The organism is Pseudoxanthomonas mexicana (genome assembly GCF_010093385.1).
Classification (GTDB): Bacteria; Pseudomonadota; Gammaproteobacteria; order Xanthomonadales; family Xanthomonadaceae; genus Pseudoxanthomonas_A; species Pseudoxanthomonas_A mexicana.
In genome coordinates this window covers 1-50,456 of the sequence record NZ_PDWV01000027.1, presented here as the reverse complement: position 1 = coordinate 50,456, position 50,456 = coordinate 1, and the positions used below count along the sequence as shown (strand labels likewise).

The following is a 50,456-nucleotide window of genomic DNA, read 5'->3' as shown; positions in this document are numbered from 1 at the left end:
GCCCCCCACCGATCTCTCGCTGCAGATCCAGCTGCACCCGTTCCCGGACGGCGACGCCGTCGCCCAGGCGCTGGCCCAAGCCGTGGCCGACGACCTGCGCACCGCCCTCTCGCTTCGCGGCCAGGCCAGCATCGCCCTGTCCGGCGGCACCACCCCGCGCCGCTTCCTGCAGGCACTGTCGCGACAGCCGCTGGACTGGGCGAACGTCACCGTCACCCTGGTCGACGAACGCTGGGTGGATGACCGCCACGAGCGCTCCAACGCCCGGCTGGTGAAGGAGTATCTGCTGCAGGATGCGGCGGCCGCCGCCCGGTTCGTGCCGCTGTACCGCCCGGCGGCTTCACCGGACGAGGTGCTGGCCGACGTGGCAGCCGCCCTGCCGGCCAAGCTCGACGTGGTCGTGCTGGGCATGGGGGGGGACGGCCACACCGCCTCGTTCTTCCCCGGCGGCGACCGTCTCGCCGACGCGATGGACCCGGCCACGACCGCCACCGTCCTGCCGATGCGCGCCCCCGGCGCAGGCGAACCGCGCATCACCCTGACCCTGCCCGTGCTGCGGGATGCCGGCCGCCTGTACCTGCACATCGAGGGCGGCGAGAAGCGGCAGGTGCTGCAGCAGGCCCTTTCGGGCCAGGGACGCGGCGCCGGCTATCCCGGCCGCGCCGTGCTGCAGGCCCTTCGCGCCCCGCTGCAGGTCTATCTGACGCAGTGACCGCCACGCGCCGGTGTTGAGGCAAAGACGGCCTCACTGCTTATAATGCCGCCTTGCCCGCGGCGTTCCGGCGCCCGGTCCCGCCAGGATCGCGCCCTGCGCCATCCGCCGGCCCCCGTTTCGTAGCCATGCGCGGCCCCGCGGCCGTGCTGCCAAAGGTGGAAAGTGCGTAACTACGACCTCGAATTCCTCAAGCATTTCTCGATGGTGATCGGCTTCCTGATGCTGGTTACCGCGGGCCTGATCGTCGGCGCGTACTTCCTGCACGACAGCCTGCCGCCGGAAGTGAACCCCAAGGCCGCCCAGATCACCGAGGCGCGCATCGCGCCCGCCGGCGCGGTCTATGCCGGCGAAACCGGTGCGGCGGCGCAGGCCGCCGCCGCGGCCGCCGCCGCCGCCGCTGCTTCGTCCCAGGTCGCCTACGGCGGCACCCTGGACGGCGGCGAGATCTACAAGAACCTGTGCGGCGCCTGCCACACCAACGGTGTGGGCAAGGCCCCCATGCTGAATGCCGCCGGCATGGGCGCGCGCGCCGCCAAGGGCGTGGACACGCTGTATAAGCACGCCATCGAAGGCTTCACCGGCCCGGACGGCGGCATCATGCCCCCCAAGGGCGGCAATCCGGCCCTGACCGACGAGCAGGTGCATGCCACCGTCGACTGGATGCTGGCCAACAGCAAGTAAGGCTTCGCGCCTTTCACGAGACGCCGCCCCCGGGGCGGCGTTTTCGTTTGCGCGGCACCCAACGTTGACGTGAATGTCCTTCTCCCCGCACACGGCGCGAGGGAGCCGCGCAGGCCTCGCCTCTGCCCGTCACCCATTCCGTTTACCCTTGCCGCCTCGCTTCAACGGTCGCCCCTCGATGACGCCTCCCCGCTCGCTGCCCATCCTCGCCCTGCTCGCCTCCCTGGCACTGCCCGCCTGCGCAGCCACACCGCAGAAGCACGTCACGCCCATCGGCCAGATACAGGGCGACGGCGCACGCAGTGCGCTCGATGGCCAGACCGTCACGGTCGAAGGCATCGTCACCGCGACCTTTCCTGGTCTGGGCGGCTTCTTCGTGCAGGACGCCGGTGACGGGCAGGCGACGACCTCCGACGCCCTGTTCGTGGCCTTCGAGGAAGGCGTTCCCGCACCGGCCATGGCCTCAGGCGATCGTGTCCGCGTGCGCGGCATCGTCGGCGAGCGCAAGGCCGGTGGCGACGACACGCTGACCGCGCTGCACGCACCGGTGATCCAGCCGCGCGGCACCGGCCATATCGCGCCCACCGTGCTGACCGCACTGCCCGCCCACTGGGAACCGCTGGAAGGCATGCTGGTCCGCATCGACGCCCCGCTCACGCTCAGCGGGACGCACACGCTCGAGCGCTTCGGCGAGCTGATCGCCAGCTTCGACGGCCGCCTCTGGCAGCCCAGCGAACTCGCCGTACCCGGCAGCGCCGACGCCCAGCGCCTCGCGGCAGACAACGCGCGCCGCACCCTGCTGCTGGACGACGGCAGTGCCCAGCGCGACCCCGCCGGCGTGTGGTACGTGAAGGACGGCCAGCCGCTGCGCACCGGCACCGTGCTGACCGGCGTGCAGGGCATCGTGGAACAGCGCCTGGGCAGTTGGCGCCTGCAGCTCACCACCGCGCCGACGATCGCCGCACCGGAGCGCCCGGCCGCGCCGCAGGTCGCCGGCAATGTGCGCATCGCCGCGTTCAATCTGGAGAACCTATTCAACGGCGACGGCCGCGGCGGCGGCTTTCCCACCGAGCGCGGCGCCAAGACGCCGGAGCAACTGAAAGCACAGATGGCGAAGCTGGTGGCCACCATCCGCGGCCTGGATCCCGACATCGCCGCGCTGATGGAGCTGGAGAACGATGGCTACGGCGCCGACTCCAGCCTGGCGCAGCTGGTCGCTGCCCTGAATGCCGGTGGCGGCTCCTGGCGCTTCATCGACGCCAAGCAGGGCCCGGGTCCGGACACCATCCGCGTCGGCATCATCTACCGCAGCGACAGGGTGAAGCCCACCGGCAAGTCCGCCACGCTGGTGGAAGGCCCGTTCGGCGAACGCAGCCGCAGCCCGCTGGCGCAGGCGTTCGTGCGCGACAGCGGCAAACCCTTCGTCGTGGTCGCCAATCATCTGAAGTCGAAAGGCTGCTCGGAAGCCACCGGCCTGGACGCCGACCAGAAGGACGGCGCCGGCTGCTGGAACGCGCTGCGCCTGGATTCGGCCAAGCGTCTGGATGCGTGGTTGAAAGCCGACCCCATGCGCACGCGCAGCGACCGCATCGTCATGCTCGGCGACTTCAACGCCTACGCGATGGAAGCGCCGGTACGCTGGCTGCGCGACGAGGCCGGCTGGGTGGACGCGTTCAAGCAGGCCGGCATCGAACAACCCTACAGTTACGTCTACAGCGGCCTCACCGGTCGCCTCGATCACGCCCTGCTCAGCCCGTCATTGGCCAAGCAGCTGCGCGGCGCCGCCGAGTGGCACATCAACGCCGACGAGCAGGACGCGCAGGGCTACGCCGACGGCGACCCCACGGTGCCGTTCCGCAGCTCCGATCACGATCCGCTGTTGCTGGGGCTTGATCTGTAAGCAGTGCGGCGAGAGCGTCCTTCCTCTGTGGGAGCGACATAAGTCGCGATAACGCCTGCACGGTCATTCTTCGCGACTTACATCGCTCCCACAAGAACGATGTTGCGCTTCGCGCGCCTCGACGATTGGTCTCGCAACGGATCAGCCGTCGATCTTCTCCACCAGAGCCCGCAGCTTCTGCACGGTGGCCCAGTTGCGGGTGGTGGCGGCCTTGCCGGCCTTGCCCAGCAGCGCTTCGGCCGCCTTGCTTTCCAGAATGCCGCTGGCGCAATGCAGGTAGGCGGCGTGTGTGCCGACATGGAACTGCTCCGGTGCGACGACATGCGGCTCGATCGCCGACATGGCCAACAGCGTGGCGGCTTCCGGCACGAAAGCGACCAACAGGCGCGAGGGATCGTCGGCCGATACGAACGGGTTCTCACGGACGATCAACGCCAATTCCTTGGTCGACACCATGATGACGGGAACCTCGATGCCAAGGTGCGTCGCGATGGCGGCCGAGATGTCGGCAGCGAGTTTCTTCGGCACGCCCTTGCCCGCTTTGAAGACCACATTGCCGCTGTTGAGCAGCGTGACGACGTCGGTGTAGCCGAGATCCTCCAGCAGCGCGCGCAAGTCCGCCATGGCGATGCGCTTGGCCTTGCCGACGTTGATGCCACGGAGCAGGGCGATGTGGGTGGTCATGGGCGGCTCATCCGATCGGTGCAAAGCGCCGCACACTGCGCCCGTCTACCACCACCTCTTCGCAGAACATCCCGTACGGCCGCACCCATAGCCCGCCTTCGCCGTACAGCGCGCGGTACACCACCACCGGCTCCAGCGTTTCGCTGTGACGCGCCACCGCGATCACTTCGTAGTTGTTGCCCTTGTAGTGGCGGTAGAGACCGGGGGTTAATCCGGGGAGATTGGGGAGTGCGGCCATGTGCATGTCCGGATTCGCAGGGCGAGTTAAGCGAAGCCCGTTGTTTCATCATTGCTTCGTCAGGGTGATGGTGAATCCTTCATGGAAAGGCGCAACAGGAGGAGCCGGGTATTCTCTGCCGACCATTTCCTTGGAGAAACAGTTCAAGGCCTCGTTGTTCGAGAAGATCACGAACTCGATGACCTTACCTTCCGCATCTATCACCGCCACCGCGTTGAACTCGTTGACGCCCCCCTCAATTGCTGCACCAGAGCACTTGGTATACAGGCTTGGCCAGAACGCATTGTGGCTGGCAATCAATCGCTGTTCATAGGAGGAGCCCTCCCATGTCGCGGTCTGTGCCGCTTGCTTCTCCCACAATGTTTGCCAGCGCTCTCCTTTCGCCTCGTTAGCGATTGCAGGAGAGGCCATCCACATCAGTAGTGCCACGATCATTCCGTCGCGCATCCAAGTCTCCAGTTCCATGTGTCAGATGAGTTGCCACAGGTTGAGGTGAGCCTATAACCCCCAACACGCAGACGTTCCACGGCAGTGACGTTGGGGCTCACTCAGTTCATCCCCCACTTTTGAAGTGCCTTCGAGCCCCTCAATACCCCGCCGCCTGTCCATCCTTGCGGCTCTCGCTGGCGCCGTAGTACACGCCGGTCTCCGGGTCGCGCTTGATCGCCTGGTAGCCGCCATAGGGGCCCAGCGCCCACTCGACGTGGTGGCCCTTGTCCATCAGCGCCCGCACGGTTTCGTAGGGGAGGCCGGACTCCAGCTGCACCACGCCGCCGTCGGTCATTGCGGTGGCGCTGCCTACCGGTTCGGTCGAGCCTTCGTGTTGCACGCGCGGTGCGTCACCGGCTTCCTGCAAAGTCATGCCGAAGTCGACCAGGTTCATCACGATCTGCACGTGGCCCTGCGGCTGCATGGCGCCGCCCATCACCCCGAAGCTGACCCACGGCTTGCCATCCCTGGTGATGAAGGCGGGGATGATGGTGTGGAACGGGCGCTTGCCCGGCGCGTAACAGTTGGGATGTGGCGCGGCACCTTCACACCCTTGCAGCACGAACATTTCGCCACGGTCCTGCAGGATGAAGCCCAGGCCCGTCGGCGCCATGCCGCTACCCATGCCGCGGTAGTTGGACTGGATCAGCGAGACCATCATGCCGTCCTGGTCGGCGACGGTCAGGTAGATGGTGTCGCCTTCGTCCAGTTCCTTCGGCGTGCCGGGCTGCACTTCGCGCAGCACCTTGGCGGGCGAGATCAGCCTGGCGCGTTCGCGCGCATACGGCTTGGAGATCAGGCGCGCGACCGGTGCGGGCTGGAAGGCGGGGTCGGCGTACCAGCGCGCGCGGTCGGCGAAGGCCAGCTTCTTGGCCTCCACCAGCAGGTGCACGTGTTCGGGGCTGCCGAACGGAATCTTCGAGAAATCGTAGCCTTCCAGCACGTTGAGCATCTGCAGGGCCGCGACGCCCTGCCCGTTCGGCGGCAGCTCCCAGACGTCGTAACCGCGGTAGTTGGTGCTGACAGGTTCGACCCACTCGCCGTGATGCGCGGCCATGTCTTCGTACGACAGGAAGCCGCCGTTGGCCTTGAAGTAGGCGTCGATGGTGCGGGCGACGTCGCCCTTGTAGAACGCGTCGCGGCCGCCGTCGGCGATCTTCTGCAGCGTGTCGGCAAGATAGGGGTTCCTCCACATCTCGCCAGTACGTGGCGCGCGCCCGTCGAGGGTGAACTGCTCGGTGAAGCCGGGGAACTTCGACAGCCGCGGCACCGAGCGCTCCCAGTAGTAGGCGATCGTCTGGTGCACCGGGTGGCCTTCGCGCGCGTAGCGGATGGCGGGCGCCAGCAGGTCCTTCACCGGCAGCCTGCCGAAGCGCCCGTGCAGCGCGAACCACGCATCCACCGTCCCCGGCACGCTGACCGGCAGCGGTCCGTGCGCGGGAATGTCGGTGATGCCGTGCTGCTTGAAGTAATCCAGCGTCAGCGATTTCGGCGAACGGCCGGAGCCGTTGTAGCCGTGCAGCTCCTTCGTCTTCGGGTCCCACACGATGGCGAACAGGTCGCCGCCGATGCCGTTGCCGGTGGGCTCCATCAGGCCGAGCGCCGCGTTGGCGGCGATGGCTGCATCCATCGCGCTGCCGCCCTGCTTCATCACGTCCAGCGCGATCTGCGTGGCCAGCGGATGCGAGGTGGCCGCCATCGCGTGCGGGGCGATGACATCGGAGCGGGTGGCGAACGCGCGACCGGCGATGCGGTCGGCGGCAGAGGCGGGAGTACCGGCAACGGCCGTCAGCGCCGTCGCCAGGCACAGCGAAGCAAGGGTTCGCATGGCAGGCCGAGTATGGCGCGCGGTGCGCGCCTTCGACCGTCGATCTTACGCGCTACGGCCAGGTGGGCGGATTGGCCTGCCAGGCGCCCAGCACTTCCGCCAGCGTGTCGCGATCTTCCTGCTTCCAGTCGGGGAGTTGCGACGCGAAGTTGCGCGCGTCGATCCAGATGGTGGGCTCCGTGCGCACGGCTGCGCCGAACCAGGCGACCGCTTCCTGCTTCCGGTCCAGGCGCCACAGTGCTAGCGCCAAGGTGGGCGGCGCCCACGAGGGTGATCCGTAGGCGCTGGCGACTTCGACCCAGCGCGTCAGTGCGGGCTCGACCTGGCCCGCGCGAAAAAGGTCCCACGCATAGTTCCACCGCACGGCGCGCCCCAGCGTGCCTTTGGCGTCCGTCTGCGCCAGGACCTGCTGGTAGAGCTGGCCGCCGAGGTCCATACGCCCGTCGCTAAAAGCGATGTGGGCCAGCTGCGCGGTGGCCTCGAGCTGCCGGCGGCCGCGGTCGCGTTCGCGCACGAGTGCCTGCACCTGGGCTTCTCCCTCACCCTCGACCACGACGATCGGTCGCGCCGTCGTCTTGTCCTCGTCGAAATAGAACTCCTTGGGCTTCGGCACGCTCTGCGCGTGCGCGGAAAAGACCACGGATGCCAGCACGGCGGCCAGCAGCATGTACTTACCGGATTTCACGAACGTCCCCCAGACAGCCGATGTACCCCGGCCCCATGCTAACCGCTGCAACGCACAATGACGAAGTGACCGGCGTCACAGAAAAGGGCGCTGTTACAATGCGCGCCTTCGCGCCCGGGGGTTGTCGGGCCTCGCCAGCCGCTTGCACGGGCCCGCCATGACCAGCACCGCCGAACTCACCTCACCCTCGTCCGCCAACACGCCGCAGCTCGGGGTGATCGACAGCGACTACACGCTGGAGCACAAGTACACCCGCACCGACGGCCGCATCTACCTGAGCGGCGTGCAGGCGCTGGTCCGGCTGCCGCTGATGCAGCGCCTGCGCGACCAGGCCGCGGGCCTGAACACGGCCGGGTTCATCAGCGGCTACCGCGGCTCGCCGCTGGGCGGCTTCGACCTGGAGCTGTGGCGCGCGCGCAAGCATCTGGAGGCGGCGGGTGTGAAGTTCACCCCCGGCCTGAACGAGGACCTGGGCGCCACGATGGTGTGGGGCACGCAGCAGACCAACCTGTTCCCCGGCGCCAAGGTCGATGGCGTGTATTCCATGTGGTACGGCAAGGGTCCGGGCGTGGACCGCTGCGGCGACGTGTTCAAGCACGGCAACGCGGCAGGCACGTCGAAGTTCGGCGGCGTGCTGGCGCTGGCGGCGGACGATCACAACTGCCGCAGCTCCACCCTGCCGCACGGCTCGGAGGACGAATTCGTCAGCGCGATGATGCCGATCCTCAACCCGGCCGGCGTGCAGGACATCCTGGACCTGGGCCTGGTGGGCTGGGCGATGAGCCGGTACACGGGCCGCTGGATCGGCTTCAAGACGATCGCCGAGACGGTGGAGTCGTCGGCATCGGTGCAGGTGGACCCGTTCGCGCGCGAGATCGTGCTGCCGGAGGACTTCGCCATGCCGGCCGGCGGCCTCAACATCCGTTGGCCGAACCCGCCGCTGGACCAGGAGATGCGCCTGCACAAGTACGCGGTGGCCGCAGCGCAGGCGTTCGCGCGTGCGAACAGGGTGGACCGGATCGTGCTGGATTCGCCGCGCGCGCGGCTGGGCATCGTCACCACCGGCAAGAGTTATCTGGACGTGCTGCAGGCGCTGGAATACCTGGGCCTGGACGAGCAGGCCTGCGCCGACATCGGCATCCGCGTCTACAAGGTCGGCATGACCTGGCCGCTGGAACCGGTGGGCATCACCGCGTTCGCGAAGGGCCTGGAAGACATCGTCGTGGTGGAGGAGAAGCGCGCCTTCATCGAGCGGCAGATGAAGGAGTATTTCTACAACTGGCCGGCCAACGCGGGCACGCGTCCGTCCATCGTCGGCAAGTACGACGAAGGCGGCGAGTGGATCCTGCCGTCCACCGGCGAGCTGACCCCGGCCACCATCGCCGGCGTGATCGGCAAGCGCATCCAGCGCTTCTTCACGACGGAGTCCATCGAGCAGCGCCTGCGCTGGATGGAAGAGAAGGAAGCCGAGATGGCGCTGCCGCGCGCGAACTTTCCGCGCGTGCCGCACTACTGCAGCGGCTGCCCGCACAACACCTCGACGGTGGTGCCGGAAGGCTCGCGCGCGCTCGGCGGCATCGGCTGCCACTACATGGTCACGTGGATGGACCGCAACACCGACACCTTCACCCACATGGGCGGCGAAGGCGTGACGTGGTCCGGACAGGCCCCCTTCACCGAGACCGAGCACGTCTTCCAGAACCTGGGCGACGGTACGTTCTTCCACTCCGGCTCGCTGGCGGTGCGCCAGTCGGTGGCCACCGGGGTGAACATCACCTACAAGATCCTCTACAACGACGCGGTGGCGATGACCGGCGGCCAACCGGTGGACGGCACGCTGTCGGTGCCGCAGATCGCCCACATGATGCGCGCCGAGGGCGTGGACACCATCGTCGTGGTCAGCGACGAAGTGGGCAAGTGGAGCAAGCGCGAGATCTTCCCCTCGGGCGTGGAGTTCTTCGACCGCAAGGACCTGGACGACGTGCAGCGCCGCCTGCGCGAGGTGAAGGGCGTCTCCATCCTGATCTACGACCAGGTCTGCGCCACCGAGAAGCGCCGCCGCCGCAAGCGCGGCAAGCTCCCGGACCCGGCCAAGCGCACGATGGTCAACACGCTGGTCTGCGAAGGCTGCGGCGACTGCGGCGTGAAGAGCTTCTGCGTGTCGGTGCTGCCGAAGGAGACCGAATTCGGCCGCAAGCGCGAGATCGACCAGTCGAACTGCAACAAGGACTTCCGCTGCGTCGACGGCTTCTGCCCCAGCTTCGTCACCGTGCACGGCGGCAATCCGCGCAAGGGCAAGAAAGCCAGTGCGGCGGACCTGCTGGCCTCGCTGCCGGCGCCGGCGTTCAAGTCGGACCTGTCCCAGCCGTGGAACATCCTGATCACCGGCGTCGGCGGCACAGGCGTGGTGACCATCGGCGCGCTGCTCGGCATGGCCGGCCACCTGGAAGGCAAGGGCGCCAGCGTCCTCGACCAGACCGGCCTGGCGCAGAAGGGCGGCGCGGTGACCACGCACATCCGCATCGCGCGCACGCCGGAGGACATCCATGCCGTGCGTATCGCCGCCGGCGAAGCCGACCTGGTGCTGGGCTGCGACATGGTGGTGGTCAACGACTACTGGGTGCTGTCGAAGGTGCGTGGCGAGCGCTCGCAGGTCGTGCTGAACACCTACGAGGCGATGCCCGGCACGTTCACCACGCATCCGGACATGCAGTTCCCGGCCACCGACATCATCGCCGGCGTGAAGGTCGCCCTCGGCGGCCGCGAGCCGATGCTGGTCGATGCCACCCAAGTGGCCACCGCGCTGATGGGCGATGCGATCGCCAGCAACCTGTTCATGCTGGGCTACGCCTGGCAGCAGGGGCTGGTGCCGATCTCCTACGAGGCGATCATGCGCGCCGTCGAGCTCAACGGCGCCGCCATCGAGATGAACAAGACCGCGTTCGCCTGGGGTCGGCTGGCGGTGGTCAATCCGCAGGCCGTGCAGGAGGCCGCCGGGCTGATCCGCAATGCGCAGACCGAGAGCGAGCGCACCCCGCGCGCCCTGCAGGTGCTGCCGCCGGGCGAATGGGAAAGCACCGAGTGGGGCGCGAACGCCGCGCCGCGCAATCCGGGCAACGAGAGCGAACTCCGCGGCCTGCCCGAGGACGGCGCGCACGGCGGCGACGTCGCGTTCCTGCCACTGGACGATCTGCGCCTATCGCGCTCGCTGGACGAACTGATCGCGCGCCGCAAGGACTTCCTCACCGAATACCAGGATGCCGCCTACGCCGCGCGCTACACCGACCTGGTGGCCAAGGTGCGCAACGCCGAGAACACCCGCGCGCCGGGTTCGACGGCGCTGACCGAGGCGGTGGCCCGCTACTTCTTCAAGCTGATGGCCTACAAGGACGAATACGAAGTCGCGCGCCTGTATACCAGCGGCGAGTTCAAGCGCCGGCTGGAGCAGCAGTTCGAAGGCGACTACGAAGTCCACTTCCACCTCGCGCCGCCGCTGTTCGCCAAGAAGGATGCGCACGGCCGCCTGATGAAGAAGCAATACGGCCCGTGGGTGTTCAAGGCCTTCGGCCTGCTGGCGAAGCTGCGCTTCCTGCGTGGCGGTACCTTCGACGTGTTCGGCTACACCGACGAGCGCAAGGGCGAGCGCCAGCTGATCGCCGACTACGAGAAGACCGTGGGCGAACTGCTGGGCGCACTGGATGGGGACAAGCTGGGGCTGGCGGTGGAGATCGCCAGCATTCCGGAGCACATCCGCGGCTACGGACACGTCAAGGAAAAGCACCTGCATGCCGCCAAGGCGCGCGAGGCCGAGCTGCTGGGCCTGTGGCGCAACCCGAGGGCGCTGCACATCGTGCAGGCGGCGTAAAAAAATGGAACCCCGCTCCGGCGGGGTTCTTCTTAGCGTGCGCTACGCGCACGACCTCACGATGCTTGCGGCAATGCCTTGTCGTGCGCATGGCGCGCGCTAAGGCGCCACACCAGGCAGCGGTTGTTGGCCGGCATGGCGTTGTCTTCGACCAGACACAGGCCGACGCCGCGCGCCAACGCATCGACGGCCTCGAAGTCGCGGATGCCCGAGGCGGGATCGCGGTCCTTCAGCCACTGATCGAACACACGGTTGCTGCCGCTGGTGAACTCGCCGCCATAGTTGAAGGGGCCGTAGACGATCAGCAGGCCGTCTTCTTGCAGCACTTTGCCGACACCGGCAAAGAACGCCTCCACCTGCGGCCACCCCATGATGTGCAGGCTGTTGGCGGTGAAGACCGCGTCGAACCCGTTCTCGGGCCACGGCCCCTCGACATCGAGTTCGATCGCGGGCGGCGTGTTCGCCAGCGCTGCCTCGTCCCGCCACGCCGCAATGCCCGGCAGGTTGTCCGCACGGTCGCTGCATTGCCATGTCAGCCACGGCATCGCGGCGGCGAAATGCACCGCGTGCTGGCCGGTGCCGCTGCCGATCTCCAGCACGCGGCGCGTGGCGCCCAGGTGGCGTTGCAGCACTTCCAGGATCGGCCCCTGGTTGCGCTCGCACGATGGCGCGAAGGGTTTGGTCACGAGGCGTAGCGTGCGCCACGCGCACGACCTCGTAGTGCCCGAACGACCATGACGCCGTGCACGGAGCGCACGCTACGCGGCCCGCACATAGAACCGTTTCGCACCGCCCTCGCCTGCCCGCTCCTCGACGGTGAAATGGCGCGGGTGCGCCTTCATCAGGTCGCTGAGCTTCTTGTGCCCGTAAAGGCGGGTATCGAAGTCCGGCCGCACCTTGCTGAGGTAGCTGCCGACGCTGCCGAGGAAGGCCCACCCCTGGTCGTCGCTGGCTTCCTCGATGGCCTGGCGGATCAGCTTCAGCGGCAGCGATTCGTGCCTGCCGGATTCGGCCGCGGGTGCGGCGGTCGGCTCGGCCTGCCCGGCGGGCTTTTTCGCCGCCGGCCTGGCCGCCTTCTTTACAGGCTTCGGCGGCGAGGTCGGGGTGGCCGGTGCCGCCGCTTCGCTGCGCAGCACCTCCACGTAGATGAACTTGTCGCAGGCCTGCACGAAGGCATCGGGCGTCTTGCGCTCGCCGAAACCGTACACGGTCAGCCCTTCCTCGCGCAGGCGCTGGGCCAGGCGGGTGAAATCGCTGTCGCTCGACACCAGGCAGACCCCGTCGAAGCGGCCGGTATACATCAGGTCCATCGCATCGATGATCAGCGAGCTGTCTGTCGCGTTCTTGCCGCTGGTGTAGGCGAACTGCTGTACCGGGTTGATCGAGTGCTTCAGCAGCGCCTGCTTCCACTGGGTCATGCGCGTACTGGTGAAGTCGCCGTAGATGCGCTTCACGCTGGCCACGCCGTACTTGGCCACCTCGGCCAGCAGGCCCTCGATCACCGCGGGCTGGGCGTTGTCGGCATCGATCAGCACGGCGAGCCGCGGCTGCTCGTCTTCGCTCTCGGGGCGTACGGAGGGACGGGACTTCATGCGGGCGCGTTCCTGTGCGGGATGCGCGCATTGTGCACCACGTCACCCGCCCATGACCGGCGTCACTTGACGCTGTACGGCACGCCGACGACAGTCCGGGGCTTCCTCTGCCCGGACACGCGCATGCAGCGACGCGACTTCCTGACCCTCGGCGGCCTGGCCTTTGCGGGCCGGGCCCTGCCCGGCACGCGCGTGATCGCTGCCGAGGCCCTGCTGGAGCCGGGCGACGTGGCGAAGAAGAAGCGCCTGGCCGACACCGCGCTGACAGCGGCGACCGCCGCGGGCGCCACGTACTGCGACGTGCGCATCGGCCGCTACCTGCGGCAGTCGCTGATCACCCGCGAGGACAAGGTGCAGAACGTGGTGAACCCCGAATCCTCCGGGGTCGGAGTACGCGTGATCGCGCAGGGCGCATGGGGCTTCGCGGCGACGAACGACCCGACACCCGATGGCGTCGCCGCCGCCGCGCGCCAGGCCGTGGCGATCGCGCGCGCCAATGCACGCATCCAGGGCAAGCCAGTGCAGCTGGCGCCGTTGAAGGGTGTCGGCGAGGTGAGCTGGCGCACGCCGATCGTGAAGAACGCGATGGCGGTGCCGGTGAAGGAGAAGGGGGATCTGCTGCTGGACGCGAATGCCACCGCGCTCGCCGCTGGCGCCAGCTTCGCGGCGTCGCGCATGTTCGTGATCAACGAGCAGAAGTATTTCGCCAGCACCGACGGGTCGTACATCGACCAGGATGTGCACCGCATCTGGGTGCCCTTCACGGTGACCGTGGTGGACAAGGCCACCGGCCGGTTCAAGACCCGCGACGGTCTGTCCGCGCCGATGGGCATGGGCTACGAGTATCTGGATGCCAACGCTGCCGACAAGTTCGCGCTGCCGGGTGGCGTGGTGGCTTATGGCGCGTCATATGACCTGCGCGAGGACATCGTGGCGGCGGCGAAACAGGCGCGCGCGAAGCTGGCCGCGCCGTCGGTGAAGCCGGGCAAGTACGACCTGGTGCTGGACCCGTCCAACCTGTTCCTCACCATCCACGAAAACGTCGGCCATCCGCTGGAATTGGACCGCGTGCTGGGCTACGAGGCCAACTACGCCGGCACCAGCTTCGCCACGCTGGACAAGCGCGAACAGAAGTTCCAGTGGGGCAGTCCGATCGTCAACTTCACCGCCGACAAGACCGAGCCGCGCAGCCTCGGCGCCGTGGGTTTCGACGACGAAGGCGTGAAGACGCGGCGCTGGGATCTTGTGAAGGACGGCGTGCTGGTGAACTACCAGGCGACCCGCTACGAGGTGCACATCCTCGGCGAGGACGCCTCGCACGGCTGCAGCTATGCCGATTCGTGGAGCAGCGTGCAGTTCCAGCGCATGGCCAATGTCTCGCTGGCGCCGGGCAAGGCGCCGCTCACGGTGGCGGAGATGGTGAAGGACGTCGAGAACGGCCTCTACATCCACGGTCGCGGCTCGTACTCCATCGACCAGCAGCGCTACAACGCGCAGTTCGGCGGGCAGCTGTACTTCGAGATCAAGAACGGCCAGGTCACCCGCCAGGTCGAGGACGCCGCCTACCAGATCCGCACGCCCGAATTCTGGAATGCGTGCACCGCGATCTGCGATGCACGCGACTTCCGCCTCGGCGGTTCGTTCTTCGACGGCAAAGGCCAGCCCAGCCAGGTATCGGCGGTGTCGCACGGCTCGGCCACCACGCGCTTCAACGGCATCAACATCATCAACACCGCGCGCAGCCTCGGATGACCACCCGGCCGTAGGAGCGCCCTCGGGCGCGATGCTCTTCGTTCCGCCACATGAAAAGCATCGCGCCCGAGGGCGCTCCTACAGGCGATGTGGGGCCATGTATGCCTAAAGTCATTTGACGCTGTCTCGGCCCCGGGGCAAGAATCAGGAACGACCTGCGCGGGGACTGCGCGGGCCGACGCACTATCGTCGCAGCCCCGCCTGCTCTGCAGGCCCAACTGGTGGAGAACTGCCTTGCAACGTCGTGACTTCCTGGCCATGACCGGCCTCAGCCTGGGCGGCCTGATGGTGCCGTCCTTCCTCGGCAAGGCGATCGCCGCCGAGCAGCTCCAGTCCACCCTCGACGTCGCCTTCAAGAAGCGCCTCGCCGATGCCGCCCTGGCCGCGGCCAGGCAGGCCGGCGCGACCTACTGCGACGTGCGCATCGGCCGCTACCTGCGCCAGTTCGTGATCACCCGCGAGGACAAGGTGCAGAACGTGGTGAACACCGAGTCCACCGGTGCCGGCATCCGCGTGATCGCCAACGGCGCCTGGGGCTTCGCCGCCACCAACACGCTCACCGCCGAAGGCGTGGCCAGCGCCGCCCGCCAGGCCGCCGCGATCGCCAAGGCCAACAGCAAGACCCAGACCGCGCCGGTGCAGCTGGCCAAGGCGCCGGGCTTCGGCGAGGTGTCGTGGAAGACGCCGATCAAGAAGAACGCCATGGACGTGCCGATCAAGGAAAAGGTCGACCTGCTGCTGGGCGTGAACGCGGCCGCGATCAACGCCGGCGCCGACTTCGTCAACTCGATGATGTTCCTGGTCAACGAGCAGAAGTATTTCGCCAGCACCGACGGCTCCTACATCGACCAGGACGTGCACCGCATCTGGGTGCCGATGACGGTCACCGCCATCGACAAGGCCAGCGGCAAGTTCCGCACCCGCGACGGCCTGTCGGCCCCGATGGGCCTGGGTTACGAATACCTGGATGGCGACGCCGGCCAGAAGTTCACCTCGCCCAACGGCGTGATCAACTATGGTCTGTCCTACGACATGGAGGAAGACGCGATCGCCGCCGCCAAGCAGGCGCGCGCGAAGCTCACCGCGCCGTCGGTGAAGCCGGGCAAGTACGACCTGGTGCTGGACCCCTCGCACACCTGGCTGACCATCCACGAATCGGTCGGCCACCCGCTCGAACTGGACCGCGTGCTCGGCTACGAAGCCAACTACGCCGGCACCAGCTTCGCCACCCTGGACAAGCGCGAGCAGCGCTTCCAGTACGGCAGCGAACTGGTCAACCTGTTCGCCGACAAGACCCAGCCCGGAAGCCTGGGCGCGGTCGGCTACGACGACGAAGGCGTGAAGACCAAGCGCTGGGACCTGGTGAGTGCCGGCAAGCTGGTCGACTATCAGACCATCCGCGACCAGGCCCACATCCTGGGCAAGACCGAATCCGATGGCTGCTGCTACGCCGACTCGTGGAGCAGCGTGCAGTTCCAGCGCATGGCCAACGTGTCGCTGGCGGCCGGCAAGACCAAGCTGTCCGTCGCCGACATGGTGAAGAACGTCGAGAACGGCATCTACATCATCGGCGATGGCTCGTTCTCGATCGACCAGCAGCGCTACAACGCGCAGTTCGGCGGCCAGCTCTTCTACGAGATCAAGAACGGCAAGATCACCCAGCAGATCGAGGACGTGGCCTACCAGATCCGCACGCCGGAATTCTGGAACGCCTGCACCGCCGTCTGCGACGAAAGCGACTACCGCCTGGGCGGTTCGTTCTTCGACGGCAAGGGCCAGCCCGGCCAGGTGTCCGCGGTGTCGCACGGGTCGTCCACCGCGCGCTTCAACGGCATCAACGTCATCAACACCGCCCGCTCGCTCGGCTGACCGGCGCAAGGAGATCCTAGAACATGAGCATCCTCACCGAAGCGCAGGCCAAGGCCATCCTGGACAAGGTCATCTCGCTGTCCACCGCCGACGAATGCACCGCGTCCCTCACCGGCTCGGTCGACGGCAACATCCGTTTCGCCCTGAACAACGTCTCCACCAGCGGCATCGTCAGCAACACCGACCTGGGCGTGCAGGTGGCGTTCGGCAAGCGCGTGGGCATCGCGACGATCAACGAGTTCGACGACGCCGCGCTGGAGCGCGTGGTCCGCCGCGCCGAAGACCTCGCCCGGCTGGCGCCGGAGAACCCCGAGTTCATGCCGGCCGTCGAGAAGCAGACCTACAGGCCCAGCGCCCCCTTCAGCGAGTCCACCGCCGCCATCACGCCCGAGTTCCGCGCCCAGGTCGCCGCCGATTCCATCGGCCCCTGCAAGGCGGAGAAGCTGATCGCCGCCGGCTTCCTGGAGGATGGCCAGAGCTTCGTCGCCTTCGCCAACAGCAAGGGCAACTTCGGCTACCAGCGCGCGACCGCGTTCAACTACACCTGCACCGTGCGCACGGAAGACGGCCGCGGTTCCGGCTGGGTCGGTCGCAACCTGAAGGACGCCAGCGCGTTCAAGGCCGACAGCGACATCCGCATCGCCATGCGCAAGGCCAGCGAATCGGCCGAGGCCAAGGCGCTGGAACCGGGCAAGTACACGGTGATCCTGGAACCGGCCGCGGCCGCGGGCCTGATCTCCTTCATGATGAACTTCTTCGACGCACGCCAGGCAGACGAAGGCCGCAGCTTCCTGTCCAAGAAGGGCGGCGGTAACAAGCTGGGCGAACAGGTCTACGACCCGCGCGTGAACATCAGCGCCGACCCGTGGCATCCAGGCGCGGAAGTGATGCCGTGGGACGGCGAGGGCCTGCCGCGCGAGAAGATGGCCATCGTCGAGAACGGCAAGGTGGTCAACCTGGAGTATTCGCGCTTCTGGGCGCAGAAGCAGGGCAAGCGCGCGATCGGTTCGCCGGGCAACCTGCTGATGGCGGGCGGCACCAAGTCCACGGCGGAACTGGTCGCCGGGACGCAGAAGGGCATCCTGGTCACCCGCACGTGGTACATCCGCATGGTCGATCCGCAGACGGTGCTGCTGACCGGCCTGACCCGCGACGGCACGTTCTACATCGAGAACGGGCAGATCAAGCACCCGGTGAAGAACTTCCGCTTCAACGAGTCGCCGGTGATCATGCTCAACAACATCGAGGAACTGGGCAAGCCGGTGCGCGTGGCCGGCGACGAGTCCAGCTTCGTGATGATGATCCCGCCGATGAAGCTGCGCGACTTCACCTTCACCTCGCTGTCGGACGCGGTGTAACGCTGTTCTCCTTCTCCCCCCGGGAGAAGGTGACCGAAGGGCGGATGAGGGGCGAACGCAGTCCATGATGCTTGAACCATCGGGACGCCATCGCCCCTCTCCCCAACCCCTCTCTCCCACGGGGCTTTCTGCGGTCGCTGTCGGGAGAGGGGCTTTCAGAGACCTCGGCTTTGCTCCACTCCCGGCTAACGCGAGCACAATTCCTCCGTCTGATGCTCGGCGGCATTGTGACGGCCGCATTGCCCAGGCAGGCACGCGCGGCCGGCACCTATGATTTCCATTTCACCCGGCTGAAATACGACTCCGGCGACTGGGACGTGGATGCGCGCATGCCGTCCAACCTGATCACGTCGCTGATCGACTACACCACCCTGCGGGTGGATCCGAAGGAACACGTGCTGGCGCTGTCAGACCCCCGCATGCTCGCTGCCCCGTTCTGCTACCTGGCCGGGCACAAGCTGGTGGAGTTCAACCCGATGGAGCGCCGCCACTTCGAGCGCTATGTGCGCAACGGCGGCTTCGTGTTCGTCGACGACTGCAATCACGACATCGACGGGCTGTTCGCCAAGTCGTTCGAGGCGCAGATGGCGTCGATCTTCGGCGCGAAGGCGATGAAGAAACTGCCGAACACGCACGCGATCTATTCCTCGTTCTTCAAGTTCGACAGCCCGCCGGCCACCAGCTTCGAGCTCAACGGCTGGGGCGACGACCTGGTACACGAGTACCTGCAGGGCATCGAGATCAACGGCCGCCTCGGCGTGCTCTACAGCAACAAGGACTACGGCTGCGAGTGGGACTACGACTGGCGCAACAAGCGCTTCCTGGCCGAGGACAACACCAAGTTCGCGGTCAACCTCGTGATCTATGCGTTGACGACATGAAGATGGCTGCACCCATGCCCTCTCCGCCGTCATCCCAGCGCAAGCTGGGATCCATCGTGACCTTTGCGCCGCGCTCGCCCAGGCACCAGAAACGCAAGAGCGCCATCAAATTGGATCCCAGCTTGCGCTGGGATGACGGCACTTGCTGTCGCAATTCGCTGCATTGACATCACCCTGGAAACGCCATGAAGCAGATCACCGAATCCGACCTCCAGCAACAACTCGCCAAGCTCGGCGAACTCCGCGCCGCCATCGGCCAGGCCATTGTGGGCCAGCAGGATGTCGTCGAGCAGCTGCTGATCGGCCTGTTGGCCGGCGGCCACTGCCTGCTCGAAGGCGTGCCCGGCCTGGGCAAGACGCTGCTGGTGCGCTCGCTGGGCGAAGCACTGCATCTGCAGTTCCGCCGCGTGCAGTTCACGCCGGACCTGATGCCCAGCGACATCCTCGGCACCGAGCTGCTGGAGGAAGACCACGGCACGGGCCATCGCCATTTCCGTTTCCAGCCCGGCCCGATCTTCACCAATCTGCTGCTCGCCGACGAACTCAACCGTACGCCGCCCAAGACGCAGGCCGCGTTGCTTGAGGCGATGCAGGAACGCACCGTCAGCTACGCCGGCACTACCCATGCGCTGCCCTCGCCGTTCTTCGTGCTGGCCACGCAGAACCCGCTGGAGCAGGCCGGCACCTATCCGTTGCCGGAAGCGCAGCTGGACCGCTTCCTGCTGCACATCCGCGTGGACTACCCCACCGAGCAGGAAGAACACGACATTCTCGCGCAGACCACCGGCCGCGCCGGCGGCACGGTACCGCGCGTGATGGAAGGCGAGGCCGTCCTCGCGCTGCAGAAGCATGTGCGCGACGTGCATGTCAGCGAGGACCTGTTGCGCTGGATCACGAAGCTGGTCCGCGCCAGCCGGCCTGGCGACGGCGTGCCCGATGAAGTCCGCAAGTACGTGCGCTGGGGTGCCGGTCCGCGCGCCGGCCAGTCGCTGGTGCTCGCCGCGAAGGCTCGCGCGCTGCTGCACGGGCGCCTGGCGGCGACGCGCGAGGACATCGTCGCGCTGGCGAAGCCTGTGATGCGCCACCGCCTGCTGCTGTCGTTCGCCGCCGAGGCCGAGCAGGTCAGCGCGGACGATGTGATCGCCGCGCTGCTGCGCGGCACGCCGCTCTCCGCCTGAGCGACGCCGTGGCGCACGACCTGATCCCCGCCGATGTCCGCAGCCGGTTGAAGGACCTGCGGCTGACCGCGCGCGGTGCGATCGGCGCGCAGGGAATCGGCGTGCACCACAGCCGCAGTCGCGGCGCCGGCCTGGAGTTCGCGCAGTACCGCGCCTACGAGCCCGGCGACGAGCTGCGCCAGATCGACTGGAAACTGTACGCGCGCTCGGACCGCTTCTTCGTGCGCGAAGCCGAGCGCGAAAGTCCGCTGACGGTATGGATCGTGCTGGACGCGACCGCCTCGATGGCGCAACGCGATGGCGCGCGCGGTACGCGTTTCGACGCCGCGCGCAGCCTCGCGGCCTGCATCGCCGAACTGGCCCTGCGCCAGGGCGACCGCTTCGGCCTGCTCGTGCTGCACGGCGATGGCGTGCGGCTCGTGGCGCCTGGCAACGGAGTGCGCCAGCGCGACCAGCTGCTGCTCGCGCTGCACGGCCTGCGTGCCGACGGGGCGTTCCCCGCACAGGAACGGTTGGGCCCCGTGTTCGAACGCATCGGTGCCGGCGACCTGGTGCTGATGTTGAGCGACTGGTTCGATGATGCGATGCCCGCCTTGGCGGAACGCCTGGCCGCTGCGCGCCGCGAGGTGCTGGCGATCCAGCTGCTGACCGCGGACGAACGCGACTTCCCGTTCACCGGCGGCCACCGCTTCCGCGACCCGGAAACCGGCGAGGAACTGCTGGGCGATGCCGCCGCGCTGCGCGCCGACTATCTGCGCCGCTTCGCGGATGCGCAGAGTGTGCTCGATGCGCGCCTGGACGCGGCCGGCATCCGCCACGCGCGTCACTACACCGACCAACCGCTGGACCTGCCGCTACGCCGATTGTTCGGTGCGCGCGATGCGGCGGAGTACGCATGAGCCTGGCGTTCCTGCTACCGGCAGGCCTGGCTGCGCTTGCCGCGCTGGTGGTGCCCTTGCTGCTGCATCTCGCGCGCCGGCACGAGCAGACGCCGACCGATTTCGCCGCGCTGCGCTGGCTGCGGCAGAAGCCTAAACCGCGTCACCGTATCCGCTTCGACGAATGGCCGCTGCTGTTGCTGCGCCTGCTGTTGCTCGCATTGCTCTCGCTGTGGCTGGCCCGGCCGGTGCTGTCGGGCCTGGACGACACGCGACCATGGACGGTCGCCGTGCCCGGCGTGGATGCAGGCCTCGCACGTGCGCGTTCCGATGCGCGCCCACGCCTGCATTGGCTGGCGCCGGACTTCCCGTCGCTGGATGAGCCGGCGCCCGCCGGCACGCCCGCCATTGGCTCCTTGCTGCGGCAGCTCGATGCAGAACTACCTCCCGGCGTCGCGTTGACCGTGATCGTGCCTGCAACGTTGCAAGGCGCGGATGCCGAACGGCCCGCGCTGTCACGTGCGGTGACCTGGCAGGTTGTCGAGGGCTCGATACCGGCATCGTCGGCAAAAGAATCGCCGACGCCTTCACTGGCGATTCGCCACCCGGCGGGCGACGAACATGCGCTGCGCTACCTGCATGCCGCCGCACGGGCGTGGCAGCCAAATGGCGCGCCAGCCGTGCAGATCGGGACCGCCGACGCGCCAATGCCTCCGCCGTCGCAGTCGCTGGTGTGGCTGGCACCGGGACCGGTGCCCGCGTCGGTCATGCAATGGATCTCGGCCGGCGGTGTCGCATTGCTGGCCCATGAAGCGACGGTGGACGGCATTGCCCTGTCGTCGATGCCGTGGCGCGATGCCGACGGTGCGCCCCTGGTCGAAGGCGCCCCGCTCGGACAGGGCCGGGGGATGCGCTTCACCCGACCGCTGCGGCCCGACGCGATGCCGGCGCTGCTCGACGCCGCTTTCCCGCCCCGGTTGCGCGCCCTGTTCGACGGTCCCGCCGACGCGCCCACGCGCGTGCTGGCGAGGGATTACGCGCCGACGCGCGGTGGCGCGACCTATCCCGTCGCGCCACGCGCCCTGCAACCCTGGCTCGCGCTGCTGATCGCGGCGTTGGTGCTGGTGGAACGCTGGATGGCCACGCGACGCACGCGGAGCGTGGCGCCATGACGTTGTCGGCCTTTGACCGCCTCGCCCAGGTCCGTCGCCATGCGGCGCTCGGCCAGCTGGTGTTGGGAGCGCCGATGCCCGTCGCGTTCGCCGGTGTGGTGTGGCGCTTCGCATCGCCCGCAGTAGCCGTGTCCGTCGCGCTGGCCGGGATCGCGGTACTCGCCGCGCTGGCCTGGCGGCGGACACGCGCGTTCGACACCGCCTGGCTGGTGCGCCAGCTGGATGCACGCCGCAAGGACCTCGACGACAGCAGCGATCTTCTGCTGGCGCCGCCCGCCTCGCTGACGCCACTGCAACAGCTGCAGCAGGCGCGTGTCCGCGAACGGCTGCGCAGCCAGCCGGCACCGGACCTGCGCACGCCGTGGCCGTGGCCGCGCATCGCGGCGATGTGGCTGGTGGCCGGCGTGGTGATCGCCGTGGCGGCGTGGTGGCCGGCGCGCGCACCGATGGCCAGCACGCGCGCGCCTGCGGACGAAGAAACCCCGGTCATTCCCGGCGTCCCGCGCCTGGTCGGCCAACGCTTGCACGTCGCGCCGCCGTCCTACCCGGGCCAGCCGGCGCGCGACGAAGCCACGCTCGATGCGAAAGCCCCCGTCGGCTCGCGCCTCGCCTGGACGTTGCGCTTCGAACCGCAACCCACCCGCGCCGATCTCGGCTTCCACGCCGGCCAGCGCATCGCGCTGCGGCGCAACGGCGACACCTGGCGGGCGACGCACACCCTCGCGAAATCCACGCTGTACCGTGTGGTGGCCGCCGGCACGGAGGCGCAACCGCCGTCGAAACTCCGGCGGCTGGATGCCATTCCCGATCGCGCGCCGCAGGTGAAGGTGCTGGCGCCCGACCGCGGCCTCAGCCTGGTGGTGGTCGGACAGACGCGCTGGACGCTCGCCTTCGAAGCGCGCGACGACTACGGCGTGGCCGCGACCGGCACATTGAAGCTGACCCGCGCGCAGGGCAGCGGCGAGAACATCGCGTTCAAGGAACAGGCGATGACGCTGCACGGCACCGGTCCGGCGACCTCACGCCGCTTCACCGCATCGCTCGACCTCGCGGCGCTCGGCATGGCCGTCGGCGACGACCTGATCGCGCAGCTCACCGTGCGCGACACGCGTGCGCCGACGTCGCAGACCGCTCAGAGCCCCGGCCTGATCCTGCGCTGGCCGGCAGACCTGGGCCAGGAAAGTACGGGCCTGGAAGGACTGGTGAAGAAGGTGATGCCGGCCTACTTCCGCAGCCAGCGCCAGATCATCATCGACGCCGAAGCCCTGCAGAAGCAGAAGCGCAGCCTGGCGACGGACACCTTCGTCACGCGCTCGGACGCGATCGGCGTGGACCAGCGCATCCTGCGCCTGCGCTACGGCCAGTTCCTCGGCGAGGAAGCCGAAGGCGAATCGCAACCGCCGCCGACCAGCGACGCCGCCGACGATCACGCGGACGACGACGGACACGATCACGCCGAAGCCCCGACCGCCGTGCAGGACGATCACGATCATGCGACGTCGGCGACCGGCGCGAGCTTCGGCCGCGAAGCCGACGTGCTGGAAGCCTACGGGCACACGCACGATCCCGCCGAAGCCGCGACGCTGCTCGACCCCGACACGCGCGCCACGCTGAAGAAGGCGCTGGACCAGATGTGGCAGTCGGAACTTCACCTGCGCCAGGGGCAGCCGGACCGCGCACTGCCGTTCGCGCACAAGGCGCTGGAGTACATCAAGCAGGTGCAACAGGCCACGCGCATCTACCTGGCGCGCGTAGGACCGGAACTGCCGCCGATCGACGAGACGCGCCGGATGGGCGGCGATCGCAAGGGCATCGCCTCCCGCGCGCTCGGTCCGCTCGTCCCGATGCCCGACGACGTCGATGCGGCGCCCGCCCGCGCATGGCGCGCCCTGGCCAACGATCGCGCGCCGGCGGATGGCGCGGACCTGGACGCGCTGCACACCTGGTTGCGCGCGAACGAGGCGCGCGTGCCCGATGCGCTGGACCTGTTCGCGGCCATCGATGAAGTGCGCGGCGATCCGGCCTGCGCGCCCTGCCGTGCACGCCTGCGGGCGTTGCTGTGGTCGGCGTCGCCGCAACCGCCTGCACAGGTGCAACGTCGGGCCGCGCCGGACGACGTCGGCCGCCGCTACCTCGATGCCCTGCAGCAGGAGCCCGCACGATGACCCTGCCCGTGCTCCCGCCCTGGCTACTGGCCGGCCTGCTCGCGCTCGGCGTGCTGCTCGCGTGGGCGCGCCTGATCGCGCGGCGTCGTGGTGCTTCAACGGACGTGCGCGGCGCCCGCACCCGCTTCCTGCTGCTGTGCGCGCTGCAGCCGGTCTGCGCGCTGCTGCTCTACTTCACCCTGCTGCCGCCGCGGCAGGCATCGACCCCCGGCCCGCTGATGGTGATGACCGCGAACGCCGGACAGGTTGCTCTGCCCGCGGCGCTGCAGGGCCAGCCCCGCGTCGCCCTGCCGGAGGCCACGGCCACCGACGGCAGCGAGCGCGTGCCGGACCTGGGCACCGCGCTGCGCCGGCACCCCGACGCAGGCACGCTGCAGGTCGTCGGCGATGGACTGGAAGCCCGCGACCGCGATGCGCTCGGCGACCGGCGCATCGTGTTCTCGCCTGCCGCCTTGCCGCGCGGCGTCGTCGAACTCGCGCCGGTGGGTGTCGTGGCACCGGGCGACACCTTCATCGCCAGCGGTCGCGTGAACGACGTGCCGAAGGCGACGGTGGCGCTGTTCGACCCCGCGGGCCAGCGCATCGATGCAGGCCCCGTGGATGCGCAGGGCCGTTTCCGCCTGACCGGTGTCGCCCGCCTGCCTGGCCCGGCTCTGTTCCGGGTGGAGGTGCAGGAAGGGCGCGGCAGCGTGGTCGATGCCGCGTCGCTCCCGGTCTGGACGCAGCCCTCGCCGCCGCCACGCGTGTGGGTGCTCGCCGGTGCGCCCAATGCCGAGGGTAAGTACCTCCGCCGCTGGGCGACGGACGTGGGCATTCCGCCCCACCTGCAGGTCAGCCTGGGTGGCGGCATCCAGCTCGGCGATGCGCCACTGCCGATGAACGCCGAGACGCTGCGCCGCTTCGACCTGCTGGTGCTGGATGCGCGCAGTGCCGCGGGACTCGGCGAAGCGCAACGTGCGGCGCTCGGCGCGGCGGTGCGCGACGGGCTTGGCGTGCTGGTGCGCGCCGACGGACCGATCCCCGCACCCGTGGAGCGCCTGCTGCGTATCCTTTCCGTGGGCAGCGAGGAGATGGAATTCCGCCTTGCGCGTCCGGCGCCGGACGACGATGCCTGGCGTGCGCGGCGCGGCGCCGGCACGGCCGACCTGCCGGTGGATGCCGATGCGGTACCGGCGGGCCTGCCCGTGCTCACGCGCCGCACGGCCCGGATGCCGGTGGGCGACGATGTGGCGCTGCTCCGCGACGCCACCGGCGCACCGCTCGCCTGGTGGCATGTGATGGGGCGCGGCCGGGTCGGCGTGTGGACGCCGGGCGATACCTACACCCCGGTGCTGGCGGGCCATGCCGACGTGCACGCCGCGCTGTGGTCGCAGGCGTTCGCCACGCTGGCGCGCGCAGGCGCGCCGGCCATCGCCGCGATCCCGGACGAGGCGCGCGCAGGCGAACGCGCAGCGCTGTGCGGCATCGCCGACGAGGCCCGGATCGTCGCGCCCGACGGCACTACGACACGGATGCTGCGCGATCCCGCGACCGGCAGCGCGCGCTGCGCGGGTTTCTGGCCACGGGATGCAGGCTGGCATCAGCTGAAGGTCGGGGACACTGCGACCCCGTTCTTCGTCCGCGCCCGCGACGATGCGCCTTCACTGCATCGCGCCGCCGTCCGTTCGCAGACCCTGCAGCGTGCCGCCAGGGCGGAGGCCGCTGCGACGCTGGCCGTCCCGGAAGGTGCACGCGGACCCGCCTGGCCCTGGTTCCTGGCCTGGCTCACCGCGAGTGCGCTGCTGTGGTGGCTGGAGCGCAAGCGATCCGCACCCGGTTAACGACTCCCGAATGCGCCGTGCGCAATCCTGTCGCCCATCTCACCTTTCCGGAGTTCCGCATGATCCGAACGGCGATCCCTGCCCTGCTGCTGACCCTCTCGCTGGCCGCCTGCTCCTCGCCCGAGGCCGACGAACAGACCGCCGCCGCCGAACAGTCCCAGGCCGCGGCCAGCGAAGTGGCCACGCCGCCCGCCGCCGAGCCCGCACCGGCCGAACTCGCCGGCAGCTGCGACGACACCCAGGCGCAGTGGATCATCGGCAAGACGCCGACGGAGAAGGACATCGAACAGGCGAAGAGCGACAGCAAGTCCGACGCCGTGCGCAGCCTGAAACCGGGTGACGCCGCGACGATGGATTTCAACCCGAACCGCCTGAACATCATCCTGGACGAGAAGGGCGCGGTCGCCTCGGTCAACTGCGGCTGACGCCTCGCGACAGCCTCGCGGGACCTTGAACCGCTCGCGGCGACGCGGGCGGTTTTTCGTTGTCCGGTGCGCACGTTTTCGTCGCGCAAAAAGTTGCTTCTGCAACCAACAAGTGGTGCGTCAGAGGTGTTGTTGCGGCGTCGCAACATCTATGGTCTAGTCGGATTTCCGGTGACATTTCGAAGTGCCGCTGCGCGGGCAGGGCACGGTGTCGCCGTCACTCCGGTTTGAGGCAAGACATGGCCCCTCGCCATCGCCAAGGCGGCTTTGACCCCGGTCTCTACGACCCGAACGACGAACGCGACGCCTGCGGTTTCGGCATGATCGCGCAGCTCGACGACCAGCCCTCGCGCGCGCTCGTCGACACCGCCATTGCCGCGCTCTCGCGCATGACCCATCGCGGCGGCGTCGCCGCCGACGGGCTGACCGGCGACGGCTGCGGCCTGCTGCTCCGCAAACCGGACGCCTTCCTCCGCGCGCTCGCTGCCGAATCCGGCATCGACCCCGGCGCGCGCTTCGCCGCAGGCCTGGTCTTCCTGCCGCACGACGACGCGCTTGCCGCGCAGTGCCGCGCCACGCTGGAGGCCGAACTGTTCCGCGCCGGCGTGGCGGTGAAGGGATGGCGCGTGCCGCCGACCGACGACACGGTATGCGGACAGCTGGCCAAGGACACCCTGCCGCGCATCGAGCAGTTGTTCGTGGAAGCGAGCGCCGAGCAGAGCGGCGACGCCTTCACGCTGGCGCTGTTCCTCGCCCGCCGCCGCAGCGAACAGCAGCTGCGCACCTCCGTGCCGGATTTCTATGTGGTGACGCTGTCGCCGCACGCCATCGGCTACAAGGGCATGGTGCTGCCGGGCAAGCTGGCGACGTTCTACCCCGACCTGCAGCGCGCCGAGCTGGCCAGCAGCGCGGTGGTGTTCCACCAGCGCTTCTCCACCAACACGCTGCCGCGCTGGCCGCTGGCGCATCCGTTCCGCCTGCGGGCGCACAACGGCGAGATCAACACCATCGAGGGCAACCGCCGCTGGGCGCAGGCGCGCAGCAAGGTGTGGAAGACGCCGCGCTTCGACATCGGCGAATTCGACCCGGTCATCTCGATGCACGGCTCCGATTCGCAGAGCCTGGACAACATGCTGGAGCTGCTGGTCGCCGGCGGCATGGAGCTGATCCAGGCGCTGCGCATCCTGGTGCCACCGGCCACGCAGTCGCTGGAGTTCAAGGACGCCGACCTCGCCGCGTTCTACGAGTTCTACGGATTGAACACCGAGCCGTGGGACGGGCCGGCCGGCATCGTCTCGATGGATGCGCGCTACGCCGCGTGCACGCTGGACCGCAACGGCCTGCGCCCCGCGCGCTGGATGCTGACCAGCGACCGCCACTTCATCGTCGCCAGCGAAGCCGGCGTGTGGGAAGTGCCGGCCGAACGCGTGACCCGCAAGGGCAAGCTGGGTCCGGGCGAGATGATGGCCATCGACCTCAAGCGCGGCGACCTGCTCGACAGCGAAGCAGTGGACCGCATCAACCGCGGCCGCGCGCCGTACAAGCAATGGCTGCACCAGGGCGTCACCTACCTGCAGACCGAGCTGATCGATCCGTCGCTGACCGATGCGCCGTTCGACGAGAAGACGCTGCGCGGTTACCACAAGCTGTTCCAGCTCACGACCGAGGAGGTGGAACAGGTGCTGCGTCCGCTCGCGGAGACCGAGCAGGAGGCCACCGGCTCGATGGGCGACGACACGCCCATGGCCGTGCTGAGCCGGCAGACGCGGCCGCTGTACGACTACCTCCGCCAGGCGTTCGCGCAGGTCACCAACCCGCCGATCGATCCGCTGCGCGAAGACTGCGTGATGTCGCTGACCACCCAGCTGGGCCGGGAGACCAACATCTTCCACGCCGGGCCGGAAACGGTGAACCACATCATCCTCAACTCGCCGGTGCTGTCCCAGCGCAAGCTGAGGCAGATCGTGAAGATGGCGCCGTACGACCAGAAGCACCGCTACATCGACCTGTCGTACCACCCCGCGGAAGGCATGAAGGCCGCCATCGAGCGCATCAGCGCCGAGGTGGCGCAGGCCGCGCGCGAGGGCATGGTGATGGTGGTGCTGAGCGACCGCCGCCCGCAACAGGGCCGGCCGATGGTGCATGCCCTGCTCGCCACCGGCGCGGTGCACCACCACCTGTGCCGCGAAGGCCTGCGCTGCGACGTCAACCTGATCGTCGAGACCGGCACCGCGCGCGACCCGCACCATATCGCTTGCCTGATCGGCGTGGGCGCCACCGCCGTGTATCCGTACCTGGCCTACCAGACGCTGTTCGACCTGGGCCGGCGCGGCATCCTGCAGATCAAGAAGGGCGGCGAGCAGACGCAGATCGGCCGCAGCTACCGCAAGGGCATCTACAAGGGCCTGTCGAAGATCATCTCGAAGATGGGCATCTGCACCATCAGCAGCTACCGCGGCGCGCAGCTGTTCGAGATCGTCGGGCTGGATCCGGAGGTCGTCGACCTGTGCTTCGCCGAAACGCCGTCGCGGATCGGCGGCGTCGGCTTCGAACGGCTCGATCTGGAAGCCCGCCAGCTCGACGCGCGCGCGTGGAACGACCGCGAATCGCCGGACGTCGGCGGCCTGCTGAAGTACGTGCACGGCGGCGAGTACCACATGTACAACCCGGACGTGGTGATGACGCTGCAGCGTGCGACGCGCACCGGCGACGCCCGTGACTGGCAGGCGTACGCGGACGCGGTGAACTCGCGCCCGCCCTCGGCGCTGCGCGATCTGCTGCAGCTCAAGAAGGCCGATGTGCCGACCCCGATCGACGAGGTGGCCGACGCCTCCGACCTGCTGCGCCGCTTCGACACCGCCGCGATCTCGCTGGGCGCGCTGTCGCCCGAGGCGCACGAGGCGCTCGCCATCGCGATGAACCGCCTCGGCGGCCGCAGCAACTCGGGTGAAGGCGGCGAAGACCCCGCGCGCTACGGCACCGAGAAGCGCAGCAAGATCAAGCAGGTCGCGTCCGGCCGCTTCGGCGTGACGCCGGAATACCTGGTCAATGCGGAAGTGCTGCAGATCAAGGTCGCACAGGGCGCCAAGCCCGGTGAAGGCGGCCAGCTGCCGGGCCACAAGGTCAACGAGCTGATCGCGCGGCTGCGCTACGCCAAGCCCGGCATCGGCCTGATATCGCCGCCGCCGCATCACGACATCTATTCGATCGAAGACCTCGCCCAGCTGATCTACGACCTCAAGCAGGTCAATCCCACCGCACTGGTGTCGGTGAAGCTGGTCAGCCATGCCGGCGTGGGCACCATCGCGGCGGGCGTGGTGAAGGCAGGCGCGGACCTGATCACCATTTCCGGCCACGACGGCGGCCCCGGCGCCAGCCCGGTCAGTTCGATCCGCTATGCCGGCGTGCCGGGGGAACTCGGCGGGGCGGAGGCGCATCACGCCCTGGTCGTGAACCAGCTGCGCGACCGCACCGTGCTGCAGACCGACGGCGGCCTGAAAACCGGCCTGGACGTGGTGAAGGCGGCATTGTTGGGCGCCGACAGCTTCGGCTTCGGTACCGGCCCGATGATCGTGCTGGGCTGCAAGTACCTGCGCATCTGCCACCTCAACAACTGCGCCACCGGCGTGGCCACGCAGGACGAGCGACTGCGCACGCAGTACTTCACCGGCCTGCCCGAGCGCGTGGAGAACTTCTTCCGCCTGCTGTCCGAGGAAGTACGCCAGTGGCTGTCGTACCTGGGCGCGCGTTCGCTGGACGAGATCGTCGGCCGCACCGACCTGCTGCAGCAGCTCGACGTATCGCCGCGCGAAGGCGTGCGCGTCGATCTGTCGCGCCTGCTGAAAGGCGCTCAGGTCGACAGCAGCAGCTGCGCGGCGCAGCGCCTATACGAGTCGCCGGACAGCCTGGCCACCCAGCTCGATGGTTTGCTCGCCGAACCGATCCGCAACAAGAGCGGCGGCGACCACCGCTTCCTGATCCACAACACCGACCGCAGCATCGGCACCCGCCTGTCCGGTGCCATCGCGCGCGTGCATGGCAACCATGGCATGACCGACGCGCCGTTGAACCTGCGCTTCCGCGGCAGCGCCGGCCAGAGCTTCGGCGCCTTCAACGCCGGTGGCCTGCTGATGGAACTGGAGGGCGAAGCCAACGACTACGTCGGCAAGGGCATGGCAGGCGGCCGGCTGGTCGTGCGTCCGCCGCGGGGCGCGCGCTTCGAGGCGCGCAGCACGCCGATCATCGGCAACACGTGCCTGTACGGCGCGACGGGCGGCGAACTGTTCGCCGCGGGTCGGGCGGGCGAACGCTTCGCGGTGCGCAACTCCGGCGCGCTGGCGGTCATCGAAGGCGCCGGCGACCACTGCTGCGAGTACATGACCGACGGCATCGTGCTGGTGCTGGGCAGGGTGGGCCTGAACTTCGGCGCCGGCTTCACCGGCGGACTGGCCTATGTCCTCGACCTGGACCGCGACTTCGTCGACCGCTACAACCACGAACTGATCGACATCCACCGCATCAGTCCGGAAGGCTTCGAGAGCCACCGCCAGCATCTGCACACGCTGGTCACCCGCCATCGCGAACTGACCGGCAGCATCTGGGCGCAGCAGATCCTCGACGAGTTCCGCGACTACGTGGGCAAGTTCTGGCTGGTGAAGCCGAAGGCCGCGAGCATCGATTCGCTCAATGAGACCCTGAGGCGCGCAGCATGAGCGTGCACCGCCTTTCTCCTCCCCCCTCGCGGGGGAGGATGCCCGCAGGGCAGGAGAGGGGGCGCAAGCGCAGCGACGCGTGCCGTTGCTTCCGTGCACTCGATGCGATGACGTGGCGCTTCGCCGCAACCGGCTCCGGCTCACCCTCTCCCGGCCTTCGGCCACCCTCTCCCATCAAGGGAGAGGGGAATCAGGTACTGTCCTCATGAGCAAGAAGCAGGTATTCCAGTTCCTCGACCTGCCGCGGACGATGCCGCAGCGCATTCCGCTGGAACTGCGCACGTCCGGCGACTGGGGCGAGCTGTACGGCAGGTTCGGCAAGGAGGAGGCGCAGTACCAGGCCGGACGCTGCCTGGATTGCGGCAATCCGTACTGCAGCTGGAAGTGCCCGGTGCACAACGCGATCCCGCAGTGGCTGCAGCTGGTGCAGGAGAACCGCATCGAGGAAGCCGCGGCGCTCTGCCATTCGACCAACCCGCTGCCGGAAGTCTGCGGCCGCGTCTGTCCGCAGGACCGCCTGTGCGAAGGCAGCTGCACGCTGGAGGAGTTCGGCGCGGTCACCATCGGCGCGGTGGAGAAATACATCGTCGATACCGCCCTAGCCCAGGGCTGGCGCCCCGACCTGAGCGCCGTGCAGCCCACCGGCAAGCGCGTCGCCGTCATCGGTGCCGGGCCCGCGGGCCTGGGCTGCGCGGATCGCCTGGCGCGGGCCGGCATCCAGGCCGTGGTCTACGACCGCTACGAACAGATCGGCGGCCTGCTGCAGTTCGGCATCCCCAGCTTCAAGCTGGACAAGGGCGTCATCGCGCAGCGCCGCGAGGTGCTGGAGGGCATGGGCGTGGAATTCCGCCTGGGCGTGGAAGTCGGCCGCGACATCACCCTGGCACAGCTGCTGGACGACTACGACGCCGTGTTCCTGGGCACCGGCGCCTACCGCTACACCGATGGCGGCCTGCCCGGCCAGGATCTGGAGGGCGTGCTGCCGGCCCTGCCCTTCCTGGTGCAGAACGGCCGCATCGTCAGCGGCAACGATCCCTGGGGCCGGCCCATCGCCGGCTGGGAAGACCAGTTGCAGCTGCCGGACCTGCAGGGCAAGCGCGTGGTCGTGCTCGGCGGCGGCGATACCGGCATGGACTGCGTACGCAGCGCGATCCGCCTGGGCGCGGCCAAGGTCACCTGCGCCTACCGCCGCGACGAGGCGAACATGCCCGGTTCCGCACGCGAAGTCGCCAACGCGCGCGAGGAAGGCGTGCGCTTCCTGTTCAACCGCCAGCCGCTGGGCATCGTGGCCGGCGTGGACGGCAAGGTCGCGGGCGTGCAGGTGGTCGAGACGAAGCTGGGCGAACCGGACGAACGCGGCCGCCAGAGCGCCGTGCCGATCGAAGGCAGCGGGTCGGTGCTGGAAGCGGACGTGGTGATCATCGCGTTCGGCTTCTCGCCGACGGTGCCGGCGTGGCTGGCCGAGGTCGGCGTGGAAGGCACGCCGAACGGCCGCATCGTCGCCGGTGGCGGCGACCGTCTGCCGTTCCAGACCACGCATCCGAAGCTGTTCGCCGGCGGCGACGCCGTGCGCGGTGCCGACCTGGTGGTCACCGCCGTGGCCGAAGGGCGTGATGCGGCCGGCAGCATCGCGACGCTGCTGTTGGCGTAGCGGGCGGCGCTCTGGACTGAGGTAAGCTTCGACGCACATACCGCAGGACGCTCGTGTGCCCTGTGGCCCGCCACCGACCATGGGGATGTGTCGATGAAGAGAATCCTGTTCCTAGCGGCCTTACTGGCCGTCAGCCTGTCGCTGGACGCACGCGACCGGAAAAGCGTCTATGGGCCCGACTACGGCGCCTTCGATGGCGAGGTGGTCACGCGCGCGGACCCGGACGTCTACGACCTCCTCGTCGTCGCCGTGGATGGCAAACACCGCCCTGATCTCCCCACGAAGGTAAAGATGCGTCCCGGCTTTCATTGGCTCGAGGTCGCATCCAGCAAGCGCGGGCGAAACGGCGAGCTCACGCGCCAGTCTCTCCCCCTCACGGTCGAGCCGTGTACCACCTATCGGTACGCCGCCAAGCACGACGGCAGTCTTTCCAACCGGCGCTGGACGATCATCGGGATCGAAGCCCTTACCGACCTCGATTGTCCGGCGAATAGCGGCGAGACCGATGGGGTTAAGGACAAGCAGGTTGCCGACGACACCGTCACGGAAAGCCCCCAACCGTGAGCGACGCCCCAGGGTGAGGCGTGTCTTCGGCTAGACTCGGGTTCATCCCCTTCTTCCCTACGATCATGCGCCTGGGTCTGGCCGCCAACCGCCTGCACCACCACACCGAAGACGCAGCGCTGTTCCGCTGGCTGCGCGCCTGCGAACCCGGCATCCGCGACCTGCGGCTGGCACTGCATGCGGTCGGCCGCACACATGATGCGATCGCCGCCGCCGGCATGCTGCGCGGCTACGACGGGCTCAAGCGCTATCCCTACGGGCGCGATGGCGGACTGATGAAGCTGGTGGCGGAGGTCGTCGGCCTGGAAGGCGCGGAGCGCAGCCTCGACGGCGCGATCTACTTCATCGATCCGGTCGATCCGTCTTCGATCTTCCCCGAGGCCACGGCGCTGAAGCGCCAGTGCGTGATCCATGGCAAGCCGTTCCTGTCGACGGTCGCCTCGGCGCGCGACTGGGTGGAGATGGAACGCATCCATGCGGGCCTGGCGCCCGACCCGAACGCGGACCGCTTCCACGCGCTGGAATCCCAGACCCTGGCACTGATCGCGCACGATGCGATGAAGCCGCAGATGCTCGCCTTCGCCGACGCGCACTTCGACGTGCTGTCCCGCTTCGCCCACCGCATGGCCACCGGCACCACCGGCCTGCGCCTCAACGAACTGGCATGGAGCCGCGGCTGGCCCCAGGACACGCCGTGGGTGGAACGCTTCCAGAGCGGCCCGCTCGGCGGCGACGCGCAGATCGCCGACCGCGTGCTGGAGCACCGCTGCCAGCGGGTGATCTTCTTCGAGGATCCGCACGTGGCGCGCCAGCACGAGGCGGACATCCAGCTGCTCGAGCGCGCGGTGACCACGGTGACCGATGAAGCGGTGTGCACCACCTCGCTGGCGGTGGCCAGGCGCTGGTGCGAGGCGGTGACCAAGCGTGGGATTCTTGTAGGAGCGACGTGAGTCGCGACCGCACGCCCGGACAACCTTCGGACCCGAACCACACGCATCGACAGGACGAGATAGTTCAGTCATTACGGTCGCGACTTACGTCGCTCCTACAGGTACCGCAGCAGCAATGAGTTCCCCACCCCGCCATCTGCTGAAAGACTTTTCCCTGTCCGCCATCGCGGCCGGCTTCGTCACCGTCCTGGTCGGCTTCGCCAGCTCGGCGGTGATCGTGTTCCAGGCGGCGCAGTCGCTGGGCGCCTCGCCGGAAGAAATCTCCTCGTGGATGTGGGCGCTCGGCCTGGGCATGGGGCTGACCTGCATCGGCCTGTCGTTGCGCTACCGCATGCCGGTGGTGACCGCGTGGTCCACGCCCGGCGCGGCCATGCTGATCGGCAGCGTCGCCGGGCTACCACTGTCGGATGCGATCGGTGCGTTCCTGATTTCGGCGTTGCTGATCGCGGCGTCGGGCTTCTCGGGTTTCTTCGAACGGATGATCAGCCGCATCCCGGTGTCGCTGGCGTCCGGCATGCTGGCCGGCGTGCTGCTGCGCTTCGGCATCGACGCGTTCGCCGCGATGAAAACGCAGCTGGGCATGGTGCTGACGATGTTCGCGGTATATCTGCTCGCCCGCCGCCTGCTGCCGCGTTACGCGGTGATCCTGACCCTGCTGGTCGGCATCGCCTTCGCTGCCGGACTCGGGCTGCTGCGCGTGGACGGCCTGTCCCTGCAGCTGGCGAAGCCGGTGTTCACCACGCCGACGTTCTCGCTCGCCGCCATCGTCGGCATCGCCTTGCCGCTCTTCATCGTGACGATGGCGTCGCAGAACGTCCCCGGCGTGGCGGTGATCCGCGCGTCGGGGTATGCAATCCCGATCTCGCCCGTCGTCGGCTGGACCGGCCTGGTCAACCTGCTGCTGGCGCCTTTCGGCGCGTTCGCGCTGAATCTCGCCGCGATCACCGCCGCGATCTGCATGGGGCGCGAAGCGCACGAGGATGCGGCACGACGCTACGTGGCGGCCATCGCGGCCGGCGTGTTCTATGTCGTCGTCGGCCTGTTCGGCGCCACGGTGGCAGCGCTGTTCGCCGCGTTCCCGAAGGAGCTGATCCTCGCGATCGCCGGCATTGCCCTGCTGGGCACCATCGGCAACAGCCTGGCGGCGGCATTGCGCGACGAAGGGGGGCGCGAGCCGGCGCTGGTGACGTTCCTCGTGACGGCCTCGGGTCTGTCGCTTGTAGGCATCGGCTCGGCGTTCTGGGGCCTGCTGGCCGGCGTGGTGACGTTGTTGGTGCTGCGACGCACGTAGCCCGCGTTCGCACGCGGCTCATGCAGGTGAACACCGCGTGGAGTGTTCAGTTTGGAGGGCGTGGATTCACCTGTGGCTGATGCTCGGGTGGGCAGGATCGGTCCACCCCTCCCCCGGAGATTTCCATGACTGTTCGCAACCGCCATCGCCTGCTGACCCTTGCCGCCCTGGCTGCACTGTCCGCTGCCGCCGTCGCCCAGCCGCCTGCGCCCACGGCCGGCAAGGATGCGCTGAAGGAACCGCAGGTGCGCGCCCTGCTCACCGAGAAGGGCTACACGAACATCGACGACCTCGATTTCGAGGACGGCATGTGGGAAACCGACGCCACCAGCGCCAACGGCGACCGGGTGGACGTGCGCATCAATCCGGCGAGCGGCGACGTGATGGCCGAGAAGCTGGTGTCCGATCTCAGCGAGAACGACGTGAAGGCCAAGCTGACGGCCGCCGGCTATTCCAAGATCCACGACGTCGACTTCGACGATGGCGTCTGGAAGGCCGAGGCCGAACGTACCGACGGCAATGACGTCGAGATCCACCTGGCCGCCAACACCGGCGAGATCATCCACGTCGAGAACGATTGATCATCGCGCAGGCCGCGCAACGGAGAAGGCCGCCCTTGGGCGGCCTTCTTCGCATCAATGCGCTGCCGCTGACGGCGGCCGGGCGAAGCGCCAGCCCACCAGCCAGCCGATGGCGAGCAGCAGCGCCGCCAGCAGCCACGGTGCGCCCGGCAGGTGCGCGGGCGCCGCCTTGCCGATGAACAGCGAGAACGTGCCGGCGAACATCATCGGCCCCACGATGCCGGCCAGGCTGACCAGACTCATCAGCGCGCCCTGCACGCGGCCCTGCACGTCGGCCCCGACCTGCTGGGTGATCAACGCCTGCGTGGCCGGGCCGGCCAGGCCCCACAGCGCGCTGATCGGCAGACCGATCAGGAACATCCAGCCCAGGTCCGCCATGCCATAGATGCAGAAGCCGACCACGCCGCATGCCAGCCCGAACAGCAGCGTGCGGCGTTCGCCGAACTTCGGCACGACGCGACCCACAAGACCCGCCTGCACGATCACGCTGCACACGCCGACGGCGGCGAGCACCCACGCAACCTGTTGTTCGTTCCAGCGGTACTGGTACTCGGCGAACAGCACGAACACGCTGGGATAGACGTAGTGCGCCAGGTTCGCGATCAGCACCACCGCCGCCAGGCCGAACACCTGGGGATAGCGCTTCAGCAACACCATCGAGCCGACCGGATTGGCGTGCGACCAGTCGAACGTCGCCGTGCGGCGCTCCTTCGGCAGCGACTCCGGCAGCACGAACACGCCATACAGGAAGTTCAGCAGCGCCAATCCGGCCGCGAACCAGAACGGCAGGCGCAGGTCGATGGCGCCCAGCTGGCCGCCGATGATCGGGCCGATGATGAAGCCCACGCCGAAGGCCGCACCGATCATGCCGAAGGCCTGTGCCCGCTTCTCCGGCGCGGTGATGTCGGCGATGTAGGCGTTGGCCGTGGTGAAGCTGGCCGAGAACACGCCCGAGAAGATGCGCGCCACCAGCAGCCACGGCAGCGACTGGGCCAGCGCCATCAGCACGAAGTCGATGCCCAGGCCCAGGCAGGACAGCAGGATGACGGGACGGCGGCCGAAGCGGTCCGACAGCGCGCCCTGGATCGGCGTGCAGATGAACTGGATGGCGGCGAACAGCATGCCGAAGGTGCCCACCCACCACGCCGCCTGCGCGAAATCGCCACCGGTGAACTGGCGGACCAGGCCGGGCAGGACGGGAATGATCACGCCGAAGGACAGGATGTCGATCAGCACGGTGATGAAGATGAAGACCAGGGCGGCGCGGCGGCCGGCGGGTGCGGGAGCTTCGGCGTTCACGGAGCGGAACCGGCGAAAAGGTGCGCAAGTGTAGGGCATCGGACAGCCGCCCACTGTCCCGGCGCCTGTAGGAGCGCCCTCGGGCGCGATGCTTCTGCTCCCGAACCTTGGCGAAAAAAGCATCGCGCCCGAGGGCGCTCCTACAAGGAACTGACCGAGATCACGTGGCTCAGCCGGTGCCGCTGTCCCGGCTCCAATTCGATGGCGTCCTCGCCGGCATTCGCTGCCTCCAGGCAGACGAAGGTCCGCCAGCCGTCATCGGGCATGTCGGCGATCGCGCATACGCCGGTCTCGCCCGGATTCCACACCACCAGCGAACGGCTGCCGAAGGTGTCCAGCCGGATGCGCCGACCGCCCGCTGGATCGATCAGTTCGAACCGATGACCGGTGCCGGCGTAGATCCGGTCGCTGCGGCCGGGATCGCGCGCGTCGTGCAGCGACCAGTTGCCGGACTGCACGTGCGTATCGCCGTCGTACTTGTCCGCGTAGGGAAGGCCATCCAGGCCGGTGACTGCCACCTGCGTCGCGTCGGCGACACGGAAGTACGTGTGCAGCGCCTGGGTCAGCATCACCGCAGACTCGCCGCGGTGCACCGTGTCCAGGCTTTGGCGGAGCTCACGGCCGACATGCACGGTCTGGATCAGTTCGAGCGGCACGCCATCCCGCAGCGGCAAGGCGAGCTTGAGCACGACGCTGCCGTCGGCCTCGCGCCGCACGTCCGTCAGCGGCCAGCGCGACACGCGTGCATGACCGTGCTGGGGTACATCGTCGGGTTGTCCCTGCCGACCGAAGTAAGGCCAGCACACCGGCACGCCGCCGCGGATCGCCTTCGGCGGCATCGCCGTGGTCGGCGACAGCCACAGCAGATCGTCGAACCCGGCGGGCGCGAACGACAGCACCTGTCCGCCATGCAGGCTGATGCGGGCGGTGGACGACGGCGTCTCGATGCGGAGTACGTCGATGTCGTGCCAGACCTCGCGGGTGACGCCAGCGGGTAGCGCACTCATGGCGTTTGCGGCTCCGGTGGCGCGACGGGCGGCCCTTCCGCCTTCAGCGCGGCGAGGATCTTCGCGCCGGCGCGGCCATCGGCGGGCTGCAGGCCCAGGCGCTGCTGTTCAAGGACGATCGCGCGCCGCGTCTGCGTGCCGATCATGCCGTCGGCCGTACCGATCGCATGCCCGCGCGCCAGCAGCAGTGTCTGCAGCTCTCGGCGCTGCGGACGGCCAAGGCCCGGGTCGTCCGTGGGCCACGCCGTCAGCAGCCCCTTGCCGCCGCGCAGGCGGTCGGCCAGCAGCGCGATGGCCAACGCATAGCTTTCGGCCGCGTTGTACGAATAGATCGCGTCGTAGTTCTTGAACACGAGGAACGCCGGCCCCGCGACGCCGGTCGGCACCAGCACCGCTGCTGCGCGGTCATCCGCAGGCAACGGCTGCCCGTCGACGCGGGCGACCCCCTGCGCGACCCACTGCGTCAATGGTTTGCGGTTGGTGCGGCCGGCCTGCGCGACATCGAAGCCTGCAGGCAACTGCACTTCGTAGCCCCACGGTTCGCCGGTGCGCCAGCCGGACTTCACCAGGTAGTTCGCGGTCGAGGCCAGCGCGTCGGGAATGCTGTCGATCAGGTTGCGTCGCCCATCGCCATCGAAGTCGACCGCGATGCGTTCGTACGTGCTGGGCATGAACTGCGTGTGGCCGAACGCCCCGGCCCACGATCCGGTCAGCCCGTCGGCACGGATGTCGCCGGCCTGCAGCAGCTTCAGCGTGGTGAGGAATTCGCCGCGGAAGAACGCCTGTCGCCGGCCGAAGCACGAGAGCGTCGACAGCGACACCAGCAGCGGCCGCTTGCCGAACACGCGGCCGTAGTCGCTCTCCACGCCCCACACCGCGACGACGGTGGCGGGATCCACGCCATAGGCCTGCGATACCCGGCCCAGCAGTTCGGCGTGCGTAGCCAACATGGCCTGTCCATCGCTTACGCGCTGCTCGTCGACCAGGGCCGCCAGATAGTCCCACAGCGGCGTGGTGAACTCGGGCTGCGCGTCCAGCAGGTCCAGCACGCTCATGTCGGCGGCCAGGCCCTGGGTGTACGTGTCGAAGCTGGCCGTCGTGACGCCCTGCTTCTCGGCGACGCCGCGCAGGCTGGTCATGCAGGTGGTGAACACCGGATCCGGTGCGGGCGTTGGCGCCGCCGCGTCAGGCGCCGGGGTGACAGGCAGTGGACGCGGTGGCGTCGCGCCTGATGCAGGCAGTGTCTGCGCGATGGCGGGAACCACCATCGCCATCGACAGCAGCAGGACGGTCGCGTTGGACCTCATCTCGGCCTCCCTGGCCTTCTGGGGGGAGGCGCCACTTTGCCCTGTGCGGAGCGCGATTGCGACCCTGCTGTACCGTCAGCGGACCTCGATCCGGTATTCCACCACCTCCACCGGCGGCAGCGTCTCCCAGGGCCGCCGGTATTCCAGACGCACGGTCGCCTCCCCGGCCTTTTCCGCCCGGAACCACCAACGCGCGATCGACGAAGCGCCGGGCATCGGCGGCTGCGTATCCATCGGCGGCGGCGTGGCCGGGCCCGGGGTGCGCGCCAGCACGGGAGCCCCGTCTGCGGTGAATTCCCATTGGTAGCCGGTGCTGGCGTTGGACATCAAGGCGATCTCCAGGACCTGACCGACGCGCATCGCCACCGGCGCCGTGCCCACGGGTCGGACGATGCCGTCGTCCGGCAACGTGTCGGATGGTGGTCCGCCGCCCGTCGCCGGTCCGCTGGCGCAGGCCGACAGCAGCACGCACAACCCGATCACCCGCCATGCCTTCATCGTCGCGTCCTCGCTGGAGACCGGGTGGTTATACACCGCCGCTTTAGGCCCCGTCCGTAGAATGGCGGCATGAACAACACCCCCCAGGATTCCTCGCTGGGTCGCGAGGTCGCGTATCCCGCGCATTACGACCCCACCCTGCTGTTCCCCATCCCGCGCCAGGGCGCGCGCGACGAGATCGGCATCGCCGCCGATGCCCTGCCGTTCGTCGGCCACGACCGCTGGCATGCCTACGAACTGAGCTGGCTGGATGCCCGCGGCAAGCCGCGCGTGGCCACCGCCACTCTGACGGTACCGTGCACATCGCCGTGCCTGATCGAATCCAAGTCGCTCAAGCTCTACCTCAACTCGCTCAACAGCACGCGCTTCAACAGCGACGCCGCTGTGCTGGAGCGCATCGCCACCGACCTGTCGGCCCGCGCCGGCGCGGACGTGGGCGTGACATTCGGCCTGCCGCCCATGGCCGGAGCGCCAGAGGGCGAATCGATCGATGGTCTGGACGTGGAGATCGACCACTACGGCCCCCCGCGCGCCGAGTTCCTGGCCGCCGATCCTGAAGTACAGGTCGACGAGACGCTCTCGTCGGAGCTGCTGAAGTCGAACTGCCCGGTGACCGGCCACCCCGACTGGGCCACGGTGGTGATCCACTATCGCGGCCCGCGCATCGACCGCGTCGAACTGCTGCGTTACCTCGTGAGCTTCCGCGACCACGCTGAGTTTCACGAGCAGTGTGTCGAACGGATCTTTCACGATGTCATGGCGCACTGCCGGCCGGCGTCGCTGTCGGTCGAGGCGCGTTACACCCGTCGCGGTGGCTTGGATATCAATCCCTGGCGCGCCACGGCCGACATGAGCGTCCCGCCGATGAAGCGCGACGTGCGGCAGTAATGTTGCTCGACTAACAATTGAGGCGATTTCACGCGCGCGCTATGGTTTCTTAACAGTGCGCGTGCAACGCTTGCTCATCCCAACAGCCCGCCAGGAAGGGGTGGTTGCAATGAGCACAGACAAGAAGGCCGATTTCTCGGACGTCAGCGCGAAGGTGACGTCAACCGAGCAGATCGTCGAGAAAGCGGATTTCTCCGATGTCACTGCGCGCGTCGAGAGCACCGAGGAGATCGTGGGTCAGCAGACCTATACGATCGAGAAGGGCGACACGCTTTCGAAGATCGCAAAGCAGCACTTCGGCAACGCCAATGCGTGGAAGCAGATCTTCGAAGCCAATCGCGACACCATCGACGATCCGGACCGCATCTTCCCCGGGCAGGTGATCAAGCTGCCGCCCAAACCCGCTGATGCCTGATTGTCACCACTTTTCAGAAGGATCGAACCCATGAAGCAGAACCGCATCTCCTACGCCCTGGCCGCCGCGCTGGTCGGCACCGTCGCTCTGGTCGGCTGCAAGAAGAAGGAAGAACCCGTCGCCGCGCCGCCGGCCGCCGTTGAACCGGCGCCTGCACCCGCCGAACCCGCACCTGCCCCCATGCCCATCAGCGCGACCAGCGTTACCGTGGGCAACACGATTGCAGCGGACCAATCCGTCGCCGCCGTTGGCATGTTCGGCGTGAAGGACAAGATCATCGTGTCGGTCAAGACCGACGCCACCACGCCGGCCGACGCCACCATCGAGGCCAAGCTGACCTTCCAGGCCGGCCAGGAAGCCGCCAAGCAGTCCGCGACCGTCAAGGCCGAGGACGCGGGCCCCACCAACATCGAATTCACCAAGGCCACTGATTGGCCCGCCGGCAAGTACAAGGTCGACGTGACCTTGAACGGCCAGCCCGTCGGCATGACCCAGGAAATCGAAGTCAAGTAATCCGCAAGGCAAGTCTCTCTCCCACGTGTGTGGGGCAAGCTCGGGCGTGGAGGAATCCACGCCCGCTTTTTTTTTGCGCGGATACCGGCTTCGGAAGGTTCCACCCGCAACCTTCCCGGCATGACCCATTGCCCCCGGACAGTCCGGCCCCGTCCATACCCCCTCGTTTTGCCCTGCGTGCGGTGGCGCGCGACAATGGCGCGCTGAGTTCCCCGTCGCCCCTTGTCGAGAGCCCTTGTCCCCATGTCGGATACGCCCCGCATCATCTACACCCTCACCGATGAAGCCCCGTTCCTCGCCACCCAGTCGCTGCTGCCCATCGTCGAGGCGTTCACCGCGCCGGCCGGCATCGCCGTGGAGACCCGCGACATCTCGCGGGCCGGCCGCATCCTGTCGCAGTTCCCCGAATACCTGAGCGACGCGCAGAAGATCAGCGACGACCTGGCCGAGCTGGGCCAGCTGGCGACGCAGCCGGAAGCCAACATCATCAAGCTGCCCAACATCAGCGCCTCGGTGCCGCAGCTGAAGGCCGCCATCAAGGAGCTGCAGTCCCAGGGCTACCCGCTGCCGGACTATCCGGATGAACCGAAGGACGACAAGGAAAAGGACGCCAAGGCGCGCTACGACAAGGTCAAGGGCAGCGCGGTGAACCCGGTGCTGCGCGAAGGCAATTCCGACCGCCGCGCACCGCTGTCGGTCAAGAACTTCGCCCGCAAGCATCCGCACCGCATGGGCGCCTGGAGCGCGGATTCGAAGTCGCACGTCGCCCACATGGCCGCCGGCGACTTCTTCGGCAGCGAACAGTCGGCCACGCTGGCTGCTGATGGCGCGCTGAAGATCGAACTGGTCGCCACCGACGGCACGGTCACCGTGCTGAAGGACAAGGTGAAGGTGAAGGCGGGCGAGATCGTCGATGCGTCGGCGATGAGCCGCAAGGCGCTGGCCGCCTTCGTGGCCGAACAGATCGCCGATGCGAAGGCGCAGGGCGTGCTGTTCTCGCTGCACCTCAAGGCCACGATGATGAAGGTCTCCGACCCCATCATGTTCGGCGTGGTGATCAACGAGTTCTACAAGACGGCGCTGTCCAAGCACGCCGCGGTGCTGGAGCAGATCGGCTTCGACGCCAACAACGGCATCGGCGACCTGTACGCGCGCCTGGGCGCGCTGCCGGCCGACCAGCAGGAGGCGATCAAGGCCGACCTGCAGGCCGTGTATGCGGACAGCCCCGCCCTGGCGATGGTCAACTCCGACAAGGGCATCACCAACCTGCACGTACCCAGCGACGTGATCGTCGATGCCTCCATGCCGGCGATGATCCGCGACTCCGGCAAGATGTGGAACGCCGAAGGCAAGCTGCAGGACACCAAGGCCGTCATCCCCGACCGCTGCTACGCCGGCATCTACCAGGCGGTGATCGAGGACTGCAAGGCGAACGGCGCGTTCGATCCGGCCACGATGGGCAGCGTGCCCAATGTCGGCCTGATGGCGCAGAAAGCCGAGGAGTCCGGCAGCCACGACAAGCCCTCCCAGACCCCCGCCGATGGCACCGTGCGCGTCACCGACGACGCCGGCCAGGTGGTGTTCGAGACGCCGGTGGAAGCAGGTGACATCTGGCGCATGTGTCAGGCCAAGGACGCGCCGATCCAGGACTGGGTGAAGCTGGCCGTGGGCCGCGCGCGCCTGAGCAGGACGCCGGCGATCTTCTGGCTGGACAAGGACCGTGCGCACGACGCCCAGGTGATCGCCAAGGTCGAGCGCTACCTCAAGGACTACACCACCGACAATCTCGACATCCGCATCCTGCCGCCGGTCGAGGCCATGAAGGTGTCGCTGGAGCGCATCCGCAAGGGCCAGGACACCATCTCGGTGACCGGCAACGTGCTGCGCGACTACCTGACCGATCTGTTCCCGATCATGGAGCTGGGCACCAGCGCCAAGATGCTGTCGATCGTGCCGCTGATGGCCGGTGGCGGCCTGTTCGAGACCGGCGCCGGTGGTTCCGCGCCGAAGCACGTGCAGCAGTTTCTGGAAGAGGACTACCTGCGCTGGGATTCGCTGGGCGAATTCCTCGCACTGGCGGCGTCGCTGGAGCACCTGGGCCAGCGCTACCTCAACACGCCGGCGAAGGTGCTGGCCAACGCACTGGACGTGGCCAACGGCCGCATCCTGGACGAGAACCGCTCACCCGCGCGCAAGGTCGGCGAGCTCGACAACCGTGGCAGCCACTTCTACCTGGCCCTGTACTGGGCGCAGGCGCTGGCCGCGCAGGACGAGAACGCCGAACTGAAGGCGAAGTTCGCGCCACTGGCGAAAACGCTGGCCGACAACGAAGCGACCATCCTCGCCGAGTTGAACGGCGCGCAGGGCAAGGCGATCGACATCGGGGGCTACTACCACCCCGACCTCGCCAGGACCGCCGCCGCGATGCGCCCCAGCAGGACGTTCAACGAGGCGCTGGCGACGCTGTCGGCCTGAGGTCTATCGCTTCCTCCGCTTGATCCAACGCCCGGCCCTGTGCCGGGCGTTGTGTTTCCGCGCCTGCATTTTCAGTGAGGGAAACCCTGCAACTGGACCGGGTGATGCCAACGTCCGCATGGCAGCGGAATTCGTTGCGAGTTGTCTGTAGGAGCGACGTGAGTCGCGACCGTAGATCCGCTGCCCTCGTAGTCTCCCGCGCGTCCGGCTGTGCGGTCGCGACTCACGTCGCTCCTACAGGGGCTTCTGTCCCATGGCACGGATCAGCGGAACAGCGACAAGGACGTCATCGCGCGCAGGCGGCGCGCACCGAGCCGCTGCAGCGCTACGCGATGGCGCACCTGGCCGGCTTCATCATGGACATGGTGCCGGTGGACGGGTTCGGGCGGCGACCTGTCGGTGTGGGCAATATGGCCCTGCAGGAACAGCATGCCTTGGCTCATTCCGCCCAGCTGCTGCCACCATTGCTTCCTGGTTCCGGTTTGCATGGGACTGCTCCGTGGCGCCGGTGTCCGGCTTGAAGGACTCCCAAGGTAGGCGCATGATCGGCCGCGAAAAAGCGAAAGCTCCGCAAGCCAGCCTTGAGGTGGATTCAAGATGAGCCGACTTCCCCTGGACCAGGTGGACGCGTTCGTCACGGCCGCGCGCCTGCGCAACCTGACCCGCGCCGCCGAGGCCATGCATCTCACCGTGAGCGCATTGAGCCACCGCATGCGCCTGCTGGAACAGCGGCTGGGCCACAAGCTGCTTGCACGCGGACCGCGCGGCGTGGAACTGACCCCCGACGGGCAGCGCCTGTTCGATGCGATCTCCGGGCCGCTCGACACCATCGAGCATGCCCTGCGGCGCGCCACGCTGCGCAACGACCATACGGTGACGCTCAGCCTCATTCCCTCCATGGCCACGGCCTGGCTGGTGCCGCGCCTGCCGGCGTTCCTCGCCACGCATCCCGAGCTGGGCCTCAACCTGCAGTCGAGTACGCATGTGGTCGACTTCGAGCGCGAGCCCGTCGACCTGGCCCTGCGGCTCGGCGGCGGACGCTGGGCGAACGTGCACGCGGAATTCCTGTTTCCCGAATGGATCACGCCGGTCGCCAGTCCGGCCCTTCTGAAGCAGCACGGCCGGCCGGCGCCGGATCAGATGGCCAGGCTGCCGCTGCTGGGCGATCCGGCCAACCGCTGGAAGGACTGGTTCGAGCATTTCGGCGGGCAGCCGCCGGCGCGCTACGTGGCGCAGTTCGACGACACCGAGACGCTGCACCAGGCCGCTGCGCAGGGCGTGGGCGTGGCGCTGGCGCGCTGGACGCTGGCCGAGCCGCTGGTGAAGGCCGGACGGCTGGGGACGCTGACGAAGAAGCGCCTGCAGGCCGACTTCGCCCACTACCTGGGGTATCCGGAACGCAGCCTGGGCCATCCCGGCTTCCGCAAGGTGCGCGCCTGGCTGCTGGAGCAGGCCGGCGTGGCGGTGGAGCGATGACTCCAGCACGGCCCCGCTAACATCACGCGCATGGTTCCCGCCGATGCCATCGCCCGCCTGATCCACGACGCTTTCGCGGACTACCACGCGCGGTTCGCCGAGATCACCCGCCGCGCGAAGACGCGGTTCGAGACGCAGGACTGGGCCGCTGCGCGCGCCGATGCCGTCGAACGCATCGAACTGTACGACCAGTGCATCGCCGAATGCGCGCTGCGGCTGCAGTCGGTCCTGCTGGGGCAGGCCCACGACCGGTCGCTGTGGATGGCCGCGCGTGGTGCGTTCGAGGCGCTGGTCGCCGGACAGATCGACCGCGAGCTCTACAAGACCTTCTACAACACGCTCAGCCGGCGCTTTTTCCGCATCCGCGGCGTGGACCCGGCCCTGGAGTTCGTCGCGCTCGACGTCGAGCCCACCGATGCGATCACCCATCCGGTCGCGCGCCACAGCTATGCGGTGTCGGAGCAGCGGCCGACCGAGACCTTCGCGCGGGTGCTGGCGGACTACGGCTTCGACGTGCCCTACGCGCACCGCACGCGCTGCGCGGCGGCGATCGCGGTGCGGCTGCAGGACGACCTGGCGCACTGGGGCGCCCAGCCGGTGCGCGCCATCGAACTGCTGGATACCGTGTTCTACCGCGAGCGCCGCGCCTACCTGGTGGGCCGCGTGTTCGGCGAACACCGGTTCTCACCCTGCGTGATCGCACTGGTCAACGACGGCGGCCAGCTGAAGGCGGAAGCCGTACTGACCCGCCGGGCCGACGTGGCGCACCTGTTCGGCACCTCGCGCAGCTACTTCCATGCCGACCTGGCGACGGTCGGCGACGCGGTGGTGTTCCTGCGCTCGCTGCTGCCGGGCAAGCCGATCGACGAGATCTACACCGTGCTGGGCCGTGCCAAGCAGGGCAAGACCGAACGCTACCGCACCTTCTTCCACCATTTCGCCGCGCAGCCGGACGAACAGCTGGTGCATGCCGAAGGCACGCGCGGCATGGTGATGGCGGTGTTCACCCTGCCCAGTTATCCGCTGGTGTTCAAGGTGATCCGCGACCGCTTCGCCTACCCCAAGGCGATGAGCCGGCAGGATGTGGAGGACAAGTACGACCTGGTCTTCCATCTGGACCGCGTCGGTCGCCTGCTGGACACGCAGACGTTCCGTTACCTGCGCTTCCCGCGTGCACGCTTCGCGCCCGCCCTGCTCGACGAACTGCGCGAAAGCTGCGGGCACAGCCTGAGCGAGGATGGCGACGACCTGATCGTCCACCTGTGCTACGTGCAGCGCAGGCTGCGGCCCTTGAACCTGTACCTGCGCGAGCAGAAGGCCGAGGCCGCGCGCGCGGCCGCGCTCGACTACGGCCAGGCCATCAAGGACATGGCGCGCAACAACATCTTCCCCGGCGACATGCTGCTGAAGAACTTCGGCGTGTCGCGGCACGGACGCGTGGTGTTCTACGACTACGACGAGCTGCGGCTGGTCACCGACTGCCGCTTCCGCGACTGGCCGCAGGCCACGACCTACGAAGAGCAGATGGCCGATGCGCCGTGGTTCCACGTGGATGCGGGCGATGTGTTCCCGGAGCGGTTCCCGCAGTTCCTGGGCCTGCCCGAGATGCAGGCGAAGGCCTTGAAGGCCGCGCACGGCGACCTGTTCCGTCCGGACTGGTGGCGCGACCTTCAGTCGCACCTCGCCGCCGGCGACTATCCCGATACTCCTCCCTATCCGGATACGCTCAGGCTGGCGTGACGGCGCGCAAGTCCGCGCAACAGGCGGCGCGTTACCCTAGCCGCACCGAGGAGACCGCCTTCCCGCCATGAGCACCTACCGCCTCGACTCGATCTTCCGCCCGCGCGCCGTGGCCGTGGTCGGCAGCCAGTCGCGCCCGCGTTCGGTGGGCCGCGCGGTGGTGGAGAATCTCCTTGCCTCCGGCTTCAGCGGCCCCATCGGCCTGGTCAACAAGCATCCCTCGCCGATGGACGGCGTGGCGACCGTGCGCCACCTGCATGAGCTGCCGTGGACGCCGGACCTGGTGGTGATCGCCACGCCGGCGGCGACGGTGCCGCAGCTCGCCGCCGAGGCGGCCGAGAAGGGCGCGACCGCGCTGGTCGTGCTGACCGCCGCGAGGGGCAGCGGCCCGGGTTCGCCGGCCGCGCAGCTGGAAGCGCTGACGCGCGAGAAGGGCCTGCGCGTGCTCGGCCCGAACTGCCTGGGCGTCATCGCGCCGCATGCGCGCCTCAACGCCAGCCTCGCCAGCCGCTTCCCGAAGGCGGGCGACCTGGCGCTGATTTCCCAGTCCGGCGCCATCTCCGGCGGGCTGGTGGAATGGAGCATGAGCCAGCCGGTCGGCTTCTCCGCCGTCGTGTCGCTGGGCGATGCGCTGGACGTGGATTTCGCCGACCTGCTGGACTACTTCGCCACCGACAGCCGCACGCGCGCGATCCTGCTGTATGTGGAAGCCATCCGCGATGCGCGCAAGTTCATGTCGGCCGCGCGTGCCGCCGCGCGCACCAAGCCAGTGGTGGTGGTGAAGTCCGGACACAGCGGCCGCGCGCAGGTCACGCCGGCCGGGAGTACGCACACGCAGAACCTGGCACGGCCGAACGCGGTGTATGGCGCGGCATTCCGTCGCGCCGGCCTGCTGCGCGTGCGCTCGCTGCATGAGCTGTTCGCCGCCGCACGCACGCTGGGCCAGGTGCGTCCGTTCCACGGCCGTCGCCTGGCGATCCTGACCAATGGCGGCGGCGTGGGGGCCCTGTCTGTCGATCATCTTTACGAACAGGGCGGCACGCTGGCGACACTGTCGGACGCCACCCGCGATGCGCTCGACCGCATCCTGCCCGTGGGCTGGTCGCGCACGAATCCGGTGGACCTGCTGACCGACATCGATGCCGACCGCTACGCCGCGACGATCGACGCACTGCTGGCCGATCCCGGGAACGACGCCTTGCTCGCCGTCAACGTACCCACGGTGCTGTCGTCGTCATCAGAAGCCGCCCACGCCGTCACCCGCGTGCTGTCGCAACGGCCGGGCCACGGCACGCGGAAGCCGGTCTTCACCGTCTGGCTGGGCAACGACCCGCAGGCCGAAGCCGTGCTCGACGCCGCGCAGGTGCCGCGCTATCCGAACGAGTCGGATGCGGTCGCCGGCTTCATGCACCTGGTCCGCCATCGCGAGGTGCAGGCCGCGTTGATGGAGACGCCGCCCAGCCTGCCGGAGGACTTCAGTCCCGACGTGGCCCTGGCGCGCGCCCTGGTCGACGCCGCGCTGGATGCCGGCCAGACCTGGCTGGATCCGCTGGCCACGACGCAGCTGCTCGCCGCGTACGGCATCCCGATGGCGCCGCTGTGGCGCGCCGACGACGCCGACGCCGCCGCCCGCATCGCGGCGCCGCTGCTGGCCGAGGGCGCGACGGTGGCGGTGAAGATCCTCTCGCCCGACATCCCGCACAAGTCCGACGTGGACGGCGTCCGCCTCAACCTGGCGAATGCCAACGCCGTGCGCGAGGCGGCGGCCGGCATCCTGCAGCGCGCCCGCGAACGCCGGCCCGAGGCACGCATCGAAGGCGTACTGGTGCAGCCGACGGTGTTGCGGCCGAAGGCGCGCGAACTGATCGCCGGCATCGCCGACGACCCGGTGTTCGGGCCAGTGATCGCCTTCGGCCGGGGCGGCACCGCCGTGGAAGTGATCAACGACCAGGCCGTCGCCCTGCCACCGCTGGACCTGCGCCTGGCCCACGAGCTGATCGCGCGCACCCGTGTCTCGCGCGTGCTGAAGGCCTACCGCGACGTGCCGGCCGCCGACGAGCGCGCCGTCGCGCTGGTGCTGGTCAAACTGGCGCAGCTGGCGGCCGACATCCCCGAGATCCAGCAACTCGACATCAATCCGCTGCTGGCCGACCGCGAAGGCGTGGTGGCCGTCGATGCCCGCATCGCGGTGGCACGCGGGCGTGTGCTGCACAAGGGCCGCGGCCATCCGCGCTTCGCCATCTTCCCGTATCCGAAGGAATGGGAACGCACCATCGAGCTCGCCGATGGCCAGCCGGCGCTGGTGCGCCCGGTGCGGCCGGAGGACGATGCGATGTTCCGCGAATTCTTCACCCACGTGACCGACGAAGACCTGCGCCTGCGCTTCTTCCAGTCGGTGCGCCACTTCAGCCACGAATTCATCGCGCGCCTGACCCAGCTCGACTATGCGCGCTCGATCGCGCTGGTGGCGATCCATCCGCAGACGCACGAGATGCTGGGCGCGGTGCGCCTGCACGCGGACGCGAACTACGAGAAGGGCGAGTACGGCATCCTGGTGCGCTCGGACCTGAAGGGCCACGGCATCGGCTGGAAGCTGATGCAGATCATGATCGAGTACGCGCGATGGCTGGGCCTGAAGGTCATCGAGGGCCAGGTGCTGCGCGAGAACCGCACCATGCTGGCGATGTGCGAGAGCCTGGGCTTCACCGTGAAGCTGGATCCCGACGATCCCACGCTGATGAACGTCAGCCTGCCGGTATCGGCGGGCGCATAGGTTCGCCGTCTAGATGTGTAAACCCACCACGTTGTTCAGTGGGATTCGGGTGATGGGTGGCCTGTAGCCAAGGCTGGCATGTGGTCGATGCCAGTTGTAGTGATGAAGCCAGCCCTGCAGCGCGTGGGCTCGCTGTTCGGA

At 68.5% G+C, this 50,456-nt stretch carries 40 protein-coding genes; 27 read left to right on the top strand and 13 right to left on the bottom strand.

Features of this window, described 5'->3' with window-relative positions; translation table 11 throughout:
- The first annotated feature begins 19 nt into the window (after positions 1-19).
- From pgl to CSC76_RS11155, 3 genes are all read left to right on the top strand, one after another.
- Positions 20-712 (top strand): 6-phosphogluconolactonase, encoded by a 693-nt coding sequence (gene pgl, locus CSC76_RS11165; RefSeq protein WP_162110089.1) that lies wholly within the window; start codon positions 20-22, stop codon positions 710-712.
- Between the two features lie 165 nt (positions 713-877).
- Entirely contained in the window at positions 878-1,396 is a 519-nt protein-coding gene (locus CSC76_RS11160; RefSeq protein ID WP_162110087.1) for a c-type cytochrome, read from the top strand.
- A 178-nt stretch (positions 1,397-1,574) separates the two neighbouring features.
- Positions 1,575-3,296: an ExeM/NucH family extracellular endonuclease gene (locus tag CSC76_RS11155; protein ID WP_162110086.1), complete on the top strand. Its 1,722-nt coding sequence runs from the start codon at positions 1,575-1,577 to the stop codon at positions 3,294-3,296.
- 141 nt (positions 3,297-3,437) lie between these two features.
- On the opposite strand, the gene CSC76_RS11150 is transcribed toward CSC76_RS11155, so the two are convergent.
- From CSC76_RS11150 to CSC76_RS11130, 5 genes are all read right to left on the bottom strand, one after another.
- Complete coding sequence (locus CSC76_RS11150; protein WP_162110085.1) at positions 3,438-3,980, bottom strand: DUF1697 domain-containing protein; 543 nt, start codon at positions 3,978-3,980, stop codon at positions 3,438-3,440.
- Between the two features lie 7 nt (positions 3,981-3,987).
- Positions 3,988-4,218: a DUF1653 domain-containing protein gene (locus CSC76_RS11145; RefSeq protein WP_162110084.1), complete on the bottom strand. Its 231-nt coding sequence runs from the start codon at positions 4,216-4,218 to the stop codon at positions 3,988-3,990.
- 48 nt (positions 4,219-4,266) lie between these two features.
- On the bottom strand, positions 4,267-4,683 hold the full coding sequence (locus CSC76_RS11140) for a hypothetical protein (RefSeq protein WP_162110083.1): 417 nt from the start codon (positions 4,681-4,683) through the stop codon (positions 4,267-4,269).
- A 121-nt stretch (positions 4,684-4,804) separates the two neighbouring features.
- Positions 4,805-6,535 (bottom strand): gamma-glutamyltransferase, encoded by a 1,731-nt coding sequence (gene ggt, locus CSC76_RS11135; RefSeq protein ID WP_162110082.1) that lies wholly within the window; start codon positions 6,533-6,535, stop codon positions 4,805-4,807.
- A gap of 52 nt (positions 6,536-6,587) precedes the next feature.
- On the bottom strand, positions 6,588-7,220 hold the full coding sequence (locus CSC76_RS11130) for a tetratricopeptide repeat protein (protein WP_379605875.1): 633 nt from the start codon (positions 7,218-7,220) through the stop codon (positions 6,588-6,590).
- Between the two features lie 157 nt (positions 7,221-7,377).
- Here CSC76_RS11130 and CSC76_RS11125 point away from each other — a divergent pair, with 157 nt between their 5' ends.
- A complete protein-coding gene (locus tag CSC76_RS11125; RefSeq protein ID WP_162110081.1) occupies positions 7,378-11,085 on the top strand; it encodes an indolepyruvate ferredoxin oxidoreductase family protein in 3,708 nt (1,235 codons plus the stop codon).
- A gap of 56 nt (positions 11,086-11,141) precedes the next feature.
- Here CSC76_RS11125 and CSC76_RS11120 read toward each other — a convergent pair whose 3' ends face one another.
- Together CSC76_RS11120 and CSC76_RS11115 are read right to left on the bottom strand one after the other, a co-directional pair.
- Positions 11,142-11,771, bottom strand: coding sequence for a DUF938 domain-containing protein (locus tag CSC76_RS11120; protein WP_162110080.1), 630 nt, complete (start codon positions 11,769-11,771; stop codon positions 11,142-11,144).
- 72 nt (positions 11,772-11,843) lie between these two features.
- Positions 11,844-12,677 carry an NYN domain-containing protein gene (locus CSC76_RS11115; protein ID WP_162110079.1) on the bottom strand — a complete coding sequence of 278 codons (834 nt, stop codon included), beginning with the start codon at positions 12,675-12,677 and terminating at the stop codon, positions 11,844-11,846.
- A 123-nt stretch (positions 12,678-12,800) separates the two neighbouring features.
- Here CSC76_RS11115 and CSC76_RS11110 point away from each other — a divergent pair, with 123 nt between their 5' ends.
- The 16 genes from CSC76_RS11110 (at position 12,801) to CSC76_RS11035 (ending at position 35,924) form a co-directional block, all read left to right on the top strand.
- Complete coding sequence (locus CSC76_RS11110) at positions 12,801-14,429, top strand: TldD/PmbA family protein (protein WP_162110078.1); 1,629 nt, start codon at positions 12,801-12,803, stop codon at positions 14,427-14,429.
- Positions 14,430-14,663: 234 nt separating this feature from the next.
- A complete protein-coding gene (locus CSC76_RS11105) occupies positions 14,664-16,298 on the top strand; it encodes a TldD/PmbA family protein (protein WP_162110077.1) in 1,635 nt (544 codons plus the stop codon).
- 23 nt (positions 16,299-16,321) lie between these two features.
- Positions 16,322-17,656 carry a TldD/PmbA family protein gene (locus CSC76_RS11100; protein ID WP_162110076.1) on the top strand — a complete coding sequence of 445 codons (1,335 nt, stop codon included), beginning with the start codon at positions 16,322-16,324 and terminating at the stop codon, positions 17,654-17,656.
- 212 nt (positions 17,657-17,868) lie between these two features.
- Positions 17,869-18,537, top strand: coding sequence for a DUF4159 domain-containing protein (locus CSC76_RS11095; protein ID WP_162110075.1), 669 nt, complete (start codon positions 17,869-17,871; stop codon positions 18,535-18,537).
- Positions 18,538-18,722: 185 nt separating this feature from the next.
- On the top strand, positions 18,723-19,715 hold the full coding sequence (locus CSC76_RS11090; protein ID WP_162110074.1) for an AAA family ATPase: 993 nt from the start codon (positions 18,723-18,725) through the stop codon (positions 19,713-19,715).
- An 8-nt stretch (positions 19,716-19,723) separates the two neighbouring features.
- Positions 19,724-20,614 carry a DUF58 domain-containing protein gene (locus tag CSC76_RS11085; RefSeq protein ID WP_162110073.1) on the top strand — a complete coding sequence of 297 codons (891 nt, stop codon included), beginning with the start codon at positions 19,724-19,726 and terminating at the stop codon, positions 20,612-20,614.
- Entirely contained in the window at positions 20,611-21,765 is a 1,155-nt protein-coding gene (locus CSC76_RS11080; RefSeq protein ID WP_162110072.1) for a BatA domain-containing protein, read from the top strand. Before CSC76_RS11085 ends, CSC76_RS11080 begins: the two co-directional genes overlap by 4 nt.
- Entirely contained in the window at positions 21,762-23,930 is a 2,169-nt protein-coding gene (locus CSC76_RS11075; protein ID WP_162110071.1) for a DUF4175 domain-containing protein, read from the top strand. The genes CSC76_RS11080 and CSC76_RS11075 overlap by 4 nt, the downstream gene beginning before the upstream one ends.
- Positions 23,927-25,750, top strand: a complete 1,824-nt coding sequence (locus CSC76_RS11070; protein WP_162110070.1) for a carboxypeptidase regulatory-like domain-containing protein — start codon at positions 23,927-23,929, stop codon at positions 25,748-25,750. Before CSC76_RS11075 ends, CSC76_RS11070 begins: the two co-directional genes overlap by 4 nt.
- 59 nt (positions 25,751-25,809) lie before the next feature.
- Positions 25,810-26,175: an I78 family peptidase inhibitor gene (locus CSC76_RS11065; protein WP_162110069.1), complete on the top strand. Its 366-nt coding sequence runs from the start codon at positions 25,810-25,812 to the stop codon at positions 26,173-26,175.
- 239 nt (positions 26,176-26,414) lie between these two features.
- Entirely contained in the window at positions 26,415-30,887 is a 4,473-nt protein-coding gene (gene gltB, locus CSC76_RS11060) for a glutamate synthase large subunit (RefSeq protein WP_162110068.1), read from the top strand.
- Positions 30,888-31,092: 205 nt separating this feature from the next.
- Complete coding sequence (locus CSC76_RS11055; RefSeq protein ID WP_162110067.1) at positions 31,093-32,538, top strand: FAD-dependent oxidoreductase; 1,446 nt, start codon at positions 31,093-31,095, stop codon at positions 32,536-32,538.
- Between the two features lie 93 nt (positions 32,539-32,631).
- Complete coding sequence (locus tag CSC76_RS11050; protein WP_162110066.1) at positions 32,632-33,102, top strand: hypothetical protein; 471 nt, start codon at positions 32,632-32,634, stop codon at positions 33,100-33,102.
- A 65-nt stretch (positions 33,103-33,167) separates the two neighbouring features.
- Positions 33,168-34,052: a methylglyoxal synthase gene (locus CSC76_RS11045; protein ID WP_162110065.1), complete on the top strand. Its 885-nt coding sequence runs from the start codon at positions 33,168-33,170 to the stop codon at positions 34,050-34,052.
- Positions 34,053-34,167: 115 nt separating this feature from the next.
- Entirely contained in the window at positions 34,168-35,343 is a 1,176-nt protein-coding gene (locus CSC76_RS11040) for a benzoate/H(+) symporter BenE family transporter (RefSeq protein ID WP_162110064.1), read from the top strand.
- Between the two features lie 125 nt (positions 35,344-35,468).
- A complete protein-coding gene (locus CSC76_RS11035) occupies positions 35,469-35,924 on the top strand; it encodes a PepSY domain-containing protein (protein ID WP_162110063.1) in 456 nt (151 codons plus the stop codon).
- A gap of 54 nt (positions 35,925-35,978) precedes the next feature.
- Here CSC76_RS11035 and CSC76_RS11030 read toward each other — a convergent pair whose 3' ends face one another.
- The 4 genes from CSC76_RS11030 to CSC76_RS11015 form a co-directional block, all read right to left on the bottom strand.
- Positions 35,979-37,223 carry a TCR/Tet family MFS transporter gene (locus CSC76_RS11030; RefSeq protein WP_379605882.1) on the bottom strand — a complete coding sequence of 415 codons (1,245 nt, stop codon included), beginning with the start codon at positions 37,221-37,223 and terminating at the stop codon, positions 35,979-35,981.
- A 140-nt stretch (positions 37,224-37,363) separates the two neighbouring features.
- Positions 37,364-38,230, bottom strand: a complete 867-nt coding sequence (locus tag CSC76_RS11025) for a D-hexose-6-phosphate mutarotase (RefSeq protein ID WP_162110061.1) — start codon at positions 38,228-38,230, stop codon at positions 37,364-37,366.
- Positions 38,227-39,498 carry a lytic murein transglycosylase gene (locus CSC76_RS11020; RefSeq protein WP_202923521.1) on the bottom strand — a complete coding sequence of 424 codons (1,272 nt, stop codon included), beginning with the start codon at positions 39,496-39,498 and terminating at the stop codon, positions 38,227-38,229. Before CSC76_RS11020 ends, CSC76_RS11025 begins: the two co-directional genes overlap by 4 nt.
- A 114-nt stretch (positions 39,499-39,612) precedes the next feature.
- Positions 39,613-40,071, bottom strand: a complete 459-nt coding sequence (locus CSC76_RS11015; RefSeq protein WP_162110059.1) for a protease inhibitor I42 family protein — start codon at positions 40,069-40,071, stop codon at positions 39,613-39,615.
- Between the two features lie 33 nt (positions 40,072-40,104).
- On the opposite strand from CSC76_RS11015, the gene queF reads away from it, so the two are divergent.
- The 4 genes from queF to CSC76_RS10995 all read left to right on the top strand — a co-directional run bounded on the left by queF (position 40,105) and on the right by CSC76_RS10995 (position 44,326).
- Positions 40,105-40,923: an NADPH-dependent 7-cyano-7-deazaguanine reductase QueF gene (queF, locus tag CSC76_RS11010; protein WP_162110058.1), complete on the top strand. Its 819-nt coding sequence runs from the start codon at positions 40,105-40,107 to the stop codon at positions 40,921-40,923.
- Between the two features lie 109 nt (positions 40,924-41,032).
- Complete coding sequence (locus CSC76_RS11005; protein ID WP_162110057.1) at positions 41,033-41,338, top strand: LysM peptidoglycan-binding domain-containing protein; 306 nt, start codon at positions 41,033-41,035, stop codon at positions 41,336-41,338.
- A 30-nt stretch (positions 41,339-41,368) separates the two neighbouring features.
- Positions 41,369-41,851 carry a hypothetical protein gene (locus CSC76_RS11000; RefSeq protein ID WP_162110056.1) on the top strand — a complete coding sequence of 161 codons (483 nt, stop codon included), beginning with the start codon at positions 41,369-41,371 and terminating at the stop codon, positions 41,849-41,851.
- Positions 41,852-42,094: 243 nt separating this feature from the next.
- The gene (locus CSC76_RS10995) at positions 42,095-44,326 is read left to right on the top strand and encodes an NADP-dependent isocitrate dehydrogenase (protein WP_162110055.1); all 2,232 of its coding nucleotides are present in this window, start codon (positions 42,095-42,097) and stop codon (positions 44,324-44,326) included.
- 263 nt (positions 44,327-44,589) lie between these two features.
- Here CSC76_RS10995 and CSC76_RS10990 read toward each other — a convergent pair whose 3' ends face one another.
- Positions 44,590-44,814, bottom strand: coding sequence for a hypothetical protein (locus CSC76_RS10990; protein ID WP_162110054.1), 225 nt, complete (start codon positions 44,812-44,814; stop codon positions 44,590-44,592).
- Between the two features lie 109 nt (positions 44,815-44,923).
- On the opposite strand from CSC76_RS10990, the gene CSC76_RS10985 reads away from it, so the two are divergent.
- From CSC76_RS10985 to CSC76_RS10975, 3 genes are all read left to right on the top strand, one after another.
- Entirely contained in the window at positions 44,924-45,802 is an 879-nt protein-coding gene (locus CSC76_RS10985) for a LysR substrate-binding domain-containing protein (protein WP_162110053.1), read from the top strand.
- A gap of 30 nt (positions 45,803-45,832) precedes the next feature.
- Positions 45,833-47,542, top strand: coding sequence for a bifunctional isocitrate dehydrogenase kinase/phosphatase (aceK, locus tag CSC76_RS10980; protein ID WP_162110052.1), 1,710 nt, complete (start codon positions 45,833-45,835; stop codon positions 47,540-47,542).
- 67 nt (positions 47,543-47,609) lie between these two features.
- Complete coding sequence (locus CSC76_RS10975; protein WP_162110051.1) at positions 47,610-50,315, top strand: bifunctional acetate--CoA ligase family protein/GNAT family N-acetyltransferase; 2,706 nt, start codon at positions 47,610-47,612, stop codon at positions 50,313-50,315.
- A gap of 9 nt (positions 50,316-50,324) precedes the next feature.
- Here CSC76_RS10975 and CSC76_RS10970 read toward each other — a convergent pair.
- On the bottom strand, positions 50,325-50,456 hold a 132-nt coding region (locus tag CSC76_RS10970; protein ID WP_162110050.1), incomplete at its 5' end, for an integrase core domain-containing protein.

Excerpts from the sequence above, each read along its gene's own strand:
- CSC76_RS11055 (WP_162110067.1), top strand. The coding sequence starts at position 31,093 with ATGAGCAAGAAGCAGGTATTCCAGTTCCTCGACCTGCCGCGGACGATG.
- gltB (WP_162110068.1), top strand. The coding sequence starts at position 26,415 with ATGGCCCCTCGCCATCGCCAAGGCGGCTTTGACCCCGGTCTCTACGAC.
- queF (WP_162110058.1), top strand. The coding sequence starts at position 40,105 with ATGAACAACACCCCCCAGGATTCCTCGCTGGGTCGCGAGGTCGCGTAT.
- CSC76_RS11125 (WP_162110081.1), top strand. The coding sequence starts at position 7,378 with ATGACCAGCACCGCCGAACTCACCTCACCCTCGTCCGCCAACACGCCG.
- CSC76_RS11020 (WP_202923521.1), bottom strand. The coding sequence starts at position 39,498 with ATGGTGGTTCCCGCCATCGCGCAGACACTGCCTGCATCAGGCGCGACG.
- CSC76_RS11070 (WP_162110070.1), top strand. The coding sequence starts at position 23,927 with ATGACCCTGCCCGTGCTCCCGCCCTGGCTACTGGCCGGCCTGCTCGCG.
- CSC76_RS11080 (WP_162110072.1), top strand. The coding sequence starts at position 20,611 with ATGAGCCTGGCGTTCCTGCTACCGGCAGGCCTGGCTGCGCTTGCCGCG.
- CSC76_RS11035 (WP_162110063.1), top strand. The coding sequence starts at position 35,469 with ATGACTGTTCGCAACCGCCATCGCCTGCTGACCCTTGCCGCCCTGGCT.
- CSC76_RS10995 (WP_162110055.1), top strand. The coding sequence starts at position 42,095 with ATGTCGGATACGCCCCGCATCATCTACACCCTCACCGATGAAGCCCCG.
- CSC76_RS11045 (WP_162110065.1), top strand. The coding sequence starts at position 33,168 with ATGCGCCTGGGTCTGGCCGCCAACCGCCTGCACCACCACACCGAAGAC.
- CSC76_RS11025 (WP_162110061.1), bottom strand. The coding sequence starts at position 38,230 with ATGAGTGCGCTACCCGCTGGCGTCACCCGCGAGGTCTGGCACGACATC.
- CSC76_RS10985 (WP_162110053.1), top strand. The coding sequence starts at position 44,924 with ATGAGCCGACTTCCCCTGGACCAGGTGGACGCGTTCGTCACGGCCGCG.
- CSC76_RS11155 (WP_162110086.1), top strand. The coding sequence starts at position 1,575 with ATGACGCCTCCCCGCTCGCTGCCCATCCTCGCCCTGCTCGCCTCCCTG.
- CSC76_RS11100 (WP_162110076.1), top strand. The coding sequence starts at position 16,322 with ATGAGCATCCTCACCGAAGCGCAGGCCAAGGCCATCCTGGACAAGGTC.
- CSC76_RS11005 (WP_162110057.1), top strand. The coding sequence starts at position 41,033 with ATGAGCACAGACAAGAAGGCCGATTTCTCGGACGTCAGCGCGAAGGTG.
- CSC76_RS10975 (WP_162110051.1), top strand. The coding sequence starts at position 47,610 with ATGAGCACCTACCGCCTCGACTCGATCTTCCGCCCGCGCGCCGTGGCC.
- CSC76_RS11110 (WP_162110078.1), top strand. The coding sequence starts at position 12,801 with ATGCAGCGACGCGACTTCCTGACCCTCGGCGGCCTGGCCTTTGCGGGC.
- CSC76_RS11065 (WP_162110069.1), top strand. The coding sequence starts at position 25,810 with ATGATCCGAACGGCGATCCCTGCCCTGCTGCTGACCCTCTCGCTGGCC.
- ggt (WP_162110082.1), bottom strand. The coding sequence starts at position 6,535 with ATGCGAACCCTTGCTTCGCTGTGCCTGGCGACGGCGCTGACGGCCGTT.
- CSC76_RS11150 (WP_162110085.1), bottom strand. The coding sequence starts at position 3,980 with ATGACCACCCACATCGCCCTGCTCCGTGGCATCAACGTCGGCAAGGCC.
- CSC76_RS11095 (WP_162110075.1), top strand. The coding sequence starts at position 17,869 with ATGCTCGGCGGCATTGTGACGGCCGCATTGCCCAGGCAGGCACGCGCG.
- CSC76_RS11090 (WP_162110074.1), top strand. The coding sequence starts at position 18,723 with ATGAAGCAGATCACCGAATCCGACCTCCAGCAACAACTCGCCAAGCTC.
- CSC76_RS10990 (WP_162110054.1), bottom strand. The coding sequence starts at position 44,814 with ATGCAAACCGGAACCAGGAAGCAATGGTGGCAGCAGCTGGGCGGAATG.
- CSC76_RS11145 (WP_162110084.1), bottom strand. The coding sequence starts at position 4,218 with ATGGCCGCACTCCCCAATCTCCCCGGATTAACCCCCGGTCTCTACCGC.
- aceK (WP_162110052.1), top strand. The coding sequence starts at position 45,833 with ATGGTTCCCGCCGATGCCATCGCCCGCCTGATCCACGACGCTTTCGCG.
- CSC76_RS11000 (WP_162110056.1), top strand. The coding sequence starts at position 41,369 with ATGAAGCAGAACCGCATCTCCTACGCCCTGGCCGCCGCGCTGGTCGGC.
- CSC76_RS11050 (WP_162110066.1), top strand. The coding sequence starts at position 32,632 with ATGAAGAGAATCCTGTTCCTAGCGGCCTTACTGGCCGTCAGCCTGTCG.
- CSC76_RS11075 (WP_162110071.1), top strand. The coding sequence starts at position 21,762 with ATGACGTTGTCGGCCTTTGACCGCCTCGCCCAGGTCCGTCGCCATGCG.
- CSC76_RS11115 (WP_162110079.1), bottom strand. The coding sequence starts at position 12,677 with ATGAAGTCCCGTCCCTCCGTACGCCCCGAGAGCGAAGACGAGCAGCCG.
- CSC76_RS11040 (WP_162110064.1), top strand. The coding sequence starts at position 34,168 with ATGAGTTCCCCACCCCGCCATCTGCTGAAAGACTTTTCCCTGTCCGCC.
- CSC76_RS11140 (WP_162110083.1), bottom strand. The coding sequence starts at position 4,683 with ATGGAACTGGAGACTTGGATGCGCGACGGAATGATCGTGGCACTACTG.